Genomic DNA, 56,508 nt, shown 5'->3' with positions numbered 1-56,508 from the left:
ATTCATTGTACCTGTCCCACTCCAAAACAAAACCAATAATAACTGTGCTAATCCCACCAAGAAACAACGTCGTTAAAAATAGTCGTACCCACTTGCGGCTATTCACAACACATCCCCCATTATCCTTATATTTCTAATTAAATTGTATCAATGACAATTTCAAAAAGCTAGCCATGTTCATGTATAAATTCCTTAAAGATATTTATATTAAAAAGAGAGAACTGTGCTGAAAGGAGTTCCAACTTATGAAACGGATACTATTCATTTTCGTTTCTTCTTTTCTACTTATCGCACTTGTAGCATGCGCACAAGGAAAAGAAACGAAATCCGAACTAGATTACGATCAAACAAAGAAAATGATTGTTGATATTTTAAAAACAGATCAAGGTAAGAAAGCTATTCAAGATGTATTAACTGATGAAAAAATGAAACAAGCACTCATACTAGATGAAACAGTAGTAAAGAAAACGATTGAAGATGCCATGGTATCCGATAAAGGGCAACAATTCTGGGAAAAGCTCTTTAAAGATCCTGAGTTCTCATCAAAGTTTGCTAAAAGTATGGGGAAAGAACAAACCCAATTAATGAAAACCTTATTAAAAGACCCTGAATACCAAGCAGGCGTTATAGAAATTATGAAAAATCCTGAAGTAGAAAAAATGATGTTACAAACAATGAAGAGTAAAGAATACCGTCAATATCTACAACAAGTACTAACAGAAACTACTGAAAGTCCACTCTTCCAAGCCAAGATGATTGATATCATTAGTAAAGGTGTACAAAAGGCTGAAAAAGGTGGATCTGATAAGAAAGAAGCAGGCGGTGACGGCGGTTCTCAAGGCGAGAAGAAGGAAGAACAGTAAAAAATAATAACTATAATAACGAGTGGACAATGTATAAATTGTCCACTCGTTATTACTTTATCTTGCTATTAACAGACAAAATGGCCCTCTAGTTAAGCGAAAGGTTTACTAGTTGTTGCCAGTAACAGATGAGCCCCACTGATTAAAGTTTCGCTTTATTTTTGTGTAACAGCTGTTTTATCAATTACTGTTTCAGCTATTTTACTATAAATAATGCCGGTTGTATGTGTATCTTCATATACCGAAGGAGCAAAGTCTTCTTTATTCCAATCGGGTTGTTGCAGTGGAATACGACCAAGAACATTCGTTTGTAGTTCGGTAGCTAACTTATCTCCCCCACCTCTTCCAAATACATATTCTTTCTCACCAGTTACCTTACTTTCAAAATATGCCATGTTCTCAACAACACCGAGAATACTATGTTCAGTGCGTAATGCCATCGCTCCAGCACGCGCTGCTACAAACGCAGCTGTTGGATGCGGCGTCGTTACAATAATCTCTTTGCAAGATGGCAACATTGAGTGCACATCTAACGCAATATCACCTGTGCCTGGTGGCAAATCTAATACTAAATAATCTAAATCGCCCCATTCTACTTCTGTGAAGAAGTGGTTTAACATTTTCCCAAGCATAGGTCCTCTCCAAATAACTGGTGCATTATCCTCTACAAAGAAGCCCATTGAGATTACCTTTACACCTAAACGTTCCACCGGAATTATCTTATCACCTCTTACGATGGGACGTTTTTCTATCCCCATCATGTCTGGCACACTAAAACCGTAAATGTCCGCATCAATAATACCAACTTTTTTTCCTAAACGAGCTAAAGCAACTGCAAGGTTAACGGAAACGGTTGATTTTCCCACGCCACCTTTTCCACTCGCTACTGCTAAGAATGTCGTTTTTGAATTTGGTGACAATAAAGATTCACTTTGCTCTGCTTCTTGTTCTGGTGCAAACTGAGCTAATTCCTCTTCTGTAAATTCTGCAAAACGAAGTCCAACTGTTGCTGCTCCAAGTTCTTTTAATAACTTTACAATTCCAGACTGCAACTGCATTTGTTCCGCTGTACCAGTTTTTACGATTGCAATTTTGACACTCACATGTTCCTTCTCAGGCTTGACTGTTACCTCTTTAATTGCACTTGTTTCTTTTAATGTTTTATGTAAAAACGGATCTACAATCCCTTCTAACGCTTCAACCACTTGTTCTTTCGTTACCATAATTAGCCCAGCCCCCTGTATGAAAAATAACGTAATGTTAATTGAATTTATCTCTGCTTATTCTTGAAATAAATGCGTTTACATTTCCAGTATAACATATTTTCCGAAAACTTCGTTAACGAGAGAAACTCAAAAAAATCCTCCTTATTCTGGAGGATTTCCTTTTTCCGTGAAATAGCGTAATATACCCCGGTATATTGCAGCCGCTACCTTTTGCTGATATTTCTCCGAATTTAACATATACCTTTCGTTCACATTCGATAAAAAGCCGGCTTCAATTAAAGCACCTGGTGTTTTAGAATACTTTAATAAATACACATGCGAAATTGTCTTAGCAGAACGATTCGTGTTCTCTAAACTTGTTCTCAATTCAGCCTGTATAAATTTTGCAGCACGTTCATTTTCAATTGAAGAGCGGTAATAGAACGTTTGTGCGCCCGTCGATCCACTACTAGTTAAAGCATTTAAATGAATACTTGCAAAAAAGTCTACATCAGGTTTATTGATGATTTCTACACGTTTTTTTAAATCCTCTGCTTTACGTCTACTATATGACTTTGTATCTTTGTTAGCTAAATCATAATCTCCCTCACGCGTTAAAATAACTAGTGCACCTTGTTCTTGTAAATAGTCTTGTACCTTTTTTGTAATTTCAAGCGTAATATCCTTTTCTATAATATCCTTTCCTCCAACAGCCCCTCCATCTGGTCCACCATGACCAGCATCTAATACAATTACTTTCCCTGATAAGGGTAAATTCCAAGCTCGCCACGATTTTGTAATTTGAAATTCTTGTTTGACTAAAAAAAACAATACAACCGCAGCGAGTGCAAAAGAGATAATTCGAATTCTCTTCATACCTTTCCTCCTCCAGCTAGTCCCTCTAATTACTTATATGGGACAAGAGGAAAGTTTATGCTTGTCTTAATGAAGCTTTAATCGATATCTTCTTTCACCTTTTTCATACCCTTCTTGCCACCACAATCCTATAAACTGCTGACAAGATTCAAAAAGTAATTCCTCATCTTTCAACTTTATTTCTCGCATAGTCATACTCGTTAAAAATTGAAATAGCGTTTCAGTTAATTGTTGTTCTTCTTCTAAAGCTCTATATTTCACATCAAAAAACGATTCACCATAATAACCAAATTTACTATATCTCGCTCCTAATAAATAAGATTCTATCCCTAATTCAATACAGTAATCTTCATACTGACGATGAAGCTCTTGCATTTGAAAGGCATCACGAATATTTGAACGTAATGTTTTTAATGATAATTCCCGCAACATCTTCCGCTCGTATTTTAACTGCTTTTCTTTTTGTTTTTCTTGTAAGCTGACAATGACATTCATAGTACTTATAAACCTCCCTAATACGTATTAGTCTAAACTTCTAAAGAAGAAGCATACGCGCGGCGGTAGCACTAAAATATTCCAAGCTATAAAAATTACAAAAGAGGAATGAAACATAAAAAAACCCCAACCAAAATGGTTGGGGTTTGTAGTTCGCAAAAATTAACGTTTTGAGAACTGAGGTGCACGACGTGCGCCTTTAAGACCGTATTTTTTACGCTCTTTCATACGTGCGTCACGAGTTAATAGACCTGCACGTTTTAGTGTTAGACGGTATTCTGGATCAGCTTTTAATAAAGCGCGAGAAATACCGTGACGAATAGCACCAGCTTGACCAGTGTATCCACCACCATTTACGTTTACAAGTACATCGTAGTTACCTAAAGTTTCTGTTGCAACTAGAGGTTGTTTCACTACTTCACGTAATGCAGCAAATGGGATATAGTTTTCAAAATCACGACCGTTAATGATAACGCGTCCTTCGCCTGGAACTAGGCGTACGCGCGCTACTGAACTCTTACGACGTCCAGTGCCATAGTATTGAACCTGTGCCAAAGTAAGCCCTCCTTTAATTAATTATCCGCGAAGTTCGTAAACTTCTGGTTTTTGTGCTTGGTGTGGATGCTCTGCTCCAGCATACACGTTAAGTTTCTTAGAAACTTGACGGCCTAAGCGTCCTTTTGGAAGCATGCCTTTAATTGCAAGCTCTAACATTTGTACAGGGTAGTTTGTACGCATTTCAAGAGCTGTTCTTTGCTTAAGTCCACCTGGGTGGTTAGTGTGACGGTAGTAAATTTTATCGTTTAATTTATTACCTGTTAAATGAATTTTCTCAGCGTTAATAATAATTACATGATCACCCGTGTCAACGTGTGGTGTAAATGTAGGTTTGTTTTTACCACGTAAAATGGATGCTACTTCAGTAGATAGGCGACCTAAAGTTTGACCTTCAGCATCAACCACATACCATTTACGCTCAACTTCGTTAGCTTTTGCCATAAAAGTCGTACGCATGTGTTTCCCTCCTCGTTATCTTTTCCATAGAAAAAATCTATTGTTTATCTTAAACACGATTTCCTTCCGGGGCTAATCGTGGTTTTAGAAACAATACCATATGTTATGATATACTTTTGAGTTTCTAATGTCAAGCAAATGTTACACCAGGATTAGTTGTTATAGTTTACCTCCCATAGGTAAAGCCCATGACCTGGAGCCATCTTTCCAGCAAACTGACGATTTTGTTTCGCTAAAATCTCTGGAATGCTATCAGGATCAAGCTTTCCTTGCCCTACGTTAAGTAACGTACCAACAATAATTCTGACCATATTATATAAAAATCCATTACCTACAAAACGAAAAATTAATTCATCGTCTTGCTCAATTAACTCGATTTCATAAATTGTTCGCACTTTATCTTTTTTGTCAGTTTTTGCCGAACAAAAAGAAGTGAAATCATGCGTTCCAATAAAATACGGAATTGCTTTTCTTATTTTTTTGATTTCGAGCGGATATGGATATTGATATACGTAATTTCTACGGAATACATCCGCAGTCTTTGATAATAATACACGATAACGATATTCTTTTCTCTCGACACCGTAACGTGCATGAAATTCTTCTGTTTTTTTCTCTACTTGCCTAATAACAATATCATCTGGCAACATTGTATTTAAAGCGTTACTCCATTGCCACTCTTCAAGAGACAAAGGAGTATCAAAGTGTATGACTTGTCCTTTTGCATGAACCGTAGAATCTGTTCTACCAGATGCCTGAACACGAACAAGTTCTCCCTTATGCAATTTCTGTAATGCTTTTTCTATCTCCTGTTGAACAGTACGATGCTTCGGCTGAATTTGATAACCACAAAAATGCATGCCATCATATGCAACCGTACATTTTATTCTATCCATTTCTCTATTCTCCATTACGATCGCACCCATGCCAAAATACAAGCTAAACAAAATAAGCTTACAATCGTTACTGTATCGCTTGTTTTCCAGCGTAGTTGCCTAAATTTAGTACGTCCTTCACCACTTTGGTATCCACGAGCTTCCATCGCAATAGCTAAGTCCTCTGCACGCTTAAAAGCACTGATAAACAGAGGAACAAGCAGTGAGATAATAGCTTTCATTCTATCTTTTATCGGTCCCCCAGCGAAATCAATACCACGTGATGCTTGTGCTTTCATTATTTTACTCGTTTCATCCATTAATGTCGGAATAAAACGAAGAGAAATTGACATCATTAATGCGATTTCATGAACAGGAACCTTTATACGCTTCAACGGCTTTAATAACGTCTCCAAGCCATCTGTAATTTCAATAGGTGTCGTCGTTAACGTTAATAATGTCGTCATTAAAATAATAACGAAGAATCGTACAGAAATGTATATCCCTTGCTCTAATCCTTTTTCATGTATCGAAAACCAACCAAGCTGGAGTAGTACATCCCCCTCTTTATTTGTAAAAATATGCAGGAAAAATGTAAAAAGAAAAATCCATAAAATTGGTTTTAAGCCCGAAAGTACATAACGAATCGGCACTTTTGCAAAAAATAAAGCAATGAGTGCATATAAAAATAAAAATCCATATGAAATCGCATTATTTGCTAAGAAAACAACAAATACATATAAAAAGACAATCAGCAGCTTCGTACGTGGATCAAGTTGATGAATAAGTGAATTCCCCGGGATATATCTCCCAATAATCAACTGCTGCATGATTCATGACCACCTTTTCGTAACACCTGCACAACTTCATGAGTAAGATCCTCTAAAGATAAGGTAGCCTTTGGAATTGAAATACCAAACTTCTCTTCAATTGCACGTTTATACTTTAATGACATAGGAAGATCCACACCAATTTTCTCTAGTTCATCAGCATGTGAAAATACTTCCTCTGCACTTCCTTGCAAAAAGACCGTTCCTTTATGCATAACTACAATCTGCTCCGCATACTGAGCGGCATCCTCCATATTATGCGTTACAAGGATAACTGTAAGCCCCTTCTCCTTATGCAACTTATAAAACATCTGCATAAGTTCGTTCTGCCCTTTTGGATCTAGACCTGCTGTAGGTTCATCTAATACAAGCACTTCAGGTTCCATCGCCAATACACCCGCTATCGCAACACGCCTCATTTGCCCGCCACTTAACTCAAACGGTGAACGTGTTAACAGTTCTGGCTCTAACCCTACAAGTTCAATTGCCTCTCTTGCCTTTTGCTTCGCTTCTTCTACAGATACCCCAAAATTAGTAGGGCCGAAACAAATATCTTTCTCCACAGTCTCTTCAAACAACTGATGTTCTGGGAATTGAAAGACAACCCCTACTTTTTTACGTAGTGGCTTTAGCTTTTTCTCTTTCTTTCCTGCCGAAATCAAATGTTCACCAATTTGAACTGTACCATTTGTCGGCTGCAATAAACCATTTAAATGTTGAATCATCGTCGACTTACCTGAACCAGTATGACCGATAATGGCATAATAGCCCCCACTTGGAAACGACACGTCTACATCATAAAGCGCGCGTCTTTCAAATGGAGTTTTATATTGATAACGATGTTCTACTTTTTGGAATGTAATCTCCAAAGTTCGTTCACCAAGCTTTCCATTGTAAGATGCGTATTTTGCAAAATAATTTCATTTCTTTTTAATAATTCTGCTATTTTCACCGAAAACGGTACATCTAAGCCAATTTCTTGGAGCATATGAGAGGACTTGAAAATTTTCTCTGGAGTCCCTTCCTCTAATATTTCTCCCTTATTTAAAATAATGACACGATCTGACTGTGCCGCTTCTTCTAAATCGTGCGTAATTGATAACACAGTAATACCTTTTTGATTAACAAGTTGTCTAACCGTTTCTACTACTTCACGTCTTCCTTGAGGATCTAACATTGACGTTGCTTCATCTAATATTAAAATAGATGGCTGAAGTGCTAAAACGCCTGCTATTGCCACTCGCTGCTTTTGCCCACCAGATAAGGAATGAGGCTCATCATTAAGAAAATCTTCCATACGGACAAGTCGTAAGGCCTGTTCTAATCTTTCAATCATTTGTTCTCTGGGCATTCCGATATTCTCTAAGCCAAATACAACATCATCTTGCACTGTTGTTCCAACAAATTGATTATCTGGATTTTGAAATACCATTCCAATTTGTTTTCGAACATCCCATATCGTTTCCTCTGATAAAACCATTGAATCATTTACTGTAATAGTCCCTGTTTCCGGCAAAAACAAACCATTCAATAATTTTGCAAGTGTAGACTTTCCTGAACCGTTTTGTCCAATAATAGATACCCATTCTCCCTCATATAAGGAAAATGAAACATCTTTTAATGCATACGTGGCTGCCCCAGGATATTGAAATGATATATTTCCTATCCGAAGTTTCTCTTTTTTCAATAGAAGGCACCCTTTCTTTCGCCAAGCTCGCCTATTTTTATATTTAAAAAAAAGGGCCATGACCAGTTTCTTGAAAAGAACTGTCCTGCCCTTTTAATTATCATTATACTAACTCGATAATTACCATTGGTGCTGCGTCTCCGCGACGTGGACCAATTTTTGCAATACGAGTGTATCCGCCTTGGCGCTCAGCATAGCGTGGAGCTACATCAGCGAATAATTTTTGAAGTGCATCTTGACCAGTCTCAGCGTTAGCTACTTCATTGCGAATGAAAGCTGCTGCTTGACGACGAGCATGAAGATCTCCGCGTTTACCTAAAGTGATCATTTTTTCCACTACAGAACGAAGTTCTTTTGCACGAGTTTCTGTCGTTTGGATGCGCTCGTTGATAATTAAATCAGTAGCTAAGTCACGTAACATAGCTTTACGTTGCGCACTTGTACGGCCTAATTTTCTGTATGCCATTCGTAGTTCCCTCCTTTGTTCATGGGTTTAAATCCTCAGTCGTCTTTACGTAAACCTAAACCTAATTCCTCAAGTTTATGTTTAACTTCTTCTAAGGATTTACGTCCTAAGTTACGAACTTTCATCATATCTTCTTCTGTTTTGTTCGCAAGCTCTTGTACAGTATTAATTCCTGCACGTTTTAGGCAATTATAAGAACGAACAGAAAGGTCTAGTTCTTCGATAGTCATCTCAAGAACTTTCTCTTTTTGATCTTCTTCCTTCTCGACCATAATCTCAGCATTTTGTGCTTCATCAGTTAAACCAACAAAGATATTTAAATGCTCAGTTAAGATTTTGGCACCTAAAGAGATAGCTTCTTTTGGCCCGATGCTTCCATCCGTCCATACATCAAGCGTAAGCTTATCATAATTAGCCACTTGTCCGACACGTGTCTTTTCCACTTGGTAAGTCACACGTGATACTGGAGTATAAATAGAATCAATAGGAATTACTCCTATTGGTTGATCTTCGCTTTTATTTGCATCAGCTGGCGTATACCCACGGCCACGCTTTGCAGTTAAACGCACGCGGAAATGCGCATCTTTTGCTAACGTTGCAATGTGTAAATCTGGATTTAAGATTTCTACATCACTATCGTGAGTAATATCAGCAGCTGTGACAATACCTTCGCCCTGCACATCAATTTCCAACGTCTTCTCTTCTTCAGAGTAGATTTTAAGAGCTAACTTTTTCAAGTTTAAGATGATCGTCGTAACGTCTTCTACTACGCCCTCAACTGTTGAAAATTCATGTAATACGCCATCGATTTGGATAGCAGTAACAGCGGCACCAGGGAGTGAGGATAAAAGAATACGACGTAAGGAGTTACCCAAAGTAGTACCATATCCACGCTCAAGCGGTTCAATTACGAATTTACCATATTTAGCATCTTCGTTAAGTTCAACCGTTTCGATTTTCGGCTTTTCGATTTCAATCATTAACTAAACCCTCCTTCAAAACGTCGAAACCCCGGTTAAACAAAGGTATAACCCCTGTCTAACCGAAAGTCCCCCTTAGGCAGTTCCCGATTGTGCACAACAAGCGATGTTTCTGTACGAAATTTCTCGATAATGCATCATATCCATTATAGACAAAAGGGAAAATTCTATACAGAAAAATTACACACGACGACGTTTTGGCGGACGACATCCATTATGAGGAACTGGAGTAACATCTCTAATTGCTGTTACTTCTAGACCTGCAGCTTGAAGAGCACGAATTGCAGCTTCACGACCAGCACCAGGACCTTTAACAGTAACCTCTAAAGTTTTTAAACCGTGCTCCATTGCAACTTTAGCAGCAGCTTCAGCAGCCATTTGCGCAGCGAATGGAGTAGATTTACGAGATCCACGGAAACCAAGTGCACCAGCACTAGACCAAGAAAGCGCGTTACCGTGAGTATCTGTAAGTGTTACGATTGTGTTGTTGAAAGTAGAACGAATATGAGCTATACCAGCTTCGATATTCTTTTTCACACGTTTTTTACGAGTGTTTGTTTTACGTGCCATTGTTAGTTCAACCTCCTTTACTTATTATTTCTTTTTATTTGCTACTGTACGACGTGGACCTTTACGTGTACGAGCATTGTTTTTAGAATTTTGACCACGAACTGGTAAACCACGACGGTGACGAAGACCACGGTAAGAACCGATCTCCATTAGACGTTTAATGTTAAGAGATACTTCACGACGAAGGTCTCCCTCAACTTTAATACGATCGATAACATCACGGATACGTCCTAATTCGTCTTCCGTTAAATCACGAACTCGTGTTTCTGAAGAAATACCAGCTTCAGTAAGAATTTTTTCAGCAGTTGTGCGACCAATGCCGAATACGTAAGTTAAAGAAATAACAACGCGTTTGTCTCGAGGAATATCTACACCTGCGATACGTGCCATTCTGAATGCACCTCCTTCTGATTAACCTTGTTTTTGTTTATGTTTAGGGTTTTCACAAATAACCATTACTTTTCCACGTCTACGAATAACTTTACATTTTTCGCAGATTGGTTTAACTGACGGTCTTACTTTCATGTCTCGAACCTCCTTAAAGATTACGGAGTGCTATATTATTTAAAACGGTACGTAATACGACCACGATTTAAATCGTACGGAGATAATTCTACCGTAACTTTGTCTCCTGGTAAAATACGAATGAAGTTCATACGGATTTTACCAGAAACGTGAGCCAATACGACATGCCCATTCTCTAATTCTACTTTGAACATAGCATTTGGCAACGTTTCAAGAACGGTACCTTCGACTTCAATTACATCATCTTTAGCCATTCAATAGTTCTCCCTTCTTCAAATCAGTAACATTTTACACTGCTCTGAAATCCCGGAGAGCCAGCTACTTATAAAGTGGTAAGGATTTCGTATCCTGCTTCTGTAAGAGCAATCGTGTGCTCAAAATGGGCACACCATTTACCATCTACCGTTACCACTGTCCAGTCATCAGATAGTGTTTTTACATATCGTCTTCCTTGATTCACCATCGGCTCAACACAGATGACCATTCCCGGCTTTAATCTAGGGCCTCTATTTGGTGGACCATAGTGCGGGATTTGAGGGTCCTCATGTAAGTCTTGCCCGATTCCGTGACCAACATACTCCCTAACGATCGAGAATCCATTCTCTTCAGCATGGGTTTGAACCGCATGTGAGATATTTGATAATCTCTCGCCTGGTTTTACTTGTTCTAGACCAAGATACAACGATTTTTCTGTGACATCAAGTAGCTTTTGAACAGATTCAGAAATGTTTCCAACTGGATACGTCCATGCAGAATCTCCATGGTACCCATTGTATTTCGCACCAATATCGATACTGATGATATCGCCCTCTTTGAGCTTGCGCTTTCCTGGAATTCCGTGTACAAGCTCTTCATTTACAGAAGCACATATGCTCCCCGGAAATCCGTTGTATCCTTTAAAAGATGGCGTAGCACCATATTTTTGAATCGTCTTTTCCGCTATTTGATCGAGCTCTTTCGTTGTAATTCCTGGAGTAATGTGCTGTTTCAACTCTTGATGAGTTAAAGCAACGATTCTGCCAGCTTCTCGCATGATTTCTATCTCGCGAGGAGTTTTGCAGATGATCATTACGCTAAGCCTCCGATGAGAACATCGATATCAGCAAATACTTTATTGATATCTTGCTCACCATTAATGCTTTTTAAGTAACCAAGCTCGTCGTAGAAATCAAGCAAAGGTTTTGTTTGCTTAATATTCACATCTAAACGATTTGCTACAGTTTCTTCATTGTCATCAGAGCGTTGGTATAATTCGCCACCACATTTATCGCACACATCAGCTGTTGCTGGTGGATTGAATTCTAAGTGGTAAGTCGCACCGCACTCTTTACAAATGCGACGGCCTGTAAGGCGTTTTAATAACAACCCTGAATCCACATTAATGTTTAAAACATAGTCGATTTTTTTGCCAAGATCTTTCATAATCTCTTCAAGAGCTGATGCTTGTGCAACAGTTCGTGGGAAACCGTCTAGTAAGAAACCTCTTACGCAGTCTTCTTGACTTAAACGTTCACGAACAATTCCGATTGTAACTTCATCTGGAACAAGTGCACCTTTATCAATAAAAGATTTTGCTTGTAGACCCATTTCAGTTTCAGCCTTCATAGCTGCACGGAACATATCTCCTGTTGAAATGTGAGGGATGTTATACTTGGCTACAATCTGTTCGGCTTGTGTACCTTTACCAGCACCAGGAAGCCCCATTAAAATTAAGTTCATCCTTGTTCCCCCTCAGTACATGAGCATGTAGGGAAGATGGTTCTTCCCACTTACTCACTGCTTGATAAACCCTTTGTAATGGCGTTTTACCAGTTGGCTTTCTAGCTGCTTCATTGTTTCTAAAGCAACGCCGACAACGATTAACATACTCGTTCCACCAATCTGTGCAGATGGAGGAAGATTTCCCAATTTCGTAAAGATAACTGGTAAGATTGCAATCGCTGCTAGGAAAATTGATCCTACAAAGGTCAAACGATACAAGATTTTTGTTAGATATTGTTCTGTATTCTTACCCGGACGAATACCTGGAACATATCCACCTTGCTTGTTTAGATTCTCTGACATTTGCTCTGGATTAACCTGAACAAACGCATAGAAATATGTGAAGGCTACAATGAGCGCAACATATATGATCATTCCCACTGGGTGAGAATAGTTAAAGTTTGCAATAATCCACTGCGATACATCATGTTTCGGGAAGAACTGTGCAATAGTTGGAGGCGTAATTAAGAATGAAACAGCAAAAATGACTGGAATAACACCCGCACTATTTACCTTAAGCGGTAAATGTGTGTTTTGTGCTCCAGCATGATTCCCATTCCCTCCTGTTACACGCTTCGCGTATTGAATTGGGATCTTTCTAACAGCTTGTTGAATGAAAATAACACCAACAATAACTGCTAGCACAGCTAGTAAAATCAATGCAACTTTAACGATACTCATGAACAATTGATCTCCGATATTTTGAAACTGTTGTTGATACACTTGAGATATAACACTTGGGATCGCTGCAGCAATACCGCCAAAGATAAGGATGGAAATACCATTACCCACACCTTTAGCTGTAATCTGTTCGCCTAACCACATTAAAAATGCAGTACCAGCAGTCAGTACCGTAGCAATGTATAAATAAGTGCTCCAACCAGGATTCAAAATTAATTGCCCACCTACCATACCGTTAAAACCGATTGACATACCAAACCCCTGAATAAACGCAAGAACAATTGTAAAGTAACGCGTGAATTGCGTTAGTTTACGACGGCCCATTTCACCTTGCTTCGACCATTCCGAAAATTTAGGAACAACATCCATCTGCAATAATTGCACGATGATGGATGCTGTAATATACGGCATGATTCCCATCGCAAAGATGGAGAAGTTTTTCAAGGCGCCACCGCCAAATGTATTTAGAATACCTAAAGCATTTAATTGGTCTTGTGCTTTCAGTACGTCTCCATTTGTAAATGGCACTGGGATAAACGTGCCAATCCTGAATACGATTAGCATCGCTAAAGTGAATAATATTTTACGTCTTATCTCAGCAACGCGCATAAAGTTGGAGATTGTACGAAACATTAGATCACCTCAACTGATCCGCCAGCTGCTTCAATTGCTTCTTTAGCACTTGAAGAGAACTTGTGCGCTTTAACAGTTAGTTTTTTCTCTACTGCTCCGCTTGCAAGAATTTTAACACCGTCGTTTAACTTGCTGATAACGCCAGTTTCCAGCAATAATTCAGGTGTTACTTCTGTACCATCTTCAAAACGATTTAACGTTGATAAGTTTACAATAGTAAACTCTTTACGGTTAATGTTTGTGAAGCCGCGTTTTGGTAAACGACGGAATAATGGAGTTTGACCACCTTCGAAGCCAAGACGAACACCGCCACCAGAACGTGCGTTTTGTCCTTTATGACCTTTACCAGCAGTTTTACCGTTACCAGAACCGATACCACGACCGACACGGTTACGTACTTTACGAGAACCTTCTGCAGGTTTTAATTCATGAAGTTTCATTCCCAGGCACCTCCTTATATTAATGAGTTATCCTTAAGCTTCTTTTACAGTTAAAAGGTGAGAAACTTTGTTGATCATACCAAGAATAGCAGGAGTTTCTTCCTTAACTACAGTTGAATTCAACTTTTTAAGACCTAAAGCTTCTACCGTCGCACGTTGATCTTGTGGACGACCAATTACACTACGAGTGAGGGTAATTTCTAACTTTTTCGCCATTTGTTTTCCCTCCTTAACCTAGTAGCTCTTCTACAGATTTACCGCGTAATTTTGCAACATCTTCAGCGCGCTTAAGTTCGCTTAATCCGTTCACAGTAGCGCGAATCATGTTGATTGGTGTGTTAGAACCAAGAGATTTCGAAAGAATATCTTGTACACCAGCTAATTCAAGTACCGCACGAACAGGTCCACCAGCAATAACACCAGTACCTTCAGCAGCAGGTTTTAAGAATACTTCACCAGCTCCAAAGTGACCGTTGATTGTGTGTGGAATTGTTGTACCAACTAATGGTACAGCGATTAAGTTTTTCTTAGCGTCTTCGATAGCTTTGCGGATTGCGTCTGGTACCTCTTGTGCTTTACCAGTACCGAATCCAACATGACCGTTTTTATCGCCAACTACAACTAGTGCAGCAAAGCGGAAACGACGACCACCCTTAACAACTTTCGCGACACGATTTATCGTAACTACACGTTCTTCAAGTTCTAATTTACTTGGGTCAATGCGATGCATCAATTTTCCCTCCTTTGACCATTAAAATTGTAATCCAGCCTCACGAGCAGCTTCAGCTAGAGCTTTAACACGGCCATGGTATAAGTAACCACCGCGATCAAATACTACTTCTTTAACGCCTTTCTCTACAGCACGCTTAGCAACTGATTCTCCAACTTTCGTAGCAGCTTCAGTATTGCTAGTACCGTTAAGAGCAAGGTCTTTATCAAGAGTAGATGCACTTACTAACGTTACACCATTCACATCATCAATAACTTGAGCGTAAATATGTTGGTTAGAACGGAACACGTTTAAACGTGGACGCTCTGCAGTACCAGTAAGTTTAGCACGTACACGTGCATGTCTTTTCTTACGAGTCGCATTTTTATCAGCTTTAGTGATCATTTTCTTGTCACTCCTTTCTCTCACCTAACGGGTTTACTTAGCAGTTTTACCTTCTTTACGACGAACAACTTCGCCTTCGTAACGAATACCTTTACCTTTGTAAGGCTCAGGAGCACGTACAGCACGGATGTTAGCAGCAAATTCGCCAACACGTTGCTTGTCGATACCTTTAATTACGATTTTAGTTGGTGCAGGTACTTCAACTTCAAGTCCTGCTTCCGGAGTCATTTCTACTGGATGAGAATAACCTACGCTTAAAACAAGTTTATCTCCTTGTTTTTGAGCACGGTAACCAACACCGACTAATTCAAGTCCGCGTGCGAAACCTGCAGTTACACCTTCAACCATGTTTCCGATTAAAGCACGAGTTGTACCGTGTAATGCACGGTGTTCCTTCTGTTCAGATGGACGCTCAACTGTTAGTGTATTTTCTTCAATTTTGATAGACATATCAGCATTGAATTTACGAGTTAATTCACCTTTAGGGCCTTTTACTGTTACAGTATTGTCTTCTGCAATTGTAATAGTAACACCTGCAGGGATTTCAAGAATCTTTTTACCAATACGAGACATGTGGTCACACCTCCGTTCGTTTTAAATATATATTACCAAACGTATGCTACTACTTCTCCACCAGTTTGTAATTGACGAGCGTCTTTGTCTGTCATTACTCCCTTAGATGTAGAAACAAGAGCGATACCTAATCCGTTAAGTACACGTGGTACTTCGTCAGCTTTAGCGTAAACGCGTAAGCCAGGTTTACTGATACGTTTTAATCCAGTGATTACACGTTCATTGTTTGCACCATATTTCAGGAAAATACGAAGGATACCTTGTTTGTTATCCTCGATGTATTCTACATCACGAATGAAACCTTCACGTTTTAAAAGTTCAGCGATCTCTTTTTTGATTTTAGAAGCAGGAACCTCTAATTTCTCATGACGTACCATGTTCGCATTACGGATGCGAGTAAGCATGTCTGCAATTGGATCTGTCATCACCATGTGTTTTACCTCCTTCCCATTTGTGGGTTTTACCAACTAGCTTTTTTAACACCAGGAATTTGACCTTTATATGCAAGTTCACGGAAACAAATACGGCAAAGTTTAAATTTGCGGTATACAGAATGCGGACGACCGCAGCGTTCGCAACGTGTATACTCTTGTACTTTAAACTTAGGAGTACGCTTTTGTTTCGCTATCATAGATTTTTTAGCCACGTTTTCGCCTCCTCTACTTAGCGTTGGCTTCCATTATTTTTGGAATGGCATACCGAATTGTGTTAAAAGTTCACGAGCTTCTTCATCAGTTTTCGCTGTAGTAACGATTACGATGTCCATACCGCGTACTTTGCTTACTTTATCATAATCAATCTCAGGGAAGATAAGTTGCTCTTTAACACCTAATGTGTAGTTCCCACGACCATCGAATGATTTCTTAGAAACACCACGGAAATCACGTACACGTGGTAAAGAAACCGATACTAATTTGTCGAAGAACTCATACATTTGCTCGCCGCGTAAAGTTACTTTCGCACCGATTGGCATACCTTCACGAAGACGGAAACCAGCGATTGATTTTTTAGCACGAGTTACAACAGGTTTTTGACCTGCGATTTGTGTTAATTCTTCTACTGCATTGTCTAAAGCTTTTGAGTTAGATACCGCGTCACCAACACCAGTGTTGATTACGATCTTTTCGATTTTCGGTACTTCCATCACAGATTTATAGTTAAACTTGCTCACTAGAGCAGGAGTAATTTCCTTTTGGAACTTCTCTTTAAGGCGATTCAATGAAGTGACCTCCTTTCTTAAGAAAATTATTTATCTAATAATTCACCAGATTTTTTTGCAATACGAACTTTTTTACCATCTTCTACTTTGAAGCCTACGCGAGTAGGTTCACCTGTTTTCGGATCTAAAATCATAACGTTAGAAACGTGAATAGGTGCTTCTTTAGTAATAATTCCACCTTGTGGATTTAATTGAGATGGCTTAGAGTGTTTTTTAACGATGTTAACACCCTCAACGATAACACGGTTTTGCTTTGGGAAAGCCACAAGGATAACGCCTTGTTTTCCTTTGTCTTTACCAGTGATTACCTGTACTTTATCACCTTTTTTTACATGCATCTTAATTCTGCACCTCCTTAGCAAGGCAATACCTTAAATTATAGAACTTCTGGAGCTAAAGAAACGATCTTCATGAAGTTGCTATCACGTAATTCACGAGCTACTGGTCCGAAGATACGAGTACCACGTGGGCTCTTATCGTCTTTAATGATAACCGCTGCGTTTTCATCAAATTTGATGTAAGAACCGTCCGGACGACGAGCTCCGCTCTTCGTACGTACTACTACTGCTTTAACAACGTCACCTTTTTTAACAACGCCACCTGGTGTTGCTTGTTTTACCGTAGCAACGATAATGTCACCAATGTTAGCATATTTACGACCAGAGCCGCCTAATACTTTAATTGTTAAAAGTTCACGTGCACCAGAGTTGTCAGCAACTTTCAAACGAGATTCTTGTTGGATCATGTTATGAAACCTCCCTTCGGACTAAAAATTCCGATTCGTCTATTTAGATAATAACCGCTTCTTCAACGATTTCAACTAAACGGAAACGCTTAGTAGCAGAAAGCGGGCGAGTTTCCATGATTTTAACGATATCGCCAAGTTTCGCTTGGTTTTGCTCATCATGGGCTTTGTACTTCTTAGAATACTTAACACGTTTTCCGTACAAGGAATGAGTTTTGTAAGTTTCAACTAAAACTGTAATCGTTTTGTCCATTTTGTCAGACACTACACGACCAGTATAAACTTTGCGTTGGTTACGTTCGCTCACTATGCAAACCTCCCCTCAATTTATCGATTAATTCCGATCTCTCTTTCACGAACTACAGTTTTCATACGAGCAATTGCTTTACGCACTTCACGAATGCGAGTTGGATTCTCTAATTGTCCTGTAGCAAGTTGGAAGCGAAGATTAAACAACTCTTCCTTTAAAGCTTTAACTTTTGTTTCGATTTCGGCAGTGGTTAATTCACGAATATCATTAGTTTTCATTAGATTCACCACCATTTTCTTCACGTTTTACGAATTTACATTTCACAGGTAACTTGTGAGCTGCAAGACGTAATGCTTCGCGTGCTACCTCTTCAGATACACCCGCGATTTCGAACATAATTTTCCCAGGTTTTACTACTGCTACCCAGCCTTCTGGTGCCCCTTTACCGGAACCCATACGTACTTCTAGAGGTTTTGCAGTGTAAGGTTTAGAAGGGAAAATTTTAATCCATACTTTACCGCCACGTTTCATGTAACGAGTCATTGCACGACGAGCAGCTTCGATTTGACGGTTTGTAATCCATGAAGCAGCTTGTGCTTGTAAACCGAATTCACCGAAAGCAACTTCAGTTCCACCTTTAGCACGACCACGCATTTTACCACGATGCTCTCTACGATATTTTACGCGTTTTGGCATTAACATATTATTTTCCTCCTTCCTCAGAAGCTTTCTTTTTTGTAGGAAGGACTTCTCCACGGTAGATCCATACTTTTACGCCTAATTTACCGTATGTTGTATCAGCTTCAACTGCTGCATAGTCAATATCAGCGCGAAGTGTATGAAGTGGAACAGTTCCTTCACTGTAAGATTCTGCACGAGCGATATCAGCTCCGCCAAGACGACCAGAAACCTGTGTTTTAATACCTTTAGCACCTGCACGCATAGCACGTTGAATAACTTGCTTTTGTGCACGACGGAATGATACACGGTTTTCTAATTGACGAGCGATGTTTTCGCCTACTAATTTAGCGTTAAGATCAGCTCTCTTAACTTCTAAAATGTTGATGTGTACACGCTTGCCTGTTAATTGGTTAAGAGCTTTACGAAGTGCTTCAACTTCAGTACCACCTTTACCAATTACCATACCAGGTTTTGCAGTGTGAATTGTAACATTTACACGATTTGCTGCACGTTCGATTTCTACTTTAGCAACAGCAGAATCTTTTAAGCGTACATTAATGTACTCACGGATTTTGATGTCTTCATGTAATAATGTAGCGTAATCTTTCTCAGCGAACCAACGAGATTCCCAGTCACGGATAACACCGACACGAAGACCAATTGGATTAACCTTTTGACCCATCGATTATCCCTCCTTCTTTTCTGATACCACAACTGTAATGTGGCTTGTGCGTTTGTTAATTTGGCTTGCACGACCCATTGCACGTGGACGGAAACGTTTCAACGTTGGACCTTCGTCAACGAAGACTTTTTCAACAACTAGGTTGTTAATGTCCATCTCATAATTGTGCTCTGCATTTGCGATTGCAGATTTTAAAACTTTTTCTACAACTGGAGAAGCAGTTTTTGGTGTGTGGTTAAGGATAGCAATCGCTTCACCCACTTGCTTACCTCGGATTAAGTCTACTACTAAACGAACTTTACGAGGAGCAATACGAACTGTTCTCGCTACTGCTTTAGCTTGCATTGAAGTGCCTCCTCTCATTATCTTCTAGTTTTCTTATCGTCAGCAAGGTGACCTTTATACGTACGAGTTGGTGCGAATTCACCTAACTTATGGCCAACCATATCCTCAGTGATGTACACAGGTACGTGTTTACGACCATCATATACAGCGATTGTGTGTCCGATGAACTGAGGGAAGATTGTTGAACGGCGAGACCAAGTTTTAACAACTTGTTTTTGCTCAGATGCAACTAATTTTTCCATTTTGCTCATTAAGTGATCATCGACAAATGGTCCTTTTTTTAAGCTACGAGCCATTTTGGTGCCTCCCTTCGTGATTGGCGTACGGTTCTAGAAATGAACCGTACTACAATCCCATTATTTTTTACGACGACGAACGATGAATTTGTCAGACGCTTTGTTTTTCTTACGAGTCTTGAATCCAAGAGTTGGTTTACCCCATGGAGACATTGGAGACTTACGTCCGATTGGAGAACGTCCTTCACCACCACCGTGTGGGTGATCAACCGGGTTCATTACAGAACCACGAACTGTTGGGCGTTTACCTAACCAGCGAGAGCGACCTGCTTTACCGATTTTGATAAGTTCGTGTTGTTCGTTACCTACTTGACCGATTGAAGCGCGACAAGCAGATAATACAAGACGTACTTCACCAGAAGTTAAACGTACAAGTACGTATTTACCTTCTTTACCAAGTACTTGAGCAGATGTACCAGCAGAACGAACTAATTGTCCGCCACGACCAGGCTTAAGCTCGATGTTATGAACAACAGTACCTACTGGAATGTTGATTAATGGTAATGCGTTACCGATTTTGATGTCAGCTTCTGGGCCAGACATAACTTCCATACCTACTTCTAAAGATTTAGGAGCAAGAATGTAACGTTTTTCACCGTCAACGTAGTTAATTAATGCGATATTCGCAGAGCGGTTTGGATCGTATTCGATCGTAGCAACGCGTCCTGGAATTCCATCTTTGTTACGCTTAAAGTCGATGATACGGTATTGACGCTTATGTCCGCCACCTTGATGACGTACAGTAATTTTACCTTGGTTATTACGACCAGCCTTCTTGCTTAAAGGAGCAAGTAATGACTTTTCGGGTCTGTCAGTCGTGATTTCAGCGAAATCATTCGTAGTCATATTACGACGACCGTTAGTAGTTGGATTATACTTTTTAATTCCCATCTCAATTTCCCTCCTTCTTTAGTAAGAATTAAACGCCTTGGAAGATTTCGATTTCTTTGCTGTCAGCAGTTAGCTTAACGATTGCTTTACGACGACGGCTAGTAAAACCAGCGTGACGACCAACGCGTTTTGCTTTCGGCTTGTAGTTCATGATGTTCACTTTTTCTACTTTAACACCAAAGATCGCTTCAAGAGCATCTTTAACTTCTGTTTTATTAGATTTAACGTCCACATCGAACGTGTATTTTTTTTCAGCCATCATTTCCATAGAACGTTCAGTGATAACTGGGCGCTTAATGATATCACGAGGATCTCTCATTATGCAAGCACCTCCTCTACTTTTTCCACTGCCGCTTTTGTCATGATTAGCTTATCATGATGAAGCACGTCTAAAACGTTTACGCCATCAGCAGTGATTACTGTTACTCCAGGGATATTGCGAGCAGATAACTCTACAGATTCGTTTGCATCAGCAGTTACGATAAGAGCTTTCTTCTCAACAGTTAATCCTTTAAGTACTGCTAGCATGTCTTTTGTTTTTGGTGCATTTAACACTAGGTCTTCAAGAACTACAATGTTGTTCTCAACTACTTTAGTAGCTAATGCAGATTTGATTGCTAAACGACGAACTTTCTTAGGAAGTTTGTACGCATAGCTTCTTGGTGTAGGTCCGAATACCGTACCACCACCACGCCATTGAGGAGAGCGGATAGACCCTTGACGAGCACGTCCAGTTCCTTTTTGACGCCATGGTTTACGACCACCACCGCGAACTTCAGAGCGAGTTTTTACTTTGTGTGTACCTTGACGTAAAGATGCACGTTGCATCATTACAGCTTCGAAAAGTACAGCTTCATTTGGTTCGATACCGAAAATAGCTTCAGCTAATTCGATTTCACCAACCTGTGAACCAGTTTGGTTATATACAGTAACTTTTGGCATTGGAATTCCTCCTTCCTATTGTGAATTATTTGCTAACCTTCACAGCGCCTTGAACAACTACAAGAGATTTCTTAGCACCTGGAACGTTACCTTTTACTAGTAATAAGTTGCGCTCAGTGTCAACTTGAACGATTTCTAAGTTTTGGATAGTAACTTGGTCTCCACCCATACGTCCAGCAAGTTTTTTGCCTTTGAATACACGGTTCGGAGCAACTGGGCCCATTGAACCTGGACGACGGTGATAGCGAGAACCATGAGACATAGGTCCGCGAGATTGTCCGTGGCGTTTGATAACACCTTGGAAACCTTTACCTTTAGAAATTCCTGTTACGTCAACGATTTCACCTGCAGCGAAAACTTCAACTTTTACCTCTTGACCAACCTCTAATCCGTCCACGTCTGCATCGCGGATTTCGCGAATGAAGCGCTTAGGAGTTGTAGATGCTTTAGCAGTGTGGCCTTGTTCAGGTTTGTTAGTTAACTTTTCACGTTTATCTTCAAATCCTAACTGGATTGCATTGTAGCCATCAGTTTCAGTTGTTTTCTTTTGAAGAACAACGTTTGGATTAGCAGCGATAACTGTTACTGGGATTAACTCACCGTTCTCAGCAAATACTTGAGTCATACCGATCTTTCTTCCTAAGATTCCTTTGGTCATGAGTTACACCTCCTACATTTTTAAGTTATATAATTTATAGTTTGATTTCGATATCTACACCAGACGGTAAGTCTAAACGCATTAATGAATCTACTGTTTGTGGAGTAGGACTCACGATATCGATTAAACGTTTGTGTGTGCGCATTTCAAATTGCTCACGAGAATCTTTGTACTTATGAACAGCACGAAGAATTGTGTAAATAGTCTTCTCAGTTGGTAATGGGATCGGACCAGAAACTGTTGCCCCAGAACGCTTAGCTGTTTCTACAATTTTCTCAGCTGATTGATCAAGAATACGGTGATCATAAGCTTTTAAACGGATACGAATTTTTTCTTTTGCCATTATTTTCCCTCCTTCGTTCGCCTATTTCTAAAATAGACCTTCTCCATGGAAATTTCCCCACACCATGCCATGGCAAAGCGGCCGGGTGTGTCAGCAACCTTCCACTTCATCGCAGTCAAAGACCAACATTGTCTATTATACAATGTTATTCGTCTAGATGCAAGCATCTTTTTGTTTGCATCTGCTTTTCTCTACTTTTGCTATTATACATGGCACTTTAAAGAATTTCAAGTTTTCATCTAACAGAATTCGTTTTACAGTTTCTGGATTATCTTTTGTTGTTTTTATATTACTATAGAAGAAACTCGTCAAAACAAAAAAACACACTCTTCTTCTTTATATAAACGCAAACAAAAAACCTAAGGGAAAATCCCTTAGGTTTTTTTATATCAGCTAAGATTACTCAACGATAGTAGCAACTACACCGTAACCTACTGTACGTCCACCTTCACGAATAGAGAATTTAGTTCCCTCTTCGATAGCGATTGGAGCGATAAGTTCGATAGTCATTTCGATGTTGTCACCAGGCATTACCATTTCAGTACCTTCTGGTAATTGGATGATACCAGTTACGTCAGTTGTACGGAAGTAGAACTGAGGACGGTAGTTAGCGAAGAATGGAGTGTGACGTCCACCTTCTTCTTTAGATAATACGAAAACTTCAGCTTTGAATTTAGCGTGTGCTTTTACAGAGCCAGTTTTAGCAAGAACTTGTCCACGTTGGATGTCTTCACGAGCAACCCCACGAAGAAGAGCACCGATGTTGTCTCCAGCTTGAGCTTGGTCAAGAAGTTTACGGAACATTTCTACACCAGTTACAGTTGTAGAAGCATTCTCTTCAGCAAGACCGATGATTTCTACTACGTCACCAACTTTAACGATTCCGCGCTCTACACGACCAGTTGCAACTGTACCACGACCTGTGATAGAGAATACATCCTCGATAGGCATTAAGAATGGTTTGTCAGTTTCACGTTCTGGAGTTGGGATGTAAGCATCAACTTCAGTCATTAATTCAATGATTTTTGCTTCCCAATCAGCTTCTCCTTGAAGAGCTTTAAGAGCAGAACCTTTGATTACAGGAATGTCGTCGCCTGGGAATCCGTATTCAGATAATAGGTCACGAACTTCCATTTCTACTAATTCTAATAATTCTTCGTCGTCTACCATGTCGCATTTGTTTAAGAATACAACGATGTAAGGAACACCTACTTGACGAGAAAGAAGGATGTGCTCACGTGTTTGAGGCATTGGGCCATCAGCAGCAGATACTACTAAGATACCGCCGTCCATTTGAGCAGCACCAGTGATCATGTTTTTAACATAGTCAGCGTGACCTGGGCAGTCAACGTGTGCATAGTGACGAGTTTCAGTTTCGTACTCAACGTGTGCAGTTGAGATTGTGATTCCGCGCTCTCTTTCTTCTGGAGCAGCGTCGATTTGATCGTATCCGCGTGCTTCAGCACCACCAGCTTTTGCAAGAACTGTAGTGATTGCAGCAGTTAATGTAGTTTTACCATGGTCAACGTGGCCGATTGTACCGATGTTAACATGGGGTTTAGAACGTTCGAATTTAGCTTTAGCCATTCTAAATTCCTCCTTAGTTTATATAGGTTATTTTATATTTAGACTAGAAAGCGAAACTTACGTCCCACTTTCTAAGCTTACATAAGTAGTTATACTCGAACAATTGATAAAAATCAATTATTCGCCTTTATTTTTTTTAATAATTTCTTCTGAAACAGACTTCGGTACTTCTTCATAATGATCAAATGTCATTGAGAATGTTCCGCGTCCTTGAGTGTTAGAACGTAATGCTGTCGCATAACCGAACATTTCAGAAAGTGGAACCATAGCGCGAACAACTTGTGCGTTACCGCGAGCTTCCATACCTTCTACACGTCCACGACGAGATGTTACGTCACCCATGATGTCTCCCATGTACTCTTCAGGAATTACAACTTCAACTTTCATCATTGGCTCAAGAATTACTGGGTTACATTTAGAAACCGCAGCTTTAAGTGCCATTGATGCAGCGATTTTGAACGCCATCTCAGATGAATCGACATCATGGTAAGAACCGTCAACTAATGCTGCTTTAATGTCAACTAGTGGATAACCAGCTAGTACACCATTTTTAAGTGAGTCTTCAAGACCCGCTCCAACAGCTGGGATGTATTCACGTGGAACTACACCGCCGACGATTTTGTTTTCGAATTCAAATCCTTTACCTTCTTCGTTAGGTGCAAACTCAATCCAAACGTGACCGAATTGTCCACGTCCACCAGATTGACGAGCAAACTTACCTTCAACTTTCGCAGCAGCGCGGAAAGTTTCACGGTATGCTACCTGAGGAGCACCAACGTTTGCTTCGACTTTGAATTCACGGCGCATACGGTCAACGATGATATCAAGGTGAAGTTCACCCATACCAGCGATGATAGTTTGGCCAGTTTCTTGGTCAGTGTGAGCACGGAATGTTGGATCTTCTTCAGAAAGCTTAGATAATGCTGTACCCATTTTATCTTGGTCAGCTTTAGATTTTGGTTCGATAGCTACAGAGATAACTGGCTCTGGGAATTCCATAGACTCAAGGATAACAAGGCTCTTCTCGTCACAAAGAGTATCACCAGTAGTAGTATCTTTTAAACCTACAGCAGCAGCGATATCACCAGCGTAAACTGTTGAAATCTCTTCACGGCTGTTAGCGTGCATTTGTAGGATACGTCCTACACGCTCACGCTTACCTTTAGTTGAGTTTTTCACGTATGATCCAGAGTTTAACACACCAGAGTACACACGGAAGAACGTTAACTTACCAACATAAGGGTCAGTCATGATTTTGAATGCTAAAGCTGCGAATGGTTCTTCATCGCTAGACTTACGTTCGATTTCTTCATCTGTATCCGGAAGAGTACCTTTAATAGCAGGTACATCTAATGGAGATGGTAGGTAGTCGATAACTGCGTCTAACAGAATTTGAACACCTTTGTTTTTGAATGCAGAACCACAGATTACTGGGAAGAATTCTACAGAAGTTGTAGCCTTACGGATACCAGCTTTAAGCTCTTCTACAGTGATTTCTTCACCTTCTAGGTACTTCATCATCATTTCTTCATCAAGCTCAGCTACCGCTTCAATAAGCTTTCCGCGGTATTCTTCAGCTAGTTCTTTGTGCTCTTCAGGAATTTCGACACGCTCGATGTCTGTTCCTAAATCGTTACCGTACATGTAAGCACACTCTTCAACAAGGTCAATGATACCATTGAACTCATCTTCAGCACCGATTGGTAACTGAATTGGATGTGCGTTTGCTTGTAAACGATCGTGGATTGTTCCTACAGAGTATAAGAAATCTGCACCGATCTTATCCATTTTGTTAACGAATACGATACGAGGTACACCGTAAGTAGTAGCCTGACGCCAAACAGTTTCTGTTTGTGGTTCTACACCAGATTGTGCATCAAGTACTGCTACCGCACCATCAAGTACGCGTAAAGAACGTTCTACTTCTACTGTGAAGTCTACGTGTCCTGGAGTGTCAATGATGTTTACACGGTGACCTTTCCATTGAGCTGTAGTTGCAGCAGAAGTAATTGTGATACCACGCTCTTGCTCTTGCTCCATCCAGTCCATCTGAGATGCACCTTCATGAGTTTCACCGATTTTATGAATACGTCCTGTGTAATACAGAATACGCTCAGTTGCTGTTGTTTTACCAGCATCGATGTGAGCCATGATACCAATATTACGAGTGTTTTCTAAAGAGAACTCTCTTGTCATTTGGTGTCTTGCTCCTTCCATATATGGATTGGATTTTTTATTTTAAGTAGCAAAAAAGCCACTTTATATTGTTACATATGCCAGTGTCCAGTACCCTCATTATGTAAAACGAGCGCCCAACGAAAGGGAGAGGCATTCTCCCTCTCCACACTTCCATAAGCGACAAATAAAGCGGTTTATGCATACATTTATTTTACGTTGAATCCTACCAACGGTAATGAGCAAATGCTTTGTTAGCTTCTGCCATTTTATGAGTGTCTTCACGTTTCTTAACAGATGCACCAGCGTTGTTAGCTGCATCTAAGATTTCGTAAGCTAGACGCTCTTCCATAGTTTTTTCACCACGAAGACGAGCATAGTTTACTAACCAGCGAAGACCTAAAGTTGTACGGCGTTCTGGACGAACCTCAACTGGAACTTGGTAGTTAGCACCACCAACACGACGAGCGCGTACTTCAAGAACAGGCATGATGTTCTTAAGAGCTTGCTCGAATACTTCCATTGGTTCTTTATCTGAACGTTCACGAACGATATCGAAAGCGTTATAAAGAATTGTTTGAGATTTACCTTTTTTACCGTCAACCATCATTTTGTTGATAAGGCGTGTTACTAGCTTAGAATTGTACATTGGATCTGGTAACACGTCACGTTTCGCAACAGGTCCTTTACGAGGCATATTGAGTTCCTCCTTTCATTATAAGTTTATTATTTTTTAGCAGGTTTTGGTCGCTTAGTACCATATTTAGAACGTCCTTGCATACGTTTGTCAACACCAGCTGTATCAAGCGCTCCACGAACGATGTGGTAACGTACCCCTGGTAAATCCTTTACTCGACCACCGCGAATTAATACTACGCTATGCTCTTGTAAGTTATGACCGATACCTGGGATGTAAGCTGTAACTTCAATACCGTTTGTTAAACGTACACGAGCGTATTTACGTAACGCTGAGTTAGGTTTCTTTGGAGTCATTGTACCAACACGAGTACATACACCACGTTTTTGAGGTGCAGAGATATCAGTTGATTTTTTCTTTAAAGAGTTAAATCCTTTGTTTAACGCAGGTGATTTAGATTTCCATACTTTATCAGTACGACCATTTCTCACTAATTGGTTAATAGTAGGCATTTGATTATCCTCCCTTCGCATGTTTGTATGACCACATATCCAGGTGGTTCATTATTAGTTGAAAACAAAGTTTTTGCAAGGAAGAGCAAATGCTCTCTCCTCACAAAAACAGTTTTAACTTATTATTCCTATTGCTGAAGCTCCCACTTGAATCCCCGAAACTTTTCCAAGCTTACGAACTGATTCAACCTTTGTTATGGGTATGTTATGTTGCAAAGCAGTGCGAATGATAATATGGGTTAACCGCACATCAGCATCTTCTGCAATAACAACTTCTTTAACTATACCATTTTTGATTGCTTCCAATGTGCGTTTATGACCAACGACTACATTTTCAGCATTTGACACTTTTTGATAAGACATATAAATATCCTCCAAAGCATCGTTCAGGAGCAACCTTGATTATAGTAACATTTTGACTCATACAATGTCAACTAGGATTAGATGTTTTTATACAAAATTTACGACGGAAAATTTTACTGTTCCACATAAATCTCATCGTTTTCTACATTCATGTTATCTTGTGTTGTTTTTACAAGATCCACTTTGCGATAACGATTCATACCTGTTCCAGCAGGAACAAGTTTACCGATAATAACGTTCTCTTTCAATCCTAGAAGCTCATCACGTTTACCTTTAATTGCTGCATCAGTTAAGACACGAGTTGTTTCTTGGAATGATGCTGCAGATAAGAATGAATCAGTTTCAAGTGAAGCTTTTGTAATACCAAGTAGAACAGGTCTAGCTGTCGCTGGTTGTTTACCTTTCAGTAACACCTTCGCATTCGCATCAGTAAACTGATGGATATCTAGTAATGTTCCTGGTAATACGTCTGTTTCACCTGCATCACTTACACGAACTTTACGTAGCATTTGACGTACCATTACCTCTACGTGTTTGTCACCAATTTCTACCCCTTGCATACGGTATACTTTTTGAACTTCACGTAATAAGTATTCTTGAACTGCTGTAATGTCCGTTACTTTTAGTAATTCTTTCGGATCAATAGAACCTTCTGTTAACTCTTTACCGTGGCTAATCGGCTGTCCTGGAGTTACTTTCAGACGAGCACCGTAAGGAATAGCATACGTACGAGCTTCAACTTCACCCTGTACAACTACTTCTTGGCGATCTTTAACATCGTTGATCGCTGCGATAACACCGTCGATTTCACTGATAACTGCCTGACCTTTCGGATTACGAGCTTCGAAGATCTCTTGGATACGAGGTAAACCTTGAGTGATATCATCTCCGGCAACCCCACCTGTATGGAATGTACGCATCGTTAACTGTGTACCTGGCTCACCGATAGATTGAGCTGCGATAATACCTACCGCTTCTCCTACTTCTACGTCTGTACCAGTTGCTAAGTTACGACCGTAACACTTCTTACATACACCATGGCGAGTGTTACACGTAAACGCTGAACGAATATTTACAGTTTCAACACCCGAATTTTCAACGATATGAGCGATATCTTCAGTAATTAATTGGTTTTCACTAACTAATACTTCACCTGTTTCAGGATGTTTTACAGTTTTTCTTGCAAAACGTCCAACAAGACGATCATATAATGACTCAATTACTTCATTACCCTCTTTAATCGCACCAATTAATAGACCACGATCTGTTCCACAATCATCTTCACGGACAATTACATCTTGTGCAACGTCTACAAGACGACGTGTTAAGTAACCAGAATCGGCAGTTTTAAGTGCTGTATCGGCAAGACCTTTACGCGCACCATGCGTAGAGATGAAGTACTCAAGTACTGTTAAACCTTCACGGAAACTCGATTTGATTGGAAGTTCGATGATACGACCAGATGGATTGGCCATCAGACCACGCATACCAGCAAGCTGAGTAAAGTTAGATGCGTTACCACGGGCACCTGAGTCACTCATCATGAAGATTGGATTGCGTTTATTCAAGGATTTCATCAGTTTTCCTTGGATAACATCTTTTGCATTACTCCAAATAGAGATAACGCGATCGTAACGTTCTTCTTCCGTGATTAAACCGCGACGGAATTGTTTAATTACATTATCTACTTTTGCTTGTGCTTCGTGGAGAATTTCATCTTTTTCGCCTAATACAAGAATGTCAGATACCCCAACTGTAATACCAGCTTTTGTAGAGTACTTGAACCCTAAGTTTTTCATACGGTCAAGCATGCGAGACGTTTCTGTAATTTGGAAACGTTTGAACACTTCCGCAATGATGTTACCAAGGATCTTCTTGCTAAATGGCGCCACTTCTTCGCGACTAGCAATAATTTCTTTAATGTTCGCACCTTTTTCAACGAAATATTCCGCTGGTGTTTCTTTTTCAAGGTTTGAGTTTGTCGGTTCATTAATATAAGGGAACGACTCTGGTAAGATTTCGTTAAATATTAATTTACCAACTGTTGTTAATAGAAGCTTACCTTTTTGCTCTTCAGTAAACGTTACGTTATTTACTGAACTTGCAGCAACTGCAACACGTGTGTGCAGATGTACATATCCATTTTGATATGCAAGTATTGCTTCGTTTGCATCTTTGAAGACCATACCTTCACCGATTGCGCCTTCACGCTCAAGTGTTAAGTAGTAGTTACCTAATACCATATCCTGAGATGGAGTAACAACTGGTTTTCCGTCTTTTGGATTCAAGATGTTTTGTGCCGCTAACATAAGAATACGAGCTTCTGCTTGTGCCTCTGATGATAACGGAACGTGAACCGCCATTTGGTCACCGTCAAAGTCCGCGTTGTATGCAGTACATACAAGTGGGTGAAGACGAATTGCGCGACCTTCTACTAATGTAGGTTCAAACGCCTGGATACCAAGACGGTGAAGTGTTGGTGCGCGGTTTAGAAGTACTGGATGTTCTTTAATCACAGATTCTAAAACGTCCCAAACTTCAGGGTGTACACGCTCAATTTTACGTTTCGCACTCTTAATGTTGTGTGCTAACCCTTTTCCAACTAACTCTTTCATAACAAAAGGTTTGAACAGTTCAAGCGCCATTTCTTTCGGTAATCCACATTGGTACATCTTTAAGTTCGGTCCTACAACGATTACAGAACGGCCAGAGTAGTCAACACGTTTACCTAATAAGTTTTGACGGAAACGTCCTTGTTTACCTTTAAGCATGTGAGATAATGATTTTAATGGACGGTTACCCGGTCCAGTTACTGGACGGCCACGACGACCATTATCAATTAATGCATCTACAGCTTCTTGTAACATACGTTTTTCGTTTTGAACGATGATGCTTGGAGCACCTAGGTCCAATAGACGTTTTAAACGGTTGTTACGGTTAATTACACGACGATATAAGTCGTTTAAGTCAGAAGTAGCAAAACGTCCACCATCTAACTGTACCATTGGGCGTAGTTCTGGTGGGATAACTGGTAGAACATCTAAGATCATCCAAGATGGTTCATTTCCAGAGTTACGGAATGCTTCTAATACTTCTAGACGTTTAATAGCACGAGTACGGCGTTGTCCTTGTGCTGTTTTTAATTCTTCTTTTAAGAAGTCTACTTCTTTATCTAAATCAATGTCTTGTAGTAGCTTTTTAATCGCTTCTGCACCCATAGCAGCTTGGAATGTGCTACCATATCGATCACGATATGCACGGTATTCTTTTTCAGAAAGTAATTGCTTCTTATCAAGTGGTGTATCTCCACTTTCTGTTACAACATAAGAAGCGAAATAAATTACTTCTTCAAGCGCGCGAGGGGACATGTCTAAGACAAGTCCCATGCGGCTCGGGATACCTTTGAAATACCAAATATGAGATACAGGAGCAGCTAATTCAATATGACCCATACGTTCACGACGTACTTTTGCACGCGTTACTTCAACGCCACATCGATCACAAACTACACCTTTATAACGTACACGTTTGTATTTTCCGCAATGACATTCCCAGTCCTTTTGTGGTCCGAAAATACGCTCACAGAACAAGCCATCTTTTTCAGGCTTTAACGTACGATAGTTAATAGTTTCTGGTTTCTTAACTTCACCGTATGACCAAGAACGAATCTTGTCAGGTGAAGCAAGTCCAATCTTCATATATTCAAAGTTATTTACATCTATCAAGGGGCCTACCTCCCTTTTAGTCTACAGGTTATCCCAATTATTCCTTAGTTGTCTCAACTTCGACATTCAATTTATCTGCTGATTGATGATCATCGTCATCTTCTGTATCACGCATTTCAATTTCTGTATCGTCGCTAGACATCATTTTAACGTCCATACCTAAACTTTGCAGCTCTTTAATCAATACTTTGAATGATTCAGGAACGCCTGGTTCTGGAACATTTTCGCCTTTAACAATTGCTTCATAAGTCTTAACACGTCCAACAACATCATCAGACTTCACTGTTAAGATTTCTTGAAGAGTATAAGCAGCACCGTAAGCTTCAAGTGCCCAAACCTCCATCTCACCGAAACGCTGTCCACCGAACTGAGCTTTACCTCCAAGAGGTTGCTGCGTTACAAGTGAGTATGGTCCAGTAGAACGAGCATGAAGTTTATCGTCAACCATGTGCGCAAGTTTGATCATATACATGACACCAACAGATACGCGGTTATCGAATGGTTCACCAGTACGTCCGTCATACAGGATTGTTTTCGCGTCATTTGCCATACCAGCTTCTTCAATTGTGCCCCAAACATCTTCCTCACGAGCGCCATCAAATACTGGTGTTGCAATGTGAATGCCCAGGTATCTTGCTGCCATACCAAGATGAAGCTCTAATACCTGACCGATATTCATACGAGATGGTACCCCTAATGGGTTTAACATGATATCGATTGGCGTACCGTCTGGTAAGTAAGGCATATCTTCTTCTGGTAAAATACGAGAAATAACACCTTTGTTACCGTGACGTCCGGCCATCTTGTCACCTTCAGAAATTTTACGTTTTTGAACGATATATGCACGTACAAGTTGATTCACGCCTGGTGGCAATTCATCGCCATCTTCACGGTTGAATACTTTTACGTCTAAGATAATACCGCCACCACCGTGTGGTACACGTAGTGATGTATCACGTACTTCACGCGCTTTTTCTCCAAAGATAGCATGTAATAGACGTTCTTCAGCTGTTAATTCTGTTACACCTTTAGGTGTTACTTTACCAACAAGTAAATCTCCATCTTTTACTTCAGCACCAACGCGAATGATACCGCGCTCGTCAAGGTTACGTAATGCGTCTTCCCCAACGTTTGGAATGTCACGTGTAATTTCTTCTGGTCCAAGCTTCGTATCACGAGCTTCTGATTCATATTCTTCAATATGAATAGAAGTGTACACATCATCTTTTACAAGGCGCTCACTCATGATGATCGCATCCTCGTAGTTATAACCGTCCCAAGTCATGAAGCCAACAAGCACGTTACGTCCAAGTGCTAGTTCACCTAATTCCATAGAAGGACCATCCGCAAGGATTTCACCTTTTACAACTTCATTTCCAACACTTACGATTGGACGTTGGTTGTAACAAGTTCCTTGGTTAGAACGAATGAATTTTTGCATTTTGTAGCGATCTAAGTCGCCTTTTACTGTTTGACCGTCAACTTCTACATAGCGACGTACCCAAACTTCACGTGCTTCTACGCGCTCAACAACACCAGGATGTTTACAGATTACTGCAGCACCTGAGTCTTTTGCTGATACGTACTCCATACCTGTACCTACAATCGGAGATTCCGGATTCATTAACGGAACCGCCTGACGTTGCATGTTCGCTCCCATAAGTGCGCGGTTAGAGTCATCGTTTTCTAAGAACGGAATACAAGCTGTCGCTGCCGACACTACTTGTTTTGGAGATACATCCATGTAGTCGATGCGTTCTCTATTTGTGACAATGTTTTCACCACGGAAACGAGCTACGATATCTTCACTTAGGAATTCACCTTCATCAGATAATTTCATATTCGCTTGGGCTACAACATAGTTATCTTCTTCATCTGCTGTTAAATAATCAACATGCCCTGTTACAAGACCAGTTTCTGGGTCAACACGACGATATGGTGTTTCAATGAAACCAAACTCATTTACTTTCGCGAACGAAGATAATGAGTTAATCAAACCGATGTTTGGTCCCTCTGGTGTTTCAATCGGACACATACGACCGTAGTGGGAGTAATGAACGTCACGTACTTCAAAGCCTGCGCGCTCACGCGTTAAACCACCAGGTCCTAATGCAGATAGTCTTCGTTTGTGAGTTAACTCTGCTAATGGATTTGTTTGGTCCATGAACTGAGATAACTGAGAACTTCCGAAGAACTCTTTAATAGATGCAATAACAGGACGAATATTAATTAGCGCCTGTGGTGTAATTGCATTTGTATCTTGGATCGACATTCTCTCACGAACAACACGTTCCATACGAGAAAGACCGATACGGAATTGATTTTGTAATAGTTCTCCAACAGAACGCAGACGACGGTTTCCTAAATGGTCAATATCATCTGTATCCCCTACTTTGTATAGTAGGTTGAAGAAGTAACTGATAGAAGCAAGGATATCACCTGGTGTGATGTGTTTCACATCACGAGTAATATTTGCATTACCAATTACATTAATTACACGTTCGCCTTCCGACTCAGGAGCATAAATCTTAATAGATTGCAGCTCAACATCGCCTTCTACCACTCCACCCATTGGTTTCGCTGTTTTGAATCCAATGTTTTTCTCTAAGTAAGGTAAAATGCGATCAAGTGTACGACGATCTAAGATTGTTCCTTCTGCCGCTAAAATTTCACCAGTTTCTGGATCCACTAATGTTTCAGCTAAACGTTGATTAAACAATCTGTTTTTAATGTGTAACTTCTTGTTGATCTTATAGCGACCTACATTTGCTAAATCGTAGCGCTTTGGATCGAAGAAACGAGACACAAGTAAGCTCTTAGCATTTTCTACTGTTGGTGGTTCACCAGGACGTAGACGCTCATAAATTTCAAGCAATGCTTTTTCTGTACTATCTGTGTTGTCTTTTTCTAATGTGTTGCTTAAGTATTCGTTATCACCTAAAAGCTCGGTGATTTCTTGATCAGAGCCAAACCCTAATGCGCGTAACAAAACAGTTACAGGAAGTTTACGCGTACGGTCAATACGCACATATACAACATCCTTAGCATCTGTCTCATACTCTAACCAAGCTCCGCGGTTTGGAATTACAGTAGCAGTAAAACCACGTTTTCCGTTTTTATCCACTTTGCCACTATAGTATACGCTTGGAGAGCGAACTAACTGGGAAACGATAACACGTTCTGCACCGTTAATTACGAATGTTCCAGTCTCTGTCATGAGTGGGAAATCTCCCATGAACACATCTTGTTCTTTTACTTCACCAGTTTCCTTGTTGATTAGACGCACTTTTACACGAAGTGGTGCTGCATACGTCACATCACGCTCTTTGCATTCGTCTACAGAGTATTTAGGTTCACCTAAGCTGTAGTCGATAAATTCAAGCGATAGATTTCCCGTAAAGTCTTCAATCGGAGAAATGTCTTGGAACATTTCTCGCAAACCCTCATCAAGAAACCACTGATAAGAAGAGGTTTGAATTTCGATAAGATTTGGTAACTCTAATACTTCACTAATACGGGCATAACTTCTTCGTTGGCGGTGGCGTCCGTATTGAACTAGTTGACCTGTCAACTGCTTCACCCCTCAAATCATGAGTATTATAAATGCACAAAAAAATTTGTGCAAAATCACAAATAAATACAACTACTGCTATTAGCGTAGTCTTTTTCTCTTAAAGATAAATACGTTGAGTCTTTCTACCTGCTCAAAAAAGAAAAATGGCTTCTATAAGAAAACCATCATTCTGTTTCATAATCTGCTGATTTTACTATCTTTTCCAAGAGAAACAAAAATATACATCTTTCTCAACGCAGAAAATCATATATTGGCATTGTATAATGTTAACATAGCCAAAAATAACCGTCAACGTTTTTTTGATTTTATGATATAATATCCTTTTTTCTTTTCTACAATCTCAACTTCAGAAAATACTTCTTCTAGTTTTTTCAGCGCAGATGGTGCACCCTGCTTCTTTTGAATAACAATCCAAAGTTCTCCACCTGGAACTAAATACTCCACAGCTTTTTCTAAAATCTCATGTACGATATCTTTACCCGCACGAATTGGAGGGTTAGATAGAATAGCAGCATACTCGCCATCTACATTTTCATAGACGCTACTTTGAAAAATACGTATATTCTCGATTCTGTTATTAGCGGCATTTTCTTTCGCAAGCCCAAGCGCCCTTTCATTCACATCCACCATGTGAACTTCACAACCTTGAAACTCTTTCGCTAACGACAAACCAATAGGACCGTATCCACAACCTACGTCTAATATATCACCTTTAATATCCGGCATTTGAAACGCTTCAATTAAAAGACGAGAACCAAAGTCCACCTCGTTTTTCGAAAACACCCCATGGTCAGATAAAAAAGTAAATTGAGATCCACGAAGTGGAAATTCCCATCGTTTACGATCACTTTTACTAGAAGGGTCGTTAGAAAAATAATGGTCTGCCATATGGCCACCTCTTTTCTTTACAGTTAAAAAAAAAGCTCGCATGAGAGCGAGCTTTTTTTAAAGCATCAAAAGTTAATTACTTAACTTCTACAGCAGCGCCAACTTCTTCAAGTTTAGCTTTCATTTCTTCAGCTTCCTCTTTAGAAACGCCTTCTTTGATTGCTTTTGGAGTGTTGTCAACTAATTCTTTAGCTTCTTTTAAGCCAAGACCAGTGATTTCACGTACAGCTTTGATAACTTTGATTTTTTGAGCGCCAGCACTTGCAAGTACTACGTCAAACTCAGTTTTTTCAGCAGCAGCTTCACCAGCGCCACCAGCTACAGCTACAGGAGCAGCAGCAGTTACGCCGAATTCTTCCTCGATAGCTTTTACTAAGTCGTTAAGTTCTAATACAGTCATAGATTTAACTGCTTCAATGATTTGTTCTTTAGTCATTGTAAATATCCTCCCTTAAATAGGTTTGTATTGTTTTATAGATAACAAGTAATTATCTTTTAAAAAATTAAGCGCCTTGCTCTTCCTTTTGTTCTGCAACTGCTTTAGTAGCAAGTGCAAGGTTACGGATTGGAGCTTGAAGAACGCTAAGAAGCATAGAAAGTAAGCCTTCACGTGATGGAAGAGTAGCGATTGCTTTAACCTCATCAAGTGTTACAAGTTTACCTTCGATTACGCCCGCTTTAATTTCTAAAGCTTCATGTTTTGTAGCGAAGTCGTTTAATACTTTCGCAGGAGCAACTACATCCTCGTTACTGAACGCGATTGCGTTTGGTCCTGTTAAGAATTCGTTTAACTCAGCCATTTCAGCAGATTCTGCAGCACGACGAGTTAGAGAGTTTTTGTAAACTTTGAACTCAACGCCAGCTTCACGTAATTGCTTACGTAATTCTGTTGCTTCAGAAACTGTTAAACCACGGTAGTCAACAACAATTGTAGATTTACTAGCACGAAGTTTGTCCGCGATTTCAGTTACAACTTGTTGTTTAGTTTCGATTACTTTGCTCATGTTATTACACCTCCTGTAGATTATATAGAAGATGTACCGAAAGTGCACTAAAAACCTCCATGCCCAACTTGTAGACATGGAGGCATATAGTCACAGAAAAAAATTCCGTTTCGTATATTAACACCTAGGTAGGAAATTAAGTCTATTGACACCTACTGTCTACGGTACACTATTTAAATCACAACATAAATGATTATATTAAATCTTCTTTATGAAGTCAACTTCCAATTTTTACGCTAATGTAGAAACGTCTACGCGTACGCCAGGTCCCATTGTAGAAGCAACTGTTACGTTCTTCATGTAAGTACCTTTTGCAGCAGATGGCTTAACTTTTAATAAAGTGTCAGCGATTGTTTTGAAGTTTTCTACTAATTTAGCATCTTCGAAAGATACTTTACCGATTGGAACATGGATGTTACCAGCTTTATCAACGCGGTATTCAACTTTACCAGCTTTGATTTCGTTAACAGCTTTAGTTACATCGAAAGTAACTGTTCCAGTTTTAGGGTTTGGCATTAAACCTTTAGGTCCTAATACGCGACCAAGTTTACCAACTTCACCCATCATGTCAGGAGTTGCTACTACTACATCGAAATCGAACCAACCTTGTTGGATTTTACCGATGTAATCAGTATCGCCTACGAAATCAGCGCCAGCAGCTTCAGCTTCTTTAGCTTTTTCACCTTTAGCGAACACTAATACACGTTGTACTTTACCAGTACCGTGCGGAAGAACAACTGCACCACGGATTTGTTGGTCAGCTTTCTTAGGGTCAACACCTAAACGGAATGCAGCTTCTACAGTTGCATCAAATTTAGCTGTGTTTGTTTTCTTTACTAATTCTACTGCTTCTGTTGCAGAGTAAGCAGATGCACGATCAACAAGCTTTGCAGCTTCTACGTACTTTTTACCTCTTTTAGCCATTTTTATTTCCTCCTCGAATGTGGTTTTAGCGGAATAACCTCCCACGTTTACGCCTGTTTTCAGGTATAACCTGAGGATGAGCGCCATCCATTTATTTAAAAACAATAATCATTTACGATAATAAAGGTTGCGAATTGGAATTCCAGACCCGCAACCTTTTTTAAAAACAAATCGAATTAGTCTTCGATAACGATGCCCATACTGCGTGCAGTACCTTCAACCATACGCATTGCAGCTTCTACGCTAGCAGCGTTTAGGTCAGGCATTTTAGTTTCAGCGATTTCGCGTACTTTATCACGCTTAACAGTTGCCACTTTATTACGGTTTGGTTCACCAGAACCAGACTCAATACCAGCTACTTTCTTAAGAAGAACAGCAGCAGGAGGAGTTTTAGTAATGAAAGTGAATGAACGGTCCTCAAATACCGTAATTTCAACAGGGATGATAAGACCAGCTTGATCTGCTGTACGAGCGTTAAACTCTTTACAGAAGCCCATGATGTTAACACCTGCTTGTCCTAATGCTGGACCAACTGGTGGAGCTGGGTTAGCTTTACCTGCAGGAATTTGAAGCTTTACCATTTTAATTACCTTTTTAGCCACGAGACACACCTCCTTAAGTCCGTGATGTGGTCAATTGGACAGTGATTTGCCCTCCCACGTCATATTTTATCTGTAAGGATAAAATCTTTCAAAAAACGTCTCCGATAACGAAGACGTACTGACTTAAAAGATATTATCACTTTTTACAATTCATTTCAAGTTTCATTTTATAATTTTTCAATTTGATGGAAGTCAAGTTCAACTGGAGTCTCGCGACCAAACATGTCCACAAGTACGCTAACCTTTTTCTTCTCCACATCAATTTCTTCAATAGCACCTGTATAATCTGCGAATGGCCCCTCATTTACACGTACTGTCTCATGAAGTTCAAAGTCGAAATCAACCACTTCGTTGTCCATTCCCATATGTTTCATAATGGTAACAACTTCCTCTTCTAATAGAGGTGATGGTTTAGATCCAGAACCAGAAGAACCAACGAACCCAGTTACACCCGGCGTGTTACGTACAACATACCAAGAATCATCAGTCATGATTAATTCTACTAATACATAACCTGGGAACACTTTTCTTTTCATTAATTTTTCTTTTCCGTTTTTCATTTCTACTTCTACTTCTTCCGGGACAACAACACGGAAAATTTTATCTTGCATACCCATTGATTCTACACGCTTCTCTAGGTTTGCTTTTACTTTATTTTCATATCCAGAATAAGTATGGACAACATACCAACTTTTTTCCATTCATTTAGGACGAGCGTCCTTCCCTCCCTGACGTACATTTTTTTGCGCAAATGAAAAAACCCGTTCACCGGGCTTTTACACAGTTCTTATAAATAACATTATATCATGGATAAGTGCTTCTTATTCAAGAATTAACCAAGAATTAACCGAATTAAAGAAGAAATGCCCATATCAACTACTGCGAAGAAAATCGCAAAGAACACAACTGTAGCAACAACAGTCGCTGTTGAGCGGAGTAATTCATCTTTTTTAGGCCAACTTACTTTTTTCATTTCGCGACCTACATCGCCGAAAAAGTTCGTTAAACGCATCTGCGGGACCTCCAGTGTATTATTTCAATTATTTATTTTGTTTCCTTGTGAACTGTATGCTGATTGCATGTTTTACAAAACTTTTTTATTTCAAGTCGCTCTATTGAGCTCGTATCTTTCATAGTAGAGTAGTTTCGATTTTTACACTCTTCACATGAGAGTACAACTTTTTTCCTCATTAGTTACACCAACCTTGTAACATTATGTCCCTAAAAATGTATCATATAATAAAAGACAATGTCAATGACATGCATTTTGTACTGTCTACAAAAGAAAACAGGTGATTTATTTTACACCTGTTGCACTTGTTATTTGTTATGAATTTAAAGTTGTACTTTCTCGCATTTCCATATATCGTTCCAATTTCCTCTTCACCCGCTGTAAAGCGTTATCAATAGATTTCACATGTCTGTTTAACTGTTCTGAAATCTCTTGATAAGAACGCCCATCTAGATATAAAGAAAGTACTTTTCTTTCTAAATCGCTTAATAATTCTGATATTTTTGATTCTATGTCTGTATATTCTTCTTGGCTAATAATCATCTCTTCAGGATCAGTTACCTTCGCTTCAGAAATAACATCCAATAATGTTCGATCAGATTCCTCATCGTAAATCGGCTTATCTAAAGACACATACGAATTTAAGGGAATATGTTTTTGCCTTGTTGCCGTTTTAATAGCGGTAATAATTTGTCGAGTGATACACAGTTCAGCAAATGCTTTGAATGAAGACAGCTTGTCCTCTTTATAATCACGAATTGCTTTAAACAATCCTATCATACCTTCTTGAACAATATCTTCTCGATCGGCACCCACTAAAAAGTAAGATCTTGATTTCGCGCGAACAAAGTTCTTATATTTGTGAATTAAATATTCTAGAGCGTCAGTATTACCTTTTCGAACTAACTCAACGATTGCCTCATCCTCTAAATCACGAAATGTAACGTCGCCTACACTTACGAAGCCTGCTTCCACCTTGATCCCTCCGACCGCTATTTATTTAGCAATATTATACAGTAAAAAGACAAAGAGCGTCAATGCTTCAACGCTCTCCTCTTCTTAATTTTTCTAATTTTTCTGTAATATCTTTACTAAATATCTTTCGCATGGCGGGTTGCTGTTCTTTCGTGTCTTTTGTACGCCTTCTTACTTGTTGCTCCATTGCCTGTACTTCCAACTCTAATTCACGCGCAGATTTCCGAAGGGCACCTTGCGCAAATATAACCCATTGTTCCGTGTAATCAGAAGTCGCAACATATATTCGTGTATTTATATTTCTAAGCTCTATCGCAAGTTGCTCTATCTTTTCGTCTGCAGTTTGATTCTTTCGTGTGAATATTACTTCCACACGAGATTGTTTCATCTTTTTTTCAATACCGTGTACTGTATAGGCATCAAAGACTATCATCACTTTTGTACCTGTATAACCTTGATAATCCGCCATCTTATCAATAAGTGCATCTCTTGATGATTGTAAATCTACATCCCGCAGTTTCTTCAAATCTCCCCAAGCTCCGATAATGTTGTAACCGTCAACGATTAAAATATCGTTCATCTTTTATTTACCAATTTCGTGACGTTTACGATATACCTCATACATTAACAAACTTGCGGCTACGGAAGCATTTAAGGATGTAACTTTACCAACCATCGGTAGAGTGATTAGGAAATCACACTTTTCACCAATAATACGACTCATACCTTTTCCTTCACTACCAATTACTAACCCAATTGGCATTTTACCATCTAAATTACGGTAATCCGTTTTCCCTTTGGCATCTGTACCAGCAATCCAAAGTCCACGTTCTTTTAATTCATCAATTGTACGGGATAAGTTCGTTACGCGCGCAACAGGAATGTATTCAATCGCTCCTGTTGATGCTTTCGCAACTGACGCTGTAAGCCCCACAGCCCTTCTCTTTGGAATAATAATTCCATGAGCTCCTGTCGCATCAGCAGTACGCATAATAGAACCTAGGTTATGGGGATCTTCAATCTCATCTAAAATTAAGAAGAATGGATCTTCATTACGTTTTTCTGCCACTTTGAATAACTCTTCTAACTCCGCATACTGATATGCAGCTACTTGAGCAATTACACCTTGATGATTACCCTCAACTAATTGATCTAACTTTTTCTTTGGTGCATGTTGTAAAATAACCTTATTTTCTTTCGCTAACGCTAGTACAATCTGTACTTGTCCTTTGGCAGCACCTTCTGCGATCCAAATTTTATTTATATCTCTCCCTGATCGTAACGCCTCAATTACAGGGTTACGTCCGATAATATATTCACTACTCATGATGATGTGCCCCCTTCCTTTTCTTCTAAAACTGCAATTGCCTTATATACAATTTCGTCTAATCTTTCACGGTTATTTAATAAATGATGATAACCAATTAGCGCTTCAAAGGCTGTACTATGTCGATATGTTTGTACATCCGTATTTTTTGGAACTGTACCTGAATTTGCATTACGTCCTCTTCTTAATACCGCCTCTTCTTCCTCTGTCAAAAACGCCGTCTCTAATAAATGATAAACAACTTTCGCCTGTGCTTTTGCTGAAACAAAGCTCGTCCCTAATCGATGTAATTGATTAGGGCGAACTTTCCCTTTTTGAAGTAGGTGATAGCGGATATATTGTTCATATACCGCATCACCCATGTATGCTAACGCTAAGCTGTTTAATTGCTTTGCATCAATCATTCTTATCCTCTTTTCCATCTTGTACCTTGAGCGGTATCTTCTAAAATAATATTACGGTCTTTTAAGTCATCGCGAATTTGATCTGATAATGCAAAATCACGATTTTTACGAGCTTCAATGCGTTTTTGAATAAGTGCCTCAATTTCTTCATCAAGCAACTCTTCTTGCGCTAATTCTAACCCTAAAATATCAAATAATGTTTCAAGTTGTTTTACGTATGCTTCAATTACCACTGTAGACGTATGTTCTTCCAGTAAATATTGATTCGCATGATTTGCCACATTATATAACTCAGTGATTGCATTAGCAGTGTTGAAATCATCATTCATCGCTTCTTCAAATGCAGTCTGGAATTTTTCCAGTTCCGCTAACCATTTCTCATTATGGTCTGTTAAATCAGTACTACTCTCCATACGGTGTTTTAAGTTACCGTAAGCCGTCTTAATTCTTTCCAGTCCGTTATTTGTGCTTTGTAATAACTCTTCACTGAAATTAATTGGATGACGGTAATGTACCGATAGCATAAAGAATCTAATTAACTGCGGATTATATTGCTTAATGATATCGTGAACTAAAATAAAGTTCCCCAATGACTTAGACATCTTCTCATTATTAATATTAATATATCCATTGTGCATCCAGTAACGTGCAAATGTTTTTCCAGTTAACGCCTCAGACTGCGCAATTTCATTCTCATGATGAGGAAATGCTAAGTCTTGACCACCAGCATGAATATCGATTGTATCTCCTAAGTATTTACGTGCCATTGCCGAGCATTCAATATGCCAGCCTGGACGACCTTTCCCCCAAGGGCTTTCCCAGAAGATTTCTCCTTCTTTAGCATCTTTCCATAAAGCAAAATCAAGAGGGTCTTGTTTCTTTTCTCCTACTTCAATACGCGCACCGTGACGTAAGTCTGCGATTGGTTGATGCGATAATTTACCGTATCCTTCGAATTCCTTCGTTCTAAAGTACACATCACCTTCTGATTCATATGCATATCCTTTATTCACAAGTTCTTGAATAAATTCAATAATGATATCCATATTTTCCGTTACACGCGGATGAACTGTTGCGTGTTTGCAACCTAGTGCCGTTACATCCTCAAAGTACGCTTCAACGAAACGGTCAGCAATTGTCGGCACATCTTCACCTAATTCATTTGCTGCTTTAATTAATTTATCATCTACGTCAGTAAAGTTGGACACATACTGCACATCATACCCTTTATATTCTAAATAACGGCGTACCGTATCAAATACCATAGGTGGTCTTGCATTCCCAATGTGAATATAGTTATAAACTGTAGGTCCACACACATACATCTTTACCTTATTTTCTTCTAATGGAGTAAACTCTTCCTTTTGACGTGTTAACGTATTATAAATGTGAATAGTCATTTTTATCCTTCCTTTCTACCTTTACTTCAAGTTGTTTTTTCAATTTATCAAGTTCTACTTCCATGACCTTTAACTTATCAAAAATTGGGTCTGGAAGGTCAGAATGATTTAATTCTTGACCGATTTTTACTCCATTTTGAATAACGACTCGGCCAGGTATACCTACAACTGTAGAATGTGCAGGGACTTCTTTTAATACGACAGAACCTGCTCCAATTTTAGAATTCTCTCCAACTGTAATAGAACCTAGTACTTTAGCACCTGTTGCAATTAATACATTATCCTGAATTGTAGGGTGCCTCTTTCCCTTTTCTTTACCCGTACCACCTAATGTAACCCCTTGATAGATCGTTACATTATCACCAATTTCGCACGTTTCTCCAATTACAACCCCCATTCCATGGTCTATGAAAAAACGACGACCAATTGTTGCTCCTGGATGAATCTCAATGCCAGTAAAGAAACGACTAACTTGTGAGATCCAACGTGCAATAAAGAAGAAATTTTTTTTATAAAAAGCATGTGCAATTCGATGGGCCCAAACTGCATGTAATCCAGAGTAAGTCAAAATGACTTCGAAATAACTTCTTGCCGCTGGATCCTGTTCAAAAACGACTTCAATATCTTCCCGAAGCCTCTTAAACATCGACGTTCCCTCCCCTTTATGGGCTGCTTTTTCGAATGAACTAACTCCCTACTTATCTCCCTAAATCTTTATACACGTAGATAAAATTTATACTCATACCCAGTTTTACGGTATAAAAAAAGACGCCTCTGTCATATTGACAGAGACGCCTTATAAGCGCGGTTCCACTCTGTTTAGGCTAAAAAAGCCTCAAACTCATCTCTGATAACGGTGTACACCGCTTCTGCTTACTTTACGCCCTAAGACGTTTCGCAAAACAATTTACTGTTCAGCAGAAGACTCGAAGGGGCATTTCAAAAATCCGCTTATAAACCACTTCCAGCCTAAAGGTGGTTCTCTCTGTAAAAAGCCTGATTTTCTACTTCTCCTTCTCGTCGCTTTTCCTTATTAGGTTTTAAGTATACTTATTATATTTCTAAACCTAGAAAATGTTAACCAATTACTTTTTGAAGACGATTTAAAACTTTTTCTTTTCCAAGAAGTGCAATAGCATTCGGAAGCTCTGGACCATGTGTTTGACCAGTAGTTGCAACACGGATTGGCATAAATAAGTTTTTACCTTTATGACCTGTTTCCTTTTGAACTGCTTTAATAGCCGCCTTAATTGCTGTTGGTTCCATCGCTTCTAGTGCTTCTACTTGACCAGCAAATGCACGAAGTACTTCTGGTACTTGTTCACCTTTTAATACTTCTTGTCCTTCTTCTTCATAATCAACATGATCTTTGAAGAACATTTCAGAAAGCTCTACAATTTCAGCTCCAAAACTCATTTGTTCATGGTATAAAGCAATTACACCACGGATCCAATCTTGATCTTGTTCACTTAAAGTTTCTCCCACACGTCCAGCTTTCACTAAATGCGGTAAACTTAACTCTACAACCGTATCTAAATCTTGCTTTTTCATATACTGGTTGTTCATCCATTTTAGTTTTTGAGAATCAAATAATGCAGGTGATTTTGATAAACGAGCTGCATCAAACATTTTGATAAACTCATCTTTAGAGAAGATTTCTTCTTCACCTACTGGTGACCAACCTAATAGCGCAATAAAGTTAAAGATTGCTTCTGGAAGATATCCAAGCTCTTTATATTGCTCAATAAATTGAATAATAGATTCATCACGCTTGCTTAATTTTTTACGACTTTCATTTACAATTAAAGTCATATGACCGAATTGTGGGATATCCCAACCGAAAGCTTCATAAATCATCATTTGTTTTGGCGTGTTTGAAATATGATCATCACCACGAAGTACATGTGTAATCTCCATTAAGTGATCATCTACTGCTACCGCAAAGTTATAAGTTGGGATTCCATCTTTTTTCACGATAACAAAATCACCAAAATCATTTGAATGGAATGCAACTTCGTCTTTTACGATGTCTTTGAATGTGTAATCACGATTAGCTGGTACACGGAAACGAATACTCGGAATACGTCCCTCAGCTTCAAATTCTTTCATTTGTTCTTCAGTTAAATCACGGTGGTTACCTGCATAACGAGGTGTTTCACCACGAGAAATTTGTCCTTCACGCTCTGCTTCTAGCTCTTCTTCTGTCATATAACATTTGTAAGCTAAACCACGCTCTAATAAATCTAGATATAATTTTTTATAAATATCTAAACGCTCTGTTTGACGATATGGTCCAAATTCACCGCCAACATCAACACCTTCATCCCAGTCCATACCGAGCCATTTTAAGTATTTTAATTGGCTTTCTTCTCCACCAGCCACGTTACGTTTTACATCAGTATCTTCAATACGAATAATAAACTTGCCATCTAAATGACGAGCAAATAAATAATTAAATAATGCCGTACGCGCATTTCCGATATGTAAGTGTCCTGTTGGACTTGGCGCATAGCGCACTCTCACTTGCTTTTCCATAATTGGTACACCTTCCATTCTTAATGTCTACACATTCTATAATTGTACAACAAAAAAATGTGATTATCCATCTTACGAATTAAAAACCATTATTTTTTCTGTAATAATACCACTGCTTGAGAGGCAATCCCTTCTTCCCTACCTGTAAATCCTAATTTTTCTGTTGTAGTTGCCTTTACATTAATGTTATCTATAGACGTTTCTAACAGTTCACTAATACGTTTACGCATACTTTCAATATGCGGTGCCATTTTTGGCTTTTGAGCAATGATTGTACAATCTAAATTCCCTAACTCGTAACCTTGTTCACGCACAAATTCCCAAACTTTTTGCAACAATACAGCTGAATCTGCATCTTTAAAAGCTGGGTCTGTATCAGGAAAATGCTTTCCGATATCTCCTGCTGCAATGGCACCTAAACATGCATCAGCAATCGTATGTAACAATACATCTGCATCTGAATGGCCGATTAATCCTTTCTCGTGTGGAATTGTAATTCCGCCAATAATTAACGGTCTACCTTCTGCAAATTCATGCACGTCAAAACCTTGTCCAATTCGAAACATTCTTTACATCCTCCTTGAGCTAAACCACTGAGCTTTATGACTCTATATTATATCGATATCCTTACAAAGAAAAGCCCGGCCATTGCCGAGCTTTTCTTTGTTATACACTATCACGGCTATTTTTTCAGAACATGAAGGAAACTTTCAGCAATTAGTAAATCCTCTGGAGTCGTCACTTTAATATTATAGTAACTCCCTTCTACTACACCTACTTGCTTTCCAATACGTTCCACGAGACTTGCATCATCTGTACCAAGAAAACAGCTCTGTTTTGCACTTCTATGAGCTTCTAGCAAAAGAGAAACAGAGAACCCTTGCGGTGTTTGTACAGCCTTAAGCTGAGATCGTTCTACCGTTTCGACAACAACACCTTGCTCTACCTTCTTAACTGTATCCTTTACTGGCACTGCACAAATGGAAGCTCCATATTTTTCTGCTGCTGTTAATACATCTTGAATCACTTTATTCGTTACGAATGGGCGCGCTCCGTCATGTACAAGAACGTATTCAACATCACTCGCATGCTGAATCGCGTTATATACACTATCTTGTCTTTCGGCTCCACCCTGAATAAATTGTACCTGTTTTTCAATCGGATACTTCTGCATTAATTCTTCAAAATACGGGCGTTCCTCTTCGTTAATTGCCATAACAATACTTTTGCACGCTTTATCTCTTTCAAAAGCACGTAATGTATGAACGATAATCGGTACTTCATTTATAAGTAAGAACAACTTATTTTTGCCAGCACCCATCCGCTTTCCTTGGCCGGCTGCCGGAATAATTAATGTATACATATTAATAATCCTCTACCTATAATGCTTTTTCTAATAATTTACGTTTTGCGAAAATCATACGACCAGCTGATGTTTGTAATACGCTAGTAACCAGTACATTAAGTTGCGAACCTACATACTCTCTACCATCTTCTACTACAATCATCGTACCATCATCTAAGTACGCAACACCTTGGTTTTGCTCTTTACCATCTTTCACAACATAAACATTTAATTCTTCGCCAGGGAGTACAACTGGTTTAATTGCATTAGCTAAATCATTAATGTTTAACACTGTTACTCCTTGTAATTCAGAAACTTTATTTAAGTTAAAATCATTCGTTACTACAGTTCCACCGGTGATTTTTGCTAACTTTACAAGTTTGCTATCCACCTCTTGGATATCCTCGAAATCGCCTTCATAAATTTCTACCGGAATCGGCATCTCTTTTTGAATACGATTTAAAATGTCTAGTCCTCTGCGACCACGATTACGCTTTAAAGCATCGGAAGAATCGGCAATATGCTGAAGCTCTTCTAATACGAATTGTGGAATCACAATTGTTCCTTCCAAAAACTTCGTTTGGCAAATGTCAGCAATACGTCCATCGATAATTACACTCGTATCGAGAATTTTCCAATGAGTCGTAGATTTTTCTGCTTCTGCCTCTTCGTTCTCGTTATTATTTTTCTTCTTACCTCCGCGTTGGGGTAATGTAAATAATCCTAGCAATTCATTCCTCTTTTTAAATCCTACTTGGAATCCTAAATATCCAAGTAAAAGAGTGAAGAACACTTGCAATACCGTACTAATAACCGGAATTGTAAATTCACGAATCGGTATTAAAATTAAATATGCAACAATAAGACCAGAGATCAATCCTAATGTACCAAATAAAACATCTGCTACAGGCGCCTTTACAAGAGCCTCTTCAATATGCTTAATAAGTTGAACAATATAATCTACAAGCCAAAATGTTGTTAAAAATAAAATAATTGCACCAATAATCGCACGAACATACGATCCTTCCAATAAAGGAACAGCACCGATGTCTAATACATTAATAACTTTTGGGATTAAGTAAATCCCTAACGCTCCCCCGATCACTAGAAAGAAGAGCTGTACGATCCGTTTTAACATCCAACCACCTCCTACTCATTATTAACCATTGTTTCGCTAATCAAAACGCCGAATGCAAAAGCGGACGTGTTTTTTTATAAATAGTTTTATTTACCAATATATCATATCATATACCAAAAATGTTCTAGTGTCGTTATATTATGGAATCAATGTAATATTCTTAATTGTGTCTACTCATATATAGATGCTCTTGAATTCTTTTTAAGCCTTCTCGTATTTTCTTCGCCCTTACTTCCCCAATTCCTTCCACATCATCCAATTCCTGAATAGTCGCGCGACAAACTCCTTGCAACGTTTTGAATCGATTAATTAAATTTTCAATGATAAGTGGCGGAACACGAGAGATTTTGCTTGTAATTCGATATCCCCTTGGCGTCACACTTTCTTCTAAACTGGTTTGCCCTGGGTAACCAAGTAATTTAACTAAATCACTATCCTCTAAAAGTTGTGTATTTGCAAGGTCCTGTAACTTTTTCAAAATTTGATGATGGTCTTGTGTTTTCTCCTGATGGTAATCTTTAATTAACAATGCTGCCTCTGCTTCTAAATCAGCTAGTAATTCTGTAAGCTGTAAACGAATTAACCTACCTTCTGTTCCTAGCTCATGAATATAGCTCAATATTTCATTTTTAATACGCAGTACCATTTCAACACTATGTAAAACGTGAACTACCTCAGACATTGTAACGACCTCTTCAAATTCTAGAATGCCCAAATTCGTAATACCATCATTCCATACAGCCTTATATTTTTCTAACGTTTGAATAGCTTGGTTTGCCTTTGTTAAAATAACCCCTATATCTTTTAGTGTATAACGTAAGTTCCCTTGATATAGCGTAATTACGTTACGTCTTTGTGAAATGGCCACAACAAGGCTGCCCGTCTGCTTCGCTACACGTTCTGCTGTTCGGTGACGCATACCGGTTTCAATAGAATCAATAGATGCCTCTGGAACTAACTGTGCATTCGCTATTAAAATTTTACTTCCCGTTTCATTTAAAATAAGTGCCCCGTCCATTTTTGCTAATTCATATAAACTAGCAGGAGAGAATGCACAATTAATGTGAAAACCACCATCCACAATACTTTTAATCTGCTCATTATATCCAAGAACAATTAGCCCCCCTGTTTGTGCGCGAAGTACATTATCTATCCCTTCACGCAGTGGTGTTCCTGGGGCCACGAGCTGTAAAATATTAATCATACTTTTGACACGTTGCTTATTTTCTTCCATAGCCTAGCCTCCTAATGTCAAACGAAGCGCTTCTCCTAAATTAGAAACACCTACAACCTCAATCCCATCCGGAATTGTCCATCCTCCTAAGTTTTTTCTAGGAATAATAACACGTTGAAATCCTAATTTAGCCGCTTCTTGTACACGTTGTTCGATTCTTGATACTCTTCTTATTTCTCCAGTTAATCCTACTTCTCCTATTACTGCATCAGTTGGTGCCGTAGATTTATCCCTAAAACTTGAGGCTATACTTAAAGCCACTGCTAAATCAATTGCCGGTTCGTCTAATTTCAAACCACCAGCTACTTTTAAATATGCATCTTGATTTTGCAATAGTAAACCTGTTCTTTTTTCTAATACTGCCATAATAAGCGAAACACGGTTATGATCAATTCCCGTCGCCATTCTTCGAGGATTTCCAAAACTAGTAGGGGAGATTAATGCTTGTATTTCTACTAAAACCGGTCTTGTTCCTTCCATTGAAGCAACTACTGTTGATCCTGCAACACCAACCGGCCTTTCCTCAAGGAAGATTTCAGAAGGATTTAAAACTTCCGCAAGACCAAGCTCTTTCATTTCAAAGATACCCATTTCATTCGTGGAACCAAAACGGTTCTTCACAGCCCGTAAAATACGATACGTATGGTGTCGATCTCCTTCAAAGTAAAGAACTGCATCGACCATATGTTCTAACATACGAGGTCCTGCAATTGCTCCTTCTTTTGTCACATGCCCGACAATGAAAATAGGGATTCCTTTTGTTTTTGCAAGTTTCATTAATTCCGCTGTACATTCACGTACTTGTGCCACACTTCCTGGTGCTGACGTCACTTCAGGTAAATGTATCGTTTGAATAGAATCAATAACAACAAAAGCTGGATTCATCTCTTCAATATGTGCTGCAATACGCTGCAGGTCTGTCTCTGCTACAACAAATAGATTGCTACCCTTTACATGCAAACGATCTGCACGAAGTTTAATCTGCTTTGCTGACTCCTCACCCGATATGTATAATACATCATATGAAGAATCTGCTAATTGTGATGAAATCTGTAATAGTAATGTTGATTTTCCAATCCCAGGGTCTCCACCAATAAGCACTAAGGACCCATCTACAATTCCACCACCAAGCACACGATTAAACTCTTGAAATTCCGTTTCAATACGTGCCTCAGACTTTGTTTCTACTTCGGTAAGACGTCTTGGTTTTGTTACTTCCGTTTGAATTGCATTCGCGTAATTAAGGCGCCTAGATGATACAACTGGTTCCATTTCTTCAACAAGTGTATTCCATTGACCACATCCAGGACATTTACCCATATATTTTGGTGACTGATAACCACATTCTTGACATATAAATTTCGTTTTCTTTTTAGCCATACCTTTTTATAGTTCACTTCACTTTCGTCTATAAACGTTTATCCTTCTCGTACAAGAAAGAGGGCTATCGCGTAGCCCTCTTTGTTTGTCTATACTTATTTTACCTTTTCCGCACTATGAATGACAAATGATTCTCCTTCTACATCAAAGATAACTTTTTGTCCTTTCTCAATAGCACCTTTTAAAAGTTCTTCTGATAGTCTATCTTCTACATGTTTCTGAATTGCTCTGCGAAGTGGACGAGCGCCATACTCACGATCAAATCCTTTATCTGCAATAGCTGAAATTGCCCCTTCCGTTAAGTGCAATTCGATTTCTTGTTCTTTTAAGCGATTAACTAACTGATTTACCATAAGAGTTACAATCTCTTGAATATGTTTTTTCTCAAGCATATGGAATACGATAATTTCATCAATACGGTTTAAGAATTCTGGACGAAATGCCTTTTTCAGCTCATCCATTACTTTACCTTTCATATCCGAATAATCACGGCTTTCATCTTGTACATTAAATCCAAGATGTTTGTTACGTTTTAACGCCTCGGCACCAACGTTAGACGTCATAATAACAATCGTATTACGGAAATCAACTGTACGTCCTTTAGAATCTGTTAAACGACCATCTTCTAATACTTGTAGTAAAATATTAAACACATCCGGATGAGCTTTCTCTACCTCATCTAATAAGACAACTGAATATGGCTTGCGACGAACTTTCTCTGTTAATTGTCCACCTTCTTCATATCCAACATATCCTGGAGGAGAACCAACTAAACGGGAAGTAGAATGCTTCTCCATGTATTCTGACATATCGATGCGAATCATTGCATCTTCATCACCGAACATAGATTCTGCTAGTGCTCTTGCAAGTTCTGTTTTACCTACACCTGTTGGCCCTAAGAAAATAAATGAACCAATTGGGCGCTTCGGATCTTTTAATCCTGCTCTTGCACGACGAACAGCTTTTGCTACAGCTACTACTGCTTCATCTTGACCAATCAAACGATCATGGAGAATGGATTCTAAATTTAATAATTTATCAGTCTCTGTTTGTGCAAGTTTAGAAACTGGGATACGCGTCCATGTAGAAACGACATTTGCAATATCTTCTACCGTAACCTCTGAATTTTCTTTTCCTTGTTGCTCTTTCCATTGACGTTTTGTATCTTCTAACTTCTCACGTAAGCGTTGCTCCATATCACGTAAGGATGCAGCCTTTTCAAATTCTTGACTTTGTACAGCTGCATCTTTTTCTTTTCGAATCTCCTCAAGCTTCACTTCAAGCTCTTTTAAGTTTGGTGGTGTTGTATAAGAACGTAAGCGAACTTTTGAAGCAGCTTCATCAATTAAATCAATTGCTTTATCTGGTAAAAAGCGATCTGTAATATAACGATCTGAAAGTTTTACAGCTGCATCAATAGCGTCATCTGTAATAGATACACGGTGATGCGCCTCATAACGATCACGTAAACCTTTCAAGATTTGAATCGATTCTTCTAAACTTGGCTCATCAACATGAATTGGTTGAAAACGTCTTTCTAAAGCCGCGTCTTTTTCAATATATTTACGATACTCATCTAAAGTTGTTGCCCCAATACATTGTAACTCTCCTCGTGCTAAAGATGGTTTTAAAATATTCGATGCATCGATTGCACCTTCTGCTCCACCTGCACCAATTAATGTATGAAGCTCATCAATAAATAGAATAATATTGCCTGCTTGGCGAATTTCATCCATCACTTTCTTTAAACGATCTTCAAATTCACCGCGATATTTCGTTCCAGCTACCACTGTACCCATATCTAGTGTCATAACACGCTTATCTCTTAAAGTTTCAGGAACTTCATTATTTACAATTTGCTGTGCTAATCCTTCTGCAATTGCCGTTTTACCTACACCAGGCTCACCAATTAATACTGGGTTGTTTTTCGTTCTACGGCTTAATACCTCAATTACACGTTGAATTTCTTTACCACGTCCAATAACAGGGTCTAAGCGATTTTCACGCGCAACAACTGTTAAGTCCCTTGCTAAACTGTCAAGTGTCGGTGTATTTGCATTTGATGCTGAACCACCTTGATGACCTGAACTAGCTTCATTACTTCCAAGAAGTTGTAAAACTTGTTGTCTTGCTTTATTTAGACTTACACCTAAATTATTTAAAACACGTGCGGCTACACCTTCACCTTCACGGATTAAACCGAGTAAAATGTGTTCTGTTCCAACGTAAGAATGGCCTAGCTTACGCGCTTCATCCATAGATAATTCAATAACCTTTTTAGCACGAGGTGTATAATGTACAGTTTGAGAAGCTTCTGTTCCACGCCCAATTAACGCTTCTACTTCTTTTTGAACTTTCTCTGGACTTAATCCAAGAGCAATTAATGCTTTTGCTGCAATTCCTTCACCTTCGCGTACAAGCCCAAGTAAAATATGTTCTGTTCCAATATTATTATGCCCAATACGAATTGCTTCCTCTTGAGATAAAGCTAATACTTTCTGTGCTCTTTCTGTAAATCTTCCAAACATCATAGAAATCGCCTCCTACTTGCGCTTAGTTTTTTTCAATACGTAATCGCTCACGGATTAAGGTTGCTCTTCGATAATCTCTTTCTTCTGGCCCTAAAGGTCCACCTGCGTATTGTTGTAAAATACCTGGTTGTGTAAGAACCATTAGCTCAGTCAAAATATTTCTCGATATACCTTTTATATATCCTAGATCAATACCAAGTCGTACATCCGATAAGCAATTGGCTGCTTCTGCAGATTGAATTAAACGACTGTTTGCTAGTATGCCGTAAGAACGATAAACCTTATCTTCAAGTTCAATACTTGAATTTTGTACAATTAATTCTCTAGCTATTTTTTCTTGCTGTATAATTTGTTGAATGACACTCTTTAAATCTGCAATAATATCTTCTTCAGACTTTCCTAGCGTCATTTGATTTGAAACTTGAAATATATTACCTAACGCTTCGCTACCTTCACCGTATATTCCTCTTACTACTAACCCTAATTTTTGAATTACTTGTATAATACGGCTAATTCTTTTTGTTAAAACCAGTCCCGGTAAATGAATCATCACAGAAGCTCTTAACCCTGTGCCAACATTAGTAGGACAACTTGTAATATATCCAAGTGACTCATCAAAAGCGTATTCAACTTCTTTCTCAATCCAATTATCTATTTGATTGGCGCTTTGAAGCGCCTCTGATAACTGTAATCCTGAAAATAGGCACTGAATCCGAATATGGTCTTCTTCATTAAGCATAACACTAATATGTTCACTTTCTGATAGTAGACATGCTCCATATTCTGTCCCTGCAAGATTTGGACTAATTAAATGCTTTTCGACTAAAACTCTCCTTTGAAGAGGGGTTAATTCATTCATCTTTAATAGTCCAAACTCCCCAAAGGAACCTACTGCTTTATTTATAAATTTCTTTTTGAATAGTTCATGAATCTGTTTAGCTTCTTCTTCGTTTTGCATAGTGGAAAATTGATATTGTTTAAAATTACGAGCCAAACGAATTCGACTACTTAAAACAATATCAGAATCAGGGCCATCCCCCTTCATCCATGGACTAATTGCTTCGTTCATAATTTTGTCCAGTGACATAGAATTATTCCCCCTCCCTATGCTCACTAAGCTGTATTTCAAGACCTCGGATTTTATCCCTTACCTCTGCAGCTTTCTCAAATTCCTCTTTCTGTACGTATTGTTTCAGAATAAGTTTTAGTTCATCTAATTCTTTCTTTAAGTGGATATTTCCTTCTATACGTTCCGGAATTTTTCCACAATGTTCTGTATGCCCACCGTGAAGGCGTTTTAATAATGGCTTTAAATGCTCCTTAAATGTATCGTAACAAGAAGAACAGCCAAAACGTCCGACTTTTGTAAATTGTTCATATGTCATCTTACAATCTGGACACCTTACTATATCTGCATTTGAAAATCCATTTTTTCCTTCTTCAAACATTGTTGATTCACCGTGTAATAAACCAGCAAATAAATCATGAAATGAAAAGTTAGACTGCGATGATTGAAAGAAAGACGTATAGCCACTTTGCTCTGCACATTGCTCACAAAGATGAACTTCCGCCTTCTTCTCGTTAATTACTTTTGTATAATGTAAAGTTGCTGGTCTTATGTTACAGTTTTGACAAGTCATCACTATCCCCACCTTTACAACAGGAACGCTCTATCTCATGGTACTTTTCATACATTACTAGATTGTTCGCTTTCCTGAATCCATTTAAATAAAAGTGCATGTTCTTTTTCAAAACTTCTACAATATTTAACTGCTTTATCTTAGTTATCAATCTTTTACAAAAGTTATATTTATTTATATTTCAGTGTTCTTAACATTGCGCATAATATTCGAGCCCTAAGTTCATCTCGAGAAGGAACATCCATTGATAATACAGAACGGTCTATTACACTTAACATCAGTTTCGCTTCACGATTTGTTATGATTCCCTCTTCTATTAAACGTATAATCATACTTTCTGCATTCCCTTGCGCAACGCTATGATCAATCATATGAAGCATTTGATCAATAATGTCTATATCATCATGCAGTTTGACTTTTATAATGCGAATGTAACCTCCTCCACCACGTTTACTTTCTACTACAAATCCTCTTTCTAACGTAAAACGGGTATTGATTACATAATTGATTTGAGATGGTACGCACTCGAATCGATCCGCAATCTCATTTCTCTTGATTTCAATCACATTATTATTACTTAAGTCAATAACTTGCTTTAGATATTGCTCAATGATATCAGATATATTTCTCATTTATCCGCCACCTTTATTGACTTTGACTATCTTTGACTTTAATTATATACGTATTAATAAAATTTGCAACTCTTTTGCTTATTCACTATCCTAGCCACATTCCCCTGTATTTAAACAAAATATGAATACTTTAAACACATTTTTTATTACTATGGATTATAAAATAAAACACGAAAAAACACGAGTCATTTGACTCGTGTTTTAGTTGCTTGGCGACGTCCTACTCTCACAGGGACAAGGTCCCAACTACCATCGGCGCTAGAGAGCTTAACTTCCGTGTTCGGTATGGGAACGGGTGTGACCTCTCTGCCATCATCACCAAAC

Annotated in this window: 72 protein-coding genes, 1 rRNA gene and 2 other annotated features (1 of these 75 only partly in view); of the genes, 1 reads left to right on the top strand and 72 read right to left on the bottom strand. The window is 39.0% G+C overall.

Translation table 11 applies throughout. The features are described from left to right. Positions 1-106, bottom strand: the start of a protein-coding gene (kbaA, locus tag H6481_RS23400) for a KinB signaling pathway activation protein KbaA (RefSeq protein WP_001088531.1). It extends 506 nt beyond the left edge of the window; 106 of the gene's 612 nt are visible here — the first part of the coding sequence; its start codon is at positions 104-106; its stop codon lies off the left edge, out of view. A gap of 139 nt (positions 107-245) precedes the next feature. Here kbaA and gerD point away from each other — a divergent pair, with 139 nt between their 5' ends. Beyond that, positions 246-863, top strand: coding sequence for a spore germination lipoprotein GerD (gene gerD / locus H6481_RS23395; protein WP_000821602.1), 618 nt, complete (start codon positions 246-248; stop codon positions 861-863). Between the two features lie 155 nt (positions 864-1,018). Here gerD and H6481_RS23390 read toward each other — a convergent pair whose 3' ends face one another. The 71 genes from H6481_RS23390 to rrf form a co-directional block, all read right to left on the bottom strand. After that, a complete protein-coding gene (locus H6481_RS23390; RefSeq protein WP_000256623.1) occupies positions 1,019-2,086 on the bottom strand; it encodes an Mrp/NBP35 family ATP-binding protein in 1,068 nt (355 codons plus the stop codon). Positions 2,087-2,230: 144 nt separating this feature from the next. Then, on the bottom strand, positions 2,231-2,944 hold the full coding sequence (gene cwlD / locus H6481_RS23385) for an N-acetylmuramoyl-L-alanine amidase CwlD (RefSeq protein WP_182813313.1): 714 nt from the start codon (positions 2,942-2,944) through the stop codon (positions 2,231-2,233). 66 nt (positions 2,945-3,010) lie between these two features. Then, positions 3,011-3,439, bottom strand: coding sequence for a DUF2521 family protein (locus tag H6481_RS23380; RefSeq protein ID WP_001101005.1), 429 nt, complete (start codon positions 3,437-3,439; stop codon positions 3,011-3,013). Positions 3,440-3,601: 162 nt separating this feature from the next. Further along, positions 3,602-3,994, bottom strand: coding sequence for a 30S ribosomal protein S9 (gene rpsI, locus H6481_RS23375; protein ID WP_000079986.1), 393 nt, complete (start codon positions 3,992-3,994; stop codon positions 3,602-3,604). A 21-nt stretch (positions 3,995-4,015) separates the two neighbouring features. Beyond that, the gene (rplM, locus tag H6481_RS23370) at positions 4,016-4,453 is read right to left on the bottom strand and encodes a 50S ribosomal protein L13 (protein ID WP_001260795.1); all 438 of its coding nucleotides are present in this window, start codon (positions 4,451-4,453) and stop codon (positions 4,016-4,018) included. Positions 4,454-4,605: 152 nt separating this feature from the next. Continuing rightward, complete coding sequence (gene truA, locus H6481_RS23365) at positions 4,606-5,349, bottom strand: tRNA pseudouridine(38-40) synthase TruA (protein ID WP_015055073.1); 744 nt, start codon at positions 5,347-5,349, stop codon at positions 4,606-4,608. A 14-nt stretch (positions 5,350-5,363) separates the two neighbouring features. Then, positions 5,364-6,158 (bottom strand): energy-coupling factor transporter transmembrane protein EcfT, encoded by a 795-nt coding sequence (locus tag H6481_RS23360; RefSeq protein WP_001186530.1) that lies wholly within the window; start codon positions 6,156-6,158, stop codon positions 5,364-5,366. Next, the gene (locus H6481_RS23355; RefSeq protein WP_000406539.1) at positions 6,146-7,027 is read right to left on the bottom strand and encodes an energy-coupling factor ABC transporter ATP-binding protein; all 882 of its coding nucleotides are present in this window, start codon (positions 7,025-7,027) and stop codon (positions 6,146-6,148) included. The genes H6481_RS23360 and H6481_RS23355 overlap by 13 nt, the downstream gene beginning before the upstream one ends. Continuing rightward, complete coding sequence (locus H6481_RS23350) at positions 7,003-7,845, bottom strand: energy-coupling factor ABC transporter ATP-binding protein (RefSeq protein ID WP_182813311.1); 843 nt, start codon at positions 7,843-7,845, stop codon at positions 7,003-7,005. The genes H6481_RS23355 and H6481_RS23350 overlap by 25 nt, the downstream gene beginning before the upstream one ends. A gap of 103 nt (positions 7,846-7,948) precedes the next feature. Then, complete coding sequence (gene rplQ, locus H6481_RS23345) at positions 7,949-8,311, bottom strand: 50S ribosomal protein L17 (protein ID WP_000331490.1); 363 nt, start codon at positions 8,309-8,311, stop codon at positions 7,949-7,951. Positions 8,312-8,346: 35 nt separating this feature from the next. Continuing rightward, entirely contained in the window at positions 8,347-9,291 is a 945-nt protein-coding gene (locus tag H6481_RS23340) for a DNA-directed RNA polymerase subunit alpha (RefSeq protein ID WP_000569643.1), read from the bottom strand. A 180-nt stretch (positions 9,292-9,471) separates the two neighbouring features. Beyond that, positions 9,472-9,861, bottom strand: a complete 390-nt coding sequence (rpsK, locus tag H6481_RS23335; RefSeq protein ID WP_000101797.1) for a 30S ribosomal protein S11 — start codon at positions 9,859-9,861, stop codon at positions 9,472-9,474. Between the two features lie 24 nt (positions 9,862-9,885). Continuing rightward, complete coding sequence (gene rpsM / locus H6481_RS23330; RefSeq protein WP_000090792.1) at positions 9,886-10,251, bottom strand: 30S ribosomal protein S13; 366 nt, start codon at positions 10,249-10,251, stop codon at positions 9,886-9,888. 21 nt (positions 10,252-10,272) lie between these two features. Then, positions 10,273-10,386, bottom strand: a complete 114-nt coding sequence (rpmJ, locus tag H6481_RS23325; RefSeq protein WP_000868344.1) for a 50S ribosomal protein L36 — start codon at positions 10,384-10,386, stop codon at positions 10,273-10,275. 35 nt (positions 10,387-10,421) lie between these two features. Next, entirely contained in the window at positions 10,422-10,640 is a 219-nt protein-coding gene (gene infA, locus H6481_RS23320; RefSeq protein ID WP_001029884.1) for a translation initiation factor IF-1, read from the bottom strand. Positions 10,641-10,708: 68 nt separating this feature from the next. Then, positions 10,709-11,455, bottom strand: a complete 747-nt coding sequence (gene map / locus H6481_RS23315) for a type I methionyl aminopeptidase (RefSeq protein ID WP_000582539.1) — start codon at positions 11,453-11,455, stop codon at positions 10,709-10,711. Then, entirely contained in the window at positions 11,455-12,105 is a 651-nt protein-coding gene (locus tag H6481_RS23310) for an adenylate kinase (protein WP_001048997.1), read from the bottom strand. The genes map and H6481_RS23310 overlap by 1 nt, the downstream gene beginning before the upstream one ends. Before the next feature lie 54 nt (positions 12,106-12,159). Beyond that, a complete protein-coding gene (secY, locus tag H6481_RS23305) occupies positions 12,160-13,461 on the bottom strand; it encodes a preprotein translocase subunit SecY (RefSeq protein WP_000490118.1) in 1,302 nt (433 codons plus the stop codon). After that, the gene (gene rplO, locus H6481_RS23300; RefSeq protein WP_000766083.1) at positions 13,461-13,901 is read right to left on the bottom strand and encodes a 50S ribosomal protein L15; all 441 of its coding nucleotides are present in this window, start codon (positions 13,899-13,901) and stop codon (positions 13,461-13,463) included. Before rplO ends, secY begins: the two co-directional genes overlap by 1 nt. A 33-nt stretch (positions 13,902-13,934) precedes the next feature. Beyond that, a complete protein-coding gene (rpmD, locus tag H6481_RS23295; RefSeq protein ID WP_001085233.1) occupies positions 13,935-14,117 on the bottom strand; it encodes a 50S ribosomal protein L30 in 183 nt (60 codons plus the stop codon). A gap of 13 nt (positions 14,118-14,130) precedes the next feature. Further along, entirely contained in the window at positions 14,131-14,631 is a 501-nt protein-coding gene (rpsE, locus tag H6481_RS23290) for a 30S ribosomal protein S5 (protein WP_000554646.1), read from the bottom strand. A gap of 21 nt (positions 14,632-14,652) precedes the next feature. Then, a complete protein-coding gene (gene rplR / locus H6481_RS23285; protein ID WP_000628818.1) occupies positions 14,653-15,015 on the bottom strand; it encodes a 50S ribosomal protein L18 in 363 nt (120 codons plus the stop codon). A gap of 33 nt (positions 15,016-15,048) precedes the next feature. Then, on the bottom strand, positions 15,049-15,588 hold the full coding sequence (gene rplF / locus H6481_RS23280) for a 50S ribosomal protein L6 (RefSeq protein ID WP_000086551.1): 540 nt from the start codon (positions 15,586-15,588) through the stop codon (positions 15,049-15,051). A gap of 32 nt (positions 15,589-15,620) precedes the next feature. Further along, a complete protein-coding gene (gene rpsH, locus H6481_RS23275; RefSeq protein ID WP_000245511.1) occupies positions 15,621-16,019 on the bottom strand; it encodes a 30S ribosomal protein S8 in 399 nt (132 codons plus the stop codon). 29 nt (positions 16,020-16,048) lie between these two features. Then, positions 16,049-16,234: a 30S ribosomal protein S14 gene (gene rpsN, locus H6481_RS23270; RefSeq protein WP_001085700.1), complete on the bottom strand. Its 186-nt coding sequence runs from the start codon at positions 16,232-16,234 to the stop codon at positions 16,049-16,051. A gap of 33 nt (positions 16,235-16,267) precedes the next feature. Next, on the bottom strand, positions 16,268-16,807 hold the full coding sequence (gene rplE, locus H6481_RS23265) for a 50S ribosomal protein L5 (RefSeq protein WP_001080829.1): 540 nt from the start codon (positions 16,805-16,807) through the stop codon (positions 16,268-16,270). 26 nt (positions 16,808-16,833) lie between these two features. Further along, complete coding sequence (gene rplX / locus H6481_RS23260) at positions 16,834-17,145, bottom strand: 50S ribosomal protein L24 (protein WP_000558200.1); 312 nt, start codon at positions 17,143-17,145, stop codon at positions 16,834-16,836. A gap of 38 nt (positions 17,146-17,183) precedes the next feature. Further along, positions 17,184-17,552, bottom strand: coding sequence for a 50S ribosomal protein L14 (rplN, locus tag H6481_RS23255; protein ID WP_000615912.1), 369 nt, complete (start codon positions 17,550-17,552; stop codon positions 17,184-17,186). Positions 17,553-17,595: 43 nt separating this feature from the next. Further along, on the bottom strand, positions 17,596-17,859 hold the full coding sequence (gene rpsQ, locus H6481_RS23250) for a 30S ribosomal protein S17 (RefSeq protein WP_000004106.1): 264 nt from the start codon (positions 17,857-17,859) through the stop codon (positions 17,596-17,598). Between the two features lie 20 nt (positions 17,860-17,879). Continuing rightward, on the bottom strand, positions 17,880-18,080 hold the full coding sequence (gene rpmC / locus H6481_RS23245; RefSeq protein WP_000855718.1) for a 50S ribosomal protein L29: 201 nt from the start codon (positions 18,078-18,080) through the stop codon (positions 17,880-17,882). Continuing rightward, positions 18,070-18,504, bottom strand: a complete 435-nt coding sequence (rplP, locus tag H6481_RS23240) for a 50S ribosomal protein L16 (protein ID WP_000928971.1) — start codon at positions 18,502-18,504, stop codon at positions 18,070-18,072. Before rplP ends, rpmC begins: the two co-directional genes overlap by 11 nt. A gap of 1 nt (position 18,505) precedes the next feature. Further along, entirely contained in the window at positions 18,506-19,165 is a 660-nt protein-coding gene (gene rpsC, locus H6481_RS23235; protein WP_000529956.1) for a 30S ribosomal protein S3, read from the bottom strand. Positions 19,166-19,168: 3 nt separating this feature from the next. After that, entirely contained in the window at positions 19,169-19,510 is a 342-nt protein-coding gene (rplV, locus tag H6481_RS23230) for a 50S ribosomal protein L22 (protein WP_001148024.1), read from the bottom strand. A 17-nt stretch (positions 19,511-19,527) separates the two neighbouring features. Beyond that, positions 19,528-19,806: a 30S ribosomal protein S19 gene (rpsS, locus tag H6481_RS23225; RefSeq protein ID WP_000124454.1), complete on the bottom strand. Its 279-nt coding sequence runs from the start codon at positions 19,804-19,806 to the stop codon at positions 19,528-19,530. Between the two features lie 60 nt (positions 19,807-19,866). Then, positions 19,867-20,697 (bottom strand): 50S ribosomal protein L2, encoded by an 831-nt coding sequence (gene rplB / locus H6481_RS23220; RefSeq protein WP_000511583.1) that lies wholly within the window; start codon positions 20,695-20,697, stop codon positions 19,867-19,869. 28 nt (positions 20,698-20,725) lie between these two features. Next, the gene (gene rplW, locus H6481_RS23215; protein ID WP_001205558.1) at positions 20,726-21,016 is read right to left on the bottom strand and encodes a 50S ribosomal protein L23; all 291 of its coding nucleotides are present in this window, start codon (positions 21,014-21,016) and stop codon (positions 20,726-20,728) included. After that, positions 21,016-21,639 (bottom strand): 50S ribosomal protein L4, encoded by a 624-nt coding sequence (rplD, locus tag H6481_RS23210; RefSeq protein ID WP_001127258.1) that lies wholly within the window; start codon positions 21,637-21,639, stop codon positions 21,016-21,018. Before rplD ends, rplW begins: the two co-directional genes overlap by 1 nt. 25 nt (positions 21,640-21,664) lie before the next feature. Then, positions 21,665-22,297 (bottom strand): 50S ribosomal protein L3, encoded by a 633-nt coding sequence (gene rplC / locus H6481_RS23205; protein WP_000160209.1) that lies wholly within the window; start codon positions 22,295-22,297, stop codon positions 21,665-21,667. A gap of 34 nt (positions 22,298-22,331) precedes the next feature. Beyond that, entirely contained in the window at positions 22,332-22,640 is a 309-nt protein-coding gene (rpsJ, locus tag H6481_RS23200; RefSeq protein WP_001040595.1) for a 30S ribosomal protein S10, read from the bottom strand. Between the two features lie 399 nt (positions 22,641-23,039). Beyond that, entirely contained in the window at positions 23,040-24,227 is a 1,188-nt protein-coding gene (tuf, locus tag H6481_RS23195) for an elongation factor Tu (RefSeq protein WP_001029617.1), read from the bottom strand. Between the two features lie 117 nt (positions 24,228-24,344). Further along, positions 24,345-26,423 carry an elongation factor G gene (gene fusA, locus H6481_RS23190; protein ID WP_000196383.1) on the bottom strand — a complete coding sequence of 693 codons (2,079 nt, stop codon included), beginning with the start codon at positions 26,421-26,423 and terminating at the stop codon, positions 24,345-24,347. Between the two features lie 205 nt (positions 26,424-26,628). Then, on the bottom strand, positions 26,629-27,099 hold the full coding sequence (rpsG, locus tag H6481_RS23185) for a 30S ribosomal protein S7 (protein ID WP_001137492.1): 471 nt from the start codon (positions 27,097-27,099) through the stop codon (positions 26,629-26,631). Positions 27,100-27,128: 29 nt separating this feature from the next. After that, a complete protein-coding gene (rpsL, locus tag H6481_RS23180; RefSeq protein WP_001142341.1) occupies positions 27,129-27,551 on the bottom strand; it encodes a 30S ribosomal protein S12 in 423 nt (140 codons plus the stop codon). 114 nt (positions 27,552-27,665) lie between these two features. After that, positions 27,666-27,914: a 50S ribosomal protein L7ae-like protein gene (locus H6481_RS23175; RefSeq protein ID WP_000121831.1), complete on the bottom strand. Its 249-nt coding sequence runs from the start codon at positions 27,912-27,914 to the stop codon at positions 27,666-27,668. A 113-nt stretch (positions 27,915-28,027) separates the two neighbouring features. Further along, entirely contained in the window at positions 28,028-31,639 is a 3,612-nt protein-coding gene (rpoC, locus tag H6481_RS23170) for a DNA-directed RNA polymerase subunit beta' (RefSeq protein WP_000567943.1), read from the bottom strand. Between the two features lie 37 nt (positions 31,640-31,676). Continuing rightward, complete coding sequence (gene rpoB / locus H6481_RS23165; RefSeq protein WP_000147553.1) at positions 31,677-35,210, bottom strand: DNA-directed RNA polymerase subunit beta; 3,534 nt, start codon at positions 35,208-35,210, stop codon at positions 31,677-31,679. A gap of 291 nt (positions 35,211-35,501) precedes the next feature. Next, positions 35,502-36,101: a class I SAM-dependent methyltransferase gene (locus tag H6481_RS23160; protein ID WP_000763269.1), complete on the bottom strand. Its 600-nt coding sequence runs from the start codon at positions 36,099-36,101 to the stop codon at positions 35,502-35,504. A gap of 76 nt (positions 36,102-36,177) precedes the next feature. Next, the gene (gene rplL / locus H6481_RS23155) at positions 36,178-36,537 is read right to left on the bottom strand and encodes a 50S ribosomal protein L7/L12 (protein ID WP_000159737.1); all 360 of its coding nucleotides are present in this window, start codon (positions 36,535-36,537) and stop codon (positions 36,178-36,180) included. Positions 36,538-36,604: 67 nt separating this feature from the next. Beyond that, complete coding sequence (gene rplJ, locus H6481_RS23150) at positions 36,605-37,105, bottom strand: 50S ribosomal protein L10 (protein WP_000048718.1); 501 nt, start codon at positions 37,103-37,105, stop codon at positions 36,605-36,607. Positions 37,106-37,144: 39 nt separating this feature from the next. Beyond that, positions 37,145-37,288: a sequence feature (ribosomal protein L10 leader region), on the bottom strand. A gap of 48 nt (positions 37,289-37,336) precedes the next feature. After that, positions 37,337-38,029: a 50S ribosomal protein L1 gene (rplA, locus tag H6481_RS23145; RefSeq protein WP_002094239.1), complete on the bottom strand. Its 693-nt coding sequence runs from the start codon at positions 38,027-38,029 to the stop codon at positions 37,337-37,339. 176 nt (positions 38,030-38,205) lie between these two features. Then, positions 38,206-38,631, bottom strand: coding sequence for a 50S ribosomal protein L11 (gene rplK / locus H6481_RS23140; RefSeq protein WP_001085872.1), 426 nt, complete (start codon positions 38,629-38,631; stop codon positions 38,206-38,208). Between the two features lie 167 nt (positions 38,632-38,798). Continuing rightward, complete coding sequence (gene nusG / locus H6481_RS23135) at positions 38,799-39,332, bottom strand: transcription termination/antitermination protein NusG (protein ID WP_000415794.1); 534 nt, start codon at positions 39,330-39,332, stop codon at positions 38,799-38,801. Between the two features lie 131 nt (positions 39,333-39,463). After that, positions 39,464-39,643 (bottom strand): preprotein translocase subunit SecE, encoded by a 180-nt coding sequence (gene secE, locus H6481_RS23130; protein WP_001241323.1) that lies wholly within the window; start codon positions 39,641-39,643, stop codon positions 39,464-39,466. A gap of 32 nt (positions 39,644-39,675) precedes the next feature. After that, positions 39,676-39,822 (bottom strand): 50S ribosomal protein L33, encoded by a 147-nt coding sequence (rpmG, locus tag H6481_RS23125; protein WP_014481927.1) that lies wholly within the window; start codon positions 39,820-39,822, stop codon positions 39,676-39,678. 136 nt (positions 39,823-39,958) lie between these two features. Further along, complete coding sequence (locus tag H6481_RS23120; RefSeq protein ID WP_000387198.1) at positions 39,959-40,618, bottom strand: RNA polymerase sporulation sigma factor SigH; 660 nt, start codon at positions 40,616-40,618, stop codon at positions 39,959-39,961. A gap of 67 nt (positions 40,619-40,685) precedes the next feature. Next, the gene (locus H6481_RS23115) at positions 40,686-41,198 is read right to left on the bottom strand and encodes an NYN domain-containing protein (protein ID WP_000997887.1); all 513 of its coding nucleotides are present in this window, start codon (positions 41,196-41,198) and stop codon (positions 40,686-40,688) included. 3 nt (positions 41,199-41,201) lie between these two features. Further along, positions 41,202-41,945 (bottom strand): 23S rRNA (guanosine(2251)-2'-O)-methyltransferase RlmB, encoded by a 744-nt coding sequence (rlmB, locus tag H6481_RS23110; RefSeq protein ID WP_000093765.1) that lies wholly within the window; start codon positions 41,943-41,945, stop codon positions 41,202-41,204. Continuing rightward, positions 41,942-42,349, bottom strand: coding sequence for a Mini-ribonuclease 3 (locus tag H6481_RS23105; RefSeq protein ID WP_000564261.1), 408 nt, complete (start codon positions 42,347-42,349; stop codon positions 41,942-41,944). The genes rlmB and H6481_RS23105 overlap by 4 nt, the downstream gene beginning before the upstream one ends. A gap of 2 nt (positions 42,350-42,351) precedes the next feature. Continuing rightward, positions 42,352-43,749 carry a cysteine--tRNA ligase gene (cysS, locus tag H6481_RS23100; RefSeq protein ID WP_000152273.1) on the bottom strand — a complete coding sequence of 466 codons (1,398 nt, stop codon included), beginning with the start codon at positions 43,747-43,749 and terminating at the stop codon, positions 42,352-42,354. Further along, positions 43,730-44,395: a serine O-acetyltransferase gene (cysE, locus tag H6481_RS23095; protein ID WP_000476500.1), complete on the bottom strand. Its 666-nt coding sequence runs from the start codon at positions 44,393-44,395 to the stop codon at positions 43,730-43,732. Before cysE ends, cysS begins: the two co-directional genes overlap by 20 nt. A gap of 138 nt (positions 44,396-44,533) precedes the next feature. Beyond that, positions 44,534-44,779, bottom strand: a binding site (T-box leader). A gap of 47 nt (positions 44,780-44,826) precedes the next feature. Continuing rightward, positions 44,827-46,284, bottom strand: a complete 1,458-nt coding sequence (gene gltX, locus H6481_RS23090) for a glutamate--tRNA ligase (protein ID WP_063546191.1) — start codon at positions 46,282-46,284, stop codon at positions 44,827-44,829. Between the two features lie 89 nt (positions 46,285-46,373). Continuing rightward, positions 46,374-46,850 carry a 2-C-methyl-D-erythritol 2,4-cyclodiphosphate synthase gene (gene ispF / locus H6481_RS23085; RefSeq protein WP_000488386.1) on the bottom strand — a complete coding sequence of 159 codons (477 nt, stop codon included), beginning with the start codon at positions 46,848-46,850 and terminating at the stop codon, positions 46,374-46,376. A 116-nt stretch (positions 46,851-46,966) separates the two neighbouring features. Next, complete coding sequence (gene ispD, locus H6481_RS23080; RefSeq protein ID WP_000288307.1) at positions 46,967-47,647, bottom strand: 2-C-methyl-D-erythritol 4-phosphate cytidylyltransferase; 681 nt, start codon at positions 47,645-47,647, stop codon at positions 46,967-46,969. A gap of 16 nt (positions 47,648-47,663) precedes the next feature. Then, entirely contained in the window at positions 47,664-48,767 is a 1,104-nt protein-coding gene (locus H6481_RS23075; protein ID WP_000919679.1) for a PIN/TRAM domain-containing protein, read from the bottom strand. A 160-nt stretch (positions 48,768-48,927) separates the two neighbouring features. Beyond that, the gene (disA, locus tag H6481_RS23070) at positions 48,928-50,001 is read right to left on the bottom strand and encodes a DNA integrity scanning diadenylate cyclase DisA (RefSeq protein WP_063546189.1); all 1,074 of its coding nucleotides are present in this window, start codon (positions 49,999-50,001) and stop codon (positions 48,928-48,930) included. A gap of 3 nt (positions 50,002-50,004) precedes the next feature. Next, entirely contained in the window at positions 50,005-51,381 is a 1,377-nt protein-coding gene (gene radA / locus H6481_RS23065; protein WP_001085199.1) for a DNA repair protein RadA, read from the bottom strand. Between the two features lie 95 nt (positions 51,382-51,476). Further along, positions 51,477-53,912: an ATP-dependent protease ATP-binding subunit ClpC gene (clpC, locus tag H6481_RS23060; protein ID WP_000971170.1), complete on the bottom strand. Its 2,436-nt coding sequence runs from the start codon at positions 53,910-53,912 to the stop codon at positions 51,477-51,479. A gap of 22 nt (positions 53,913-53,934) precedes the next feature. After that, positions 53,935-54,999 carry a protein arginine kinase gene (locus H6481_RS23055; protein ID WP_000050836.1) on the bottom strand — a complete coding sequence of 355 codons (1,065 nt, stop codon included), beginning with the start codon at positions 54,997-54,999 and terminating at the stop codon, positions 53,935-53,937. 4 nt (positions 55,000-55,003) lie between these two features. Further along, on the bottom strand, positions 55,004-55,552 hold the full coding sequence (locus tag H6481_RS23050; protein WP_000128385.1) for a UvrB/UvrC motif-containing protein: 549 nt from the start codon (positions 55,550-55,552) through the stop codon (positions 55,004-55,006). Between the two features lie 170 nt (positions 55,553-55,722). Then, positions 55,723-56,184 (bottom strand): transcriptional regulator CtsR, encoded by a 462-nt coding sequence (gene ctsR, locus H6481_RS23045; protein WP_001244560.1) that lies wholly within the window; start codon positions 56,182-56,184, stop codon positions 55,723-55,725. A 207-nt stretch (positions 56,185-56,391) separates the two neighbouring features. Further along, a 5S ribosomal RNA gene (gene rrf, locus H6481_RS23040) occupies positions 56,392-56,507 on the bottom strand. Position 56,508: the final 1 nt, after the last annotated feature.

The organism is Bacillus sp. ME78, from assembly GCF_903970865.1.
Classification (GTDB): Bacteria; Bacillota; Bacilli; order Bacillales; family Bacillaceae_G; genus Bacillus_A; species Bacillus_A cereus.
The sequence above is the reverse complement of the archived record's forward strand: the minus strand, read 5'-3'. Positions and strand labels throughout refer to the sequence as shown.

What these genes read in the sequence shown, in the direction of transcription:
- gerD (WP_000821602.1), top strand. Translation starts at nt 246, where the DNA reads ATGAAACGGATACTATTCATTTTCGTTTCTTCTTTTCTACTTATCGCA.
- H6481_RS23390 (WP_000256623.1), bottom strand. Translation starts at nt 2,086, where the DNA reads ATGGTAACGAAAGAACAAGTGGTTGAAGCGTTAGAAGGGATTGTAGAT.
- cwlD (WP_182813313.1), bottom strand. Translation starts at nt 2,944, where the DNA reads ATGAAGAGAATTCGAATTATCTCTTTTGCACTCGCTGCGGTTGTATTG.
- H6481_RS23380 (WP_001101005.1), bottom strand. Translation starts at nt 3,439, where the DNA reads ATGAATGTCATTGTCAGCTTACAAGAAAAACAAAAAGAAAAGCAGTTA.
- rplM (WP_001260795.1), bottom strand. Translation starts at nt 4,453, where the DNA reads ATGCGTACGACTTTTATGGCAAAAGCTAACGAAGTTGAGCGTAAATGG.
- truA (WP_015055073.1), bottom strand. Translation starts at nt 5,349, where the DNA reads ATGGATAGAATAAAATGTACGGTTGCATATGATGGCATGCATTTTTGT.
- H6481_RS23360 (WP_001186530.1), bottom strand. Translation starts at nt 6,158, where the DNA reads ATGCAGCAGTTGATTATTGGGAGATATATCCCGGGGAATTCACTTATT.
- rplQ (WP_000331490.1), bottom strand. Translation starts at nt 8,311, where the DNA reads ATGGCATACAGAAAATTAGGCCGTACAAGTGCGCAACGTAAAGCTATG.
- H6481_RS23340 (WP_000569643.1), bottom strand. Translation starts at nt 9,291, where the DNA reads ATGATTGAAATCGAAAAGCCGAAAATCGAAACGGTTGAACTTAACGAA.
- rpsK (WP_000101797.1), bottom strand. Translation starts at nt 9,861, where the DNA reads ATGGCACGTAAAACAAACACTCGTAAAAAACGTGTGAAAAAGAATATC.
- rpsM (WP_000090792.1), bottom strand. Translation starts at nt 10,251, where the DNA reads ATGGCACGTATCGCAGGTGTAGATATTCCTCGAGACAAACGCGTTGTT.
- rpmJ (WP_000868344.1), bottom strand. Translation starts at nt 10,386, where the DNA reads ATGAAAGTAAGACCGTCAGTTAAACCAATCTGCGAAAAATGTAAAGTT.
- infA (WP_001029884.1), bottom strand. Translation starts at nt 10,640, where the DNA reads ATGGCTAAAGATGATGTAATTGAAGTCGAAGGTACCGTTCTTGAAACG.
- map (WP_000582539.1), bottom strand. Translation starts at nt 11,455, where the DNA reads ATGATCATCTGCAAAACTCCTCGCGAGATAGAAATCATGCGAGAAGCT.
- H6481_RS23310 (WP_001048997.1), bottom strand. Translation starts at nt 12,105, where the DNA reads ATGAACTTAATTTTAATGGGGCTTCCTGGTGCTGGTAAAGGTACACAA.
- secY (WP_000490118.1), bottom strand. Translation starts at nt 13,461, where the DNA reads ATGTTTCGTACAATCTCCAACTTTATGCGCGTTGCTGAGATAAGACGT.
- rplO (WP_000766083.1), bottom strand. Translation starts at nt 13,901, where the DNA reads ATGAAACTTCATGAATTAAAACCTGCAGAAGGTTCTCGTAAAGTACGT.
- rpmD (WP_001085233.1), bottom strand. Translation starts at nt 14,117, where the DNA reads ATGGCGAAAAAGTTAGAAATTACCCTCACTCGTAGTGTAATTGGTCGT.
- rpsE (WP_000554646.1), bottom strand. Translation starts at nt 14,631, where the DNA reads ATGCATCGCATTGACCCAAGTAAATTAGAACTTGAAGAACGTGTAGTT.
- rplR (WP_000628818.1), bottom strand. Translation starts at nt 15,015, where the DNA reads ATGATCACTAAAGCTGATAAAAATGCGACTCGTAAGAAAAGACATGCA.
- rplF (WP_000086551.1), bottom strand. Translation starts at nt 15,588, where the DNA reads ATGTCTCGTATTGGTAAAAAGATTCTTGAAATCCCTGCAGGTGTTACT.
- rpsH (WP_000245511.1), bottom strand. Translation starts at nt 16,019, where the DNA reads ATGGTGATGACAGATCCAATTGCAGACATGCTTACTCGCATCCGTAAT.
- rplX (WP_000558200.1), bottom strand. Translation starts at nt 17,145, where the DNA reads ATGCATGTAAAAAAAGGTGATAAAGTACAGGTAATCACTGGTAAAGAC.
- rplN (WP_000615912.1), bottom strand. Translation starts at nt 17,552, where the DNA reads ATGATCCAACAAGAATCTCGTTTGAAAGTTGCTGACAACTCTGGTGCA.
- rpmC (WP_000855718.1), bottom strand. Translation starts at nt 18,080, where the DNA reads ATGAAAACTAATGATATTCGTGAATTAACCACTGCCGAAATCGAAACA.
- rplP (WP_000928971.1), bottom strand. Translation starts at nt 18,504, where the DNA reads ATGTTAATGCCAAAACGCGTAAAATATCGTAGAGAGCATCGTGGTAAA.
- rpsC (WP_000529956.1), bottom strand. Translation starts at nt 19,165, where the DNA reads ATGGGTCAAAAGGTTAATCCAATTGGTCTTCGTGTCGGTGTTATCCGT.
- rplV (WP_001148024.1), bottom strand. Translation starts at nt 19,510, where the DNA reads ATGCAAGCTAAAGCAGTAGCGAGAACAGTTCGTATTGCTCCTCGTAAA.
- rpsS (WP_000124454.1), bottom strand. Translation starts at nt 19,806, where the DNA reads ATGGCTCGTAGCTTAAAAAAAGGACCATTTGTCGATGATCACTTAATG.
- rplB (WP_000511583.1), bottom strand. Translation starts at nt 20,697, where the DNA reads ATGGGAATTAAAAAGTATAATCCAACTACTAACGGTCGTCGTAATATG.
- rplW (WP_001205558.1), bottom strand. Translation starts at nt 21,016, where the DNA reads ATGAGAGATCCTCGTGATATCATTAAGCGCCCAGTTATCACTGAACGT.
- rplD (WP_001127258.1), bottom strand. Translation starts at nt 21,639, where the DNA reads ATGCCAAAAGTTACTGTATATAACCAAACTGGTTCACAGGTTGGTGAA.
- rplC (WP_000160209.1), bottom strand. Translation starts at nt 22,297, where the DNA reads ATGACCAAAGGAATCTTAGGAAGAAAGATCGGTATGACTCAAGTATTT.
- rpsJ (WP_001040595.1), bottom strand. Translation starts at nt 22,640, where the DNA reads ATGGCAAAAGAAAAAATTCGTATCCGTTTAAAAGCTTATGATCACCGT.
- tuf (WP_001029617.1), bottom strand. Translation starts at nt 24,227, where the DNA reads ATGGCTAAAGCTAAATTCGAACGTTCTAAACCCCATGTTAACATCGGT.
- fusA (WP_000196383.1), bottom strand. Translation starts at nt 26,423, where the DNA reads ATGACAAGAGAGTTCTCTTTAGAAAACACTCGTAATATTGGTATCATG.
- rpsG (WP_001137492.1), bottom strand. Translation starts at nt 27,099, where the DNA reads ATGCCTCGTAAAGGACCTGTTGCGAAACGTGACGTGTTACCAGATCCA.
- rpsL (WP_001142341.1), bottom strand. Translation starts at nt 27,551, where the DNA reads ATGCCTACTATTAACCAATTAGTGAGAAATGGTCGTACTGATAAAGTA.
- H6481_RS23175 (WP_000121831.1), bottom strand. Translation starts at nt 27,914, where the DNA reads ATGTCTTATCAAAAAGTGTCAAATGCTGAAAATGTAGTCGTTGGTCAT.
- H6481_RS23160 (WP_000763269.1), bottom strand. Translation starts at nt 36,101, where the DNA reads ATGGCAGACCATTATTTTTCTAACGACCCTTCTAGTAAAAGTGATCGT.
- rplL (WP_000159737.1), bottom strand. Translation starts at nt 36,537, where the DNA reads ATGACTAAAGAACAAATCATTGAAGCAGTTAAATCTATGACTGTATTA.
- rplJ (WP_000048718.1), bottom strand. Translation starts at nt 37,105, where the DNA reads ATGAGCAAAGTAATCGAAACTAAACAACAAGTTGTAACTGAAATCGCG.
- rplA (WP_002094239.1), bottom strand. Translation starts at nt 38,029, where the DNA reads ATGGCTAAAAGAGGTAAAAAGTACGTAGAAGCTGCAAAGCTTGTTGAT.
- nusG (WP_000415794.1), bottom strand. Translation starts at nt 39,332, where the DNA reads ATGGAAAAAAGTTGGTATGTTGTCCATACTTATTCTGGATATGAAAAT.
- secE (WP_001241323.1), bottom strand. Translation starts at nt 39,643, where the DNA reads ATGCGTTTAACGAACTTTTTCGGCGATGTAGGTCGCGAAATGAAAAAA.
- rpmG (WP_014481927.1), bottom strand. Translation starts at nt 39,822, where the DNA reads ATGAGGAAAAAAGTTGTACTCTCATGTGAAGAGTGTAAAAATCGAAAC.
- H6481_RS23115 (WP_000997887.1), bottom strand. Translation starts at nt 41,198, where the DNA reads ATGAACGATATTTTAATCGTTGACGGTTACAACATTATCGGAGCTTGG.
- rlmB (WP_000093765.1), bottom strand. Translation starts at nt 41,945, where the DNA reads ATGAGTAGTGAATATATTATCGGACGTAACCCTGTAATTGAGGCGTTA.
- H6481_RS23105 (WP_000564261.1), bottom strand. Translation starts at nt 42,349, where the DNA reads ATGATTGATGCAAAGCAATTAAACAGCTTAGCGTTAGCATACATGGGT.
- cysS (WP_000152273.1), bottom strand. Translation starts at nt 43,749, where the DNA reads ATGACTATTCACATTTATAATACGTTAACACGTCAAAAGGAAGAGTTT.
- cysE (WP_000476500.1), bottom strand. Translation starts at nt 44,395, where the DNA reads ATGTTTAAGAGGCTTCGGGAAGATATTGAAGTCGTTTTTGAACAGGAT.
- gltX (WP_063546191.1), bottom strand. Translation starts at nt 46,284, where the DNA reads ATGGAAAAGCAAGTGAGAGTGCGCTATGCGCCAAGTCCAACAGGACAC.
- ispF (WP_000488386.1), bottom strand. Translation starts at nt 46,850, where the DNA reads ATGTTTCGAATTGGACAAGGTTTTGACGTGCATGAATTTGCAGAAGGT.
- ispD (WP_000288307.1), bottom strand. Translation starts at nt 47,647, where the DNA reads ATGTATACATTAATTATTCCGGCAGCCGGCCAAGGAAAGCGGATGGGT.
- H6481_RS23075 (WP_000919679.1), bottom strand. Translation starts at nt 48,767, where the DNA reads ATGTTAAAACGGATCGTACAGCTCTTCTTTCTAGTGATCGGGGGAGCG.
- disA (WP_063546189.1), bottom strand. Translation starts at nt 50,001, where the DNA reads ATGGAAGAAAATAAGCAACGTGTCAAAAGTATGATTAATATTTTACAG.
- radA (WP_001085199.1), bottom strand. Translation starts at nt 51,381, where the DNA reads ATGGCTAAAAAGAAAACGAAATTTATATGTCAAGAATGTGGTTATCAG.
- clpC (WP_000971170.1), bottom strand. Translation starts at nt 53,912, where the DNA reads ATGATGTTTGGAAGATTTACAGAAAGAGCACAGAAAGTATTAGCTTTA.
- H6481_RS23055 (WP_000050836.1), bottom strand. Translation starts at nt 54,999, where the DNA reads ATGTCACTGGACAAAATTATGAACGAAGCAATTAGTCCATGGATGAAG.
- H6481_RS23050 (WP_000128385.1), bottom strand. Translation starts at nt 55,552, where the DNA reads ATGACTTGTCAAAACTGTAACATAAGACCAGCAACTTTACATTATACA.
- ctsR (WP_001244560.1), bottom strand. Translation starts at nt 56,184, where the DNA reads ATGAGAAATATATCTGATATCATTGAGCAATATCTAAAGCAAGTTATT.